This is a genomic window from Streptomyces sp. LS-MS-L19, from assembly GCF_058382285.1.
Map to the genome: position 1 here is coordinate 4,608,040 of NZ_JBYCLL010000001.1, position 54,979 is coordinate 4,663,018.

The following is a 54,979-nucleotide window of genomic DNA, read 5'->3' on the forward strand; positions in this document are numbered from 1 at the left end:
CCGCAGGCCGTTGGTCTGGAGGTCGAGCCGCAGCCGCGCCACGCCGTCGAGGGCGCCGGTGAGTTCGCGCAGCACGGCGTCCAGCCGCTGGGCCCCCACCAGGAGCGGTTCACCGCCGTGCAGCACGACACGGACCTCGCTCAGGGCGTGGTCCCGGGCGTGCTCGGCGATGAGTGCGGCCGCGCGGCGCACGGCGCCGGGAGCCATGGTCCGGGGGCGGTCGCGCCAGCTCTGGTCCACCGACTCGTAGACGTAGCAGTAGTCGCACGCGAGATTGCAGCGGCTGTGGATCTTCAGCAGGAACTGCCGGAAGGGCACCATGGTGGCGGCATCCTACAACCCGTCAGCTACGGGGCTCGTGGGCAGCCGGACGGCTCCTGTGCCGTCCGGCGTCTCACAGGGGCGGTGGCTCACAAGGGCCGCGGCTCAAATGGTCGGTGGCTCGATGTCGGAGTCCAGGCGGACACCGCGGGCGATCGCGAGCGTCGTCGGGTGGTCGTCCCCCAGGGTGCGTTTGGCGCGGGCCAGGGCGTCCTCGCGCAGCGCGTCCGCCTCCGCCTCGCGGCCCAGGGCACGCAGGCTCAGCGAGAGGTTGGAGGCGCTACCGATGACGTCGTAGTGGTCGGGACCGAGGGACCCCAGCAGCCCCTGGCGGGCGCTCGCCTCCATGTCGGCGGCCTCCTGGACCCGGCCCACCGCGACCAGGTCGTTGGCGTGGTTGAGCATGCAGCTGTACGTGTAGGGGTGGGTCTCGCCGAGCGCCGTGCGCAGATGCTCGACCGTGCGCCCGGACAGCGCGAGCGACTCCTCGGTGCGGCCCAGCAGCCTCAGGTACACGGACATGTTGTTGGCGCAGACCAGGGTGACGGGGTGTTCCTCGCCGAGGTAGTCCTTGTAGCGGCCGAGGGCCCGCTGGGCGTAGTCCTCCAGCGCGTGCGCGGTGTCGCCGAGCGCGGCGAGGTCGCCGGCGAGGCTGCACGCGACGGCGAGGGTGTCGTAGTGGTCGGGGCCGTGCGCCTGGAGGTAGCGGTTGTAGATGTCCTGGTCGATGTCACGGGCCTCGGCGTAGCGGCCGTCCCGGCGCAGCGCCACGGCGAGGTTCTTGCGGGCCCGCAGGGTGTCGCTGTGCCCGTCGCCGAGCAGTTGCTGGTAGAGGCGGGTGGTCGTCTCCAGCAGGGTCAGGGCCTGCTGGAGCTCCCCGGTCTCCCGCAGGTCGCGGGCGTAGTTGTTGGCAAGGTTCAGCGTGCGCGGCTTCATGCTGCCCTGGTTCTGCCGCTGCCGTTCGTAGGCCGTCCGGTGCAGGTTCAGGGCGGCCCGGCGGTCGCCCGCGAGGTACTCGGACATGCCGAGGTTGTTGGCGTACATCAGGGTCCGCTGATGGTCCTCGCCGAACTCGCGGAGCGCCACGTCATAGGTGCTGCGGTCCAGCTCGCGGGCCCGCTGGTAGTCGCCGAGGGCCCGGAGGTCGGCGCCGACGTTGCCGGCCGCGGCCAGGGTGGCCGGGTACTCCGCTCCCCGGATGGCGGTGAACCTCTCCAGCACTTCCCGGTCGACCTTGTACGCCTCCCTCAGCCGGCCGAGCGAGCGCAGCACGTTGCCGAGCTGGGTGCGCAGCAGGAGGGTGTGCGTGTCGTCGAGGCCGCCGCCCGGGAAGTCGGGCCGGCGCCAGCGTTGCAGGGTGCGTTCGGCGAGGTCGTGGGCCGTGCTGTAGAGGCTGCGCTTCCACAGGTAGCGCACCGAGTCGATGATCAGCTTGCGTACCTCGGGGTTGGGGTCGGCGGCCGCGCGCGAGGGTTCCAGGTGCGGAAGGAGTTCGTCGTACTCGTCCCAGTCGGCGGTGGACTCCGGGTTGCCCGGGTTGGCGTCCGCGAGCGCGGCGTGCACCACCCCGCGCAGTTCCGCCCAGCGGGACGCGCCGACCCCGTCCCGGATGACGGCCTGGACCAGCCGGTGCACGGTGAGGGTCTCGCTGCCCTGGTCGCTGCGGGCCAGCCCGTACCGGTTGAGCAGACGCAGCAGCTGGGCGACGGCCATCTCGTCGCGGGGCTCGTCGGCGTCCATGGTCAGGGCCCGGGTGACGGCCCGGCCGTAGAGCAGCCGCATGGGGATGGGGTCGGGGCCGAAGAAGGAGCAGATCTCCAGCATCTCGGCCGCGGCCCGGTCGCGGCGGCGCAGGTCGTCCACCGAGATCTGCCAGGTGCGGGCCGCGGAGGTGGGGTACTCCCGGGGCGGCAGCTGGGTGTGTTCGAGGGTGTCGGCGGGCCGGTCCCGGAGTTGGGCGAGGTAGCGGTCGACCGGCATGTTGCTCTCGCTCAGCCAGGTCGCGGTCTGTCCCACCGCGAGGGGCAGGTCGCCGAGTTCGTGGGCGATCTGCTCCGCGTCCTCGGCGGACAGCGACGGACTGAACCTGTGCAGCAGCTCCACGCTCTCCGCGCGGGTGAACACCTCCACCTCGGCCCGGCCGGCGCTGTTGACCCAGGCCCGGTCCCTGGAGGTGACCAGCACATGCCCGCCGGGCGGCCCCTCGGGGAGGAGGCCCTCCAGTTCCGTGGGGCTGCCGGCGTTGTCGTACACCAGCAGCCAGCGTTCGAAGGGCCGTCCCTGTCCGAGGGCGCGCAGCACGGCCTCCGCGGTGCTGCCCACGTCCTCCCCTTCCTCCAGGTCGAGGTAGGGGGCGAGGTCCGCGAGGGCGGAGCGGATCAGGCCGGGCTGGGCGGCGTTCATCCACCAGACCACGTCGTACGCCGACTTGTAGCGGTGCGCGTACTCCAGCGCGGTCTGGGTCTTGCCCATGCCACCGAGCCCGTACAGCACCTGGCTGGGCACGGCGGCGGTGGGGCCGGCGGTGAAGTGATCACGCAGCCGTTCCAGCAGCGAACCCCGGCCGGTGAAGGAGAGGTTGCGGGAGGGCAGGCGCTGGGCCGCGGGGATCGAGCCGGGAAAGCCGGGCAGGCCCGAGACGGTGACCGAGGTGGTGCCGTCCGGGAGGTGCCGGCCCGGCGGCGGCCCGAGGACGGCGAGGAGCTGGTCGACCGCCTCGGTGGGGCCGCAGCGGCTGAGGTCGGCGATCACGCTGTCGAGGTAGGGCTCCACGGCCGCGGGATCGAGTTCCTGGACGCGGACGGCGACCAGGCCGGGTCCGCCGACCGTCTCGTGCCCGGTCAGCTGGAGCCGGACCGTGGCGGCCCGCGACTGCGCCGCGTACTCCGGGGACAGCAGCGCCAGTACCCGGCCCTGGCCGTTCAGGGTGCCGGACACCTCGGGCAGGATTCCGCTCTCCGGGGCGACGGTGCTGTGCAGCGAGACCTGGTAGCCGACCGCCTCCAGGGCCTCCGCCGCCCACTCCGCCCAGATCCGGCCCAGCGGGGCGTAGCTGATGTAGATCTGGGTGGGCAGGGCACGGGGGGTCCGCAGGTACGCGGTGCGCAGTTCGGCCCGCCGGTCGGCGGGCAGCGGGGCGAGCCGACGCACCCGGCCCTCCGAGATCCACTCGGTGAGCCGCTCGAACGCGGTGAGCAGCGAGCGCTCCTGGTGGGGCCGGTCGGCGACGGTGGCGGGGATCTCCTCGTAGGCGTAGAAGGCCTTGTAGGGGATCTCTATCTCGCCCCAGTAGCGGCTGTGGTCCGCTTCCGGCAGCCAGGCCAGGTAGGGCGCGAACTCGGCGCGGGAGAAGTCCCGTCCGGCTTCCAGCCGTTCGGTCTCGGCCTCCTCGACCCGCATGGGCACCGGCAGCACCCTGATGGGGCGGGGCGCGGAGCGCTGGACGGCGGCCGCGGCGTCCACGCCGCCGCTGATGCTCTGGACGCTCATGGTGAAGCAGTCGATGAGGATGTCGGGCAGGACGATGGTGCAGATGCCGGAGGTGTCGCTGACGCCCGTCCGGCTGTCGATCAGCACATAGTCGTAGTGGGAGATCATCTCCTCGCGCAGCGCCTGGAGGAAGTGCCCGCCGCCGTGCCGGTCGTAGAAGCTGTGCCAGTTGAAGCTGGTGACGGCGGCCGAGTAGGCCGCCGTCTGGCGGCCGGCGGGCAGGAAGTCCAGTCGGCCGCCGGAGGGCAGTTCCAGGAGCAGTCCCACGGTGTACGGCGTCAGGTCCGCGGCGGCCCGCAGCCAGCCGTCGGACTCGGCGGCGGAGGTCGCCGCGGAACGCTGCTGGGGAACGCCGGCGGTCTCGCGGACCGGGGGTGCCTCGGGGCTGAGGACCGTACGCACATAGGCCTGCACCATGTTGATCAGGCCGGGGGACGAGCGCAGTTCGGGGTCGACCAGCAGCGGGTGCAGATAGCGGTGCAGACCCGGGGCCTCCAGGTCCCAGTCGACCAACAGCACCCGGTGGCCGCTGCTGGCGAGGATCCAGCCGACGTTGGCGAGCGCCATCGTGCGCCCGGTGCCGCCCTTGTACGAGTAGAACGTGACGATCTTGCCCGGGGCGGTGGGGCTACTGGTCATCGTCTGAGTCCTTCGCAACGCGCGGCGGGGCGTCCCAGTGGGGGGTGACGGTGGTACCGAGGAAGGGGAACGACAGCGGGGGGCCGGTGGCCTCGGGGGCGGGCGGTTCGGCCGGGCCCGGGATGGTCAGTTCACCCATCGGGGGCGGGGTGGGGCCCGTGGGGAGCCGGTAGGGGGTGGTGCTCTCCATCTCCATCAGCCGGTTCTGCGCCACGGTCAGCATCACGGCGAGCCGGTCCTCGAACTCGTCCGCGTTGACCCGCACCCGGAACAGGGGGTCGTGCGGGTCGTTCTGCCGGCGCCAGTTGCGCCACAGCACGCTGCTGAGGTCCTGCCAGATCGCCGCGTCGCCGCCGGACTCCTCGTCGGAGTCGTGACAGGGCACGAGCACGCCGGTGGCCGGGCGGTTCTGGCGGTCGTAGTCGGCGAGGGCGTCCCGGTAGGTCTGGCTGCGCACGGCCCAGGGGTCGACGAGGAGGATGCTCGTCTGGTTGTTCACCATGGTCTCGTCCAGGCGGCTGCTCAGCTCGGCGTCGACGACCTCGACGTTGCTGGTGTAGCCCTCCTCCCCGATCACCTTCTGGGCGCGGACGGCGACGGAGGGGTGCTTGGGCGGGTGGTACGGCGTCCACTCCCGCGGTGACCGCCCGTAGTACTCCGGCCGGTGCCGTCCTTCCGGTAACGCGTTCACCACCCCCGCGGCCACGAAGACCTGGACGTGCCCGGTGCCGGGTTCGGCGGCCCGTTGGTGCTCGGCCACCGGGAACAGCCCGCGCACCTCGCCGAGGTCGAGGTCGGGCGTGAACGGCAGCCGGAACCGGTCGGCGGCGATCCGCACCCGGGCGGCGACCTTCGCCACGACCCTGGCGTACGCCGCGCCCTTCGGGTCGGTGCGCAGGAGCTGCATGAGGCCCTGGCTGGTGTACTCCTCGCCCATGCCGCCCTCGTGGTACTGGAAGCGGGCGATCTCGTCCGGCAGCTCGCCCTCCATGGGCGCCCACAGCACCGGGACCAGAGCGGGGACGTCGATCTCGGTCTCCCGGCGGTACTCGTTCAGCCGCTCCCGGAAGGCCGTCCACTCCTTGCCGCAGTACTCGCTGTTCAGGTAGGCCGGGGAGTACAGCGCGACAAAGGCGCGGCAGTGCCCGACCGCGGCACCGAGCACCCGGGCCCAGTCCGAGCCCAGGCCGAGCCCTTCGACGTCCCGGAACGGCGGCTGGGCCGCGGGATCGGCGCCGATCCGGCGAAGCTCCCGTACGAGATCGTCGTAGAACCGCTTGACGAACTCGTCAGGGTTGTCCTTCCGCGCATAGCTGAGGAAGAAGTACGGCTCCTGAACCAAGGCGTCCCCCGATACTCCCTGGCCGGCCTGCCGGCATACCACCTGTACGTCGGAGCACGTCCGGGTCATACCCAGCGCGATGACGCCTCAAGCTGTCGGCTTCGGACAACTGTCCGAGGAGGTGGGGAGGGGGCAGGACGTGCTCAGATGGAGGAGTCGAAGGCGGCGTACGGCACGCCCACCGGGTTGACCGCCTCGTCGACCACGCGCCGCAGCGCCGCGTCCAGCGCCATGCCGGGCCGCTTTTCGAGCAGCTTGTCCAGCGCTTCCGTGCTCAGCTCCGTGACATCGAGCAGGCATGAGTCGATCACGGCGCTAGCGTCCATCGGCATCCTTCGCACACACGCGTGCTTTGGCAGAAGTGTGCACGCGAAACCTGCCACACCCTATAGCCAGCGAGCCGCCTGATTCCAGGCGCCACAGGCCGTCCGGCACCCGCCTCCCGCCCGATGGGGCACACTGGACGTTTGGCCGTCCGGAAGGGATGTGTACGTAGGTGAACGGTCCTCTCATCGTCCAGTCCGACAAGACGCTGCTGCTCGAGGTGGACCACGAGCAGGCCGACGAGTGCCGGCGGGCCATCGCGCCGTTCGCGGAGCTGGAGCGGGCGCCGGAGCACATCCACACCTACCGGGTGACGCCCCTCGGGCTGTGGAACGCGCGCGCCGCGGGGCACGACGCCGAGCAGGTGGTGGACGCGCTCGTGCAGTACAGCCGGTACCCGGTGCCGCACGCGCTGCTCGTCGACGTCGCCGAGACGATGGACCGCTACGGGCGCCTGACGCTGAGCAAGCACCCGGCGCACGGGCTGGTGCTCACCACCACCGACCGGCCGGTCCTCGAGGAGATCCTGCGCTCGAAGCGGATCACCCCGCTGGTCGGGGCGCGGCTCGACCCCGACACCGTGGTCGTGCACCCCTCCGAGCGCGGGCAGATCAAGCAGACCCTGCTGAAGCTGGGCTGGCCCGCCGAGGACCTCGCCGGGTACGTGGACGGCGAGGCGCACCCGATCGAGCTGGCCGAGGACGGGTGGGCGCTGCGGCCCTACCAGAAGCAGGCGGTGGAGAACTTCTGGCACGGCGGGAGCGGCGTGGTCGTCCTGCCCTGTGGCGCGGGGAAGACCCTCGTCGGCGCCGGGTCCATGGCGCAGGCCAAGTCGACCACCCTCATCCTCGTCACCAACACCGTCTCGGCCCGGCAGTGGAAGCACGAGCTGGTGAAGCGGACCTCGCTCACCGAGGAGGAGATCGGCGAGTACAGCGGGACGAAGAAGGAGATCCGGCCCGTCACCATCGCCACCTACCAGGTGCTGACGACCCGGCGGAAGGGCGTCTACCCGCACCTGGAGCTGTTCGACTCCCGGGACTGGGGGCTCATCGTCTACGACGAGGTGCACCTGCTGCCCGCGCCCGTCTTCAAGTTCACCGCCGACCTCCAGGCCCGCCGCAGGCTCGGCCTGACCGCGACCCTGGTGCGCGAGGACGGCCGGGAGTCGGACGTCTTCTCGCTCATCGGACCCAAGCGGTTCGACGCGCCCTGGAAGGAGATCGAGGCGCAGGGCTACATCGCGCCCGCCGACTGTGTCGAGGTCCGGGTGAACCTGACGGACTCCGAGCGGCTCGCCTACGCCACCGCCGAGCAGGAGGAGAAGTACCGCTTCTGCGCCACCACCGCGACCAAGCGGAAGGTCACCGAGGCGATCGTGAAGCGCTTCGCCGGGCAGCAGATCCTCGTCATCGGCCAGTACATCGACCAGCTCGACGAACTCGGTGAGCATCTGAACGCCCCCGTGATCAAGGGCGAGACCTCCAACGCCCAGCGCGAGAAGCTCTTCGACGCCTTCCGGGAGGGCGAGATCAGCGTGCTGGTGGTGTCGAAGGTGGCGAACTTCTCCATCGACCTGCCGGAGGCGACCGTCGCCATCCAGGTCTCGGGCACGTTCGGGTCACGGCAGGAGGAGGCGCAGCGGCTGGGGCGGGTGCTGCGTCCCAAGGCGGACGGGCATCAGGCGCACTTCTACTCGGTGGTGGCGAGGGACACCATCGACCAGGACTTCGCCGCGCACCGCCAGCGGTTCCTGGCGGAGCAGGGGTACGCCTACCGGATCGTGGACGCGGACGAGCTGCTCGCGGAGAGCTGACCGGCGGTCGGCCGCGGCTACCGGCGGCGGACGCCGGCTTCCTGGCCGTACTCGCCGAGTATGACGACGTCGAAGGCGGCGCCGGCGAAGACGCGGACGGCGCGCAGGGCGTCGCCGAGACGGTGGGTGGTGTGGCCACCCGATACGGGGGTCGCGCCGGACGGGCGACCGGGGGCTGGGGTGAAGGTCGCTGCACTCATGTCTCCATGGTGGCCGACCAGGCATAAAGGGGGCATCGGTCCCAGGTAGCCACTTCTCGTGCTACCTGAGTACCGCCCGCGGGTGGAGCCACCCCCACCAGGAGGAGGGGCGATCCCTTAGGGGGCCGGAGAAATCCGTTGGCCCTCTCTCACCCCGCCCCTCTAGAATCTCCGCTCTTGCCCGCCTCCCTCACGGAGTGCCGCCGCCCGGACGGAAACCGGTCGGCATCCCACCACGCGGCCCGCAGCACCTTCGGAGGCACCCCCTTGTCCAGGCCGTCCACACCCGTGCCCGCGACCGACGACCCCCTCGCCCGCGAACGCTCCCACCTCGCCGCGTCCCGCGCCGCCCTGCGCGCGATGCGCGAGGACGTCGAGTCGCTGGACATCAAGGACGTCACCGCGAACTGGGTCAACGCCGAGGTCCTGGCCCGCCAGATCGAGGAGCGCATCAAGGCGCTGGCCGACCTCACCGACACCCCCCTCTTCTTCGGCCGCCTCGACTACCTGCACGCCCCCGGCGCCGAGCAGGCGGAGGGCGCGGAGGGCGAGCGCTTCTACATCGGGCGCCGGCACGTCCACGACCACGACGGCGACCCGATGGTCATCGACTGGCGGGCGCCGGTCTCGCAGCCGTTCTACCGGGCGTCCAAGAAGGACCCGATGGATGTCGGGCTGCGCCGCCGCTTCGGCTACACCCGCGGCGACATCACCGCGTACGAGGACGAGCACCTCTCCGACCCGGCCGAGGCGGCACAGACCAGCAAGCTGCTCCAGCAGGAGATCGAGCGCCCGCGCGTCGGTCCGATGCGCGACATCGTGGCGACCATCCAGCCCGAGCAGGACGAGATCGTACGGTCCGGTCTCGGCGGCACGGTCTGCGTGCAGGGCGGCCCCGGCACCGGGAAGACCGCCGTCGGCCTGCACCGGGTCGCCTATCTCCTCTACGCCCACCGCGAGCGGCTGGCCCGCACCGGCACCCTCGTGATCGGACCGAACCGGTCCTTCCTGCACTACATCGAGCAAGTGCTGCCCGCGCTGGGCGAGTTGAGCGTCCAGCAGGCGACCGTCGACGACCTCGTCGCGAAGAGCATCGAGGTGCGCGGCACCGACGACGCGCCCGCCGCGGTCCTCAAGGGCGACGCGCGGATGGCGGAGGTGCTCAAGCGGGCCGTCCACTCCCACGTCACCATGCCCACCGAGCCGGTGATGGTGGTGCGCGGGTCGCGCCGCTGGCGGGTGCCGGCGTACGAGATCGAGGAGATCGTGCGGGAGCTGCTGGACCGGGGCATCCGCTACGGCGCCGCCCGCGAGGCCCTTCCGCAGCGGATCGCGCACGCCGTGCTGGTGCAGATGGAGCGGTCCGGGGAGGCGCCGGACGACCGGGTGCAAGACGCGGTGGCCCGCAACTCCGCGGTGAAGGCGGCGGTGAAGGCGATCTGGCCGCCCGTCGACCCGGCCAGGCTCGTCCTGCGCCTGCTCACGGACGCGGACTTCCTCGCCGAGCACGCGGAGGGCGTCCTCGACGAGGACGAGCGGAAGACGATCCTGTGGGCGAAGCCGGTGCGCTCGGTGAAGTCGGCCAAGTGGTCCGCCGCGGACGCGGTGTTGATCGACGAGGCGAGGGACATCGTGGAGCGCACGCACTCGCTGGGGCATGTGGTGCTGGACGAGGCGCAGGACCTCTCCCCGATGCAGTACCGCGCGGTCGGCCGCCGCTGCTCGACCGGTTCGGCGACCGTCCTGGGCGACCTCGCGCAGGGCACCACGCCCTGGGCGACCCGGAGTTGGGACGAGGCGCTGGCCCACCTCGGCAAGTCGGACGGCGTGATCGAGGAGCTGACGGCGGGTTTCCGCGTGCCGACCGACGTGATCACGTACGCCTCCCGGCTCCTCCCGCACATCGCGCCGGGCCTGACGCCGGTCGCGTCGGTCCGTGAGAACCCGGGCTTCTTCGACCTGCGCGAGACCTCCGGCACGGGTGAAGTGGTCGCCGCGTGCGAGGAGTTGCTGCGCAACGAGGGCTCGACGGGTCTGATCGCCGCCGACGCCCGTGTCCCGGAGCTGGCGGACGCGCTGACGGCGGCCGGCATCCCGTACCTCGCCCCCGGTGAGGAGACCACGGCCGAGACCCGACTGACCCTGGTCCCGGCCTCGCTCGCCAAGGGCCTGGAGTACGACTACGTCGTCCTGGACGAGCCCCAGGCGGTGGTGGACAGCGAACCGGACGAACGGACCGGGCTGCGGCGGCTGTACGTGGCTCTGACCCGAGCGGTGTCGGGGCTGATCGTGACGCACTCGGCCCCGTTGCCCGCGGCACTGGCCGGGTAGGGTGCGGATCCGCTCCGCGATGTTCCCCTGCCCCCCCTCAGTCCGAGTCCCGCGACTCCCCCTGAAAGGCCCCCTGTTGACCACGCCACCGCCCTCGCACCCCGCATATCAGCCGACGCCGGGGACATATCCGGCACCGGATGCGGGGGCGTACCCGCAGGCGCCGGATGCGAGGGTGTACCCACAGGCGCCGACGCCGGACGGGCATCAACAGGCACCCGCCCCAGGGGCGTTCCCGCGCACACCGACGCCGGGGCCCTACCAGCAGGCGCCCACCCCCGGGCCGTACCCACAACCCCCCGCCCCCGCGCCCCACCCGCAGCCGTACCAGCAACCCCCCGGGTCGGCCCCCTGTCAGATCTGTGGGGCCGTGCCCGCTGCTCCCGTGACGGTTCGGGGGCATCAGGGGATGTTGGTGGTCATGCGGTTCCTGAAGCGCGAGGGGGTGTTCTGCCGGAGCTGCGCGCTGGCGAGCTTCCGGGACATGCAGTCGGACACGATGGTGCTGGGCTGGTGGGGCCCGCTCTCCGTGCTGATCACGCCGTTCACCCTGCTGTCCAACCTGAGCGCCCTGTCCGGCATCCGACGGATCCCGGAGCCGGTCGCGCCCGGGTTCCGGCCGCCCCTGGACCCCGGCAAGCCGGTGTTCAGGCGCCCGGCGGGCATCCTGGCGCTGATCCCGGTGGGTCTGCTGGGCCTGGCGGTGTTCGCGTTCACGGCGCTGCTGCTCGTCGGCCTGGTGACCGGGGCCGGTGACAGTGCCGGCCACCCGACGCTCACGGCCGGCTCGTGCGCCCGCAACGACGCGACCTGGCCGGAACAGGACCTCCACCCGGAGTCCTGCGACTCCGCCGACGCGCAGCTCCGGGTCGCCGCCCCGGTGAATGGCACCTGTCCGGCCGGGGCCTACGTCGCCTACCCGGAGTACAGCGAGCACGCCGACATGTCCCTGTGCCTGCGGCCCATGAAGGGCTAGCCTCCGTCCACCGCCCGCCGCCACTCCCGTACCGCCTCCGCCGAGACCGGCACCTCCCACCCGCGCGGCCTCGCCGCCCCGCCGATGTGGAACGCGTCGACCCCCGCCGCACGGAGCCGCGGCACATGCTCGAGCCGCAGCCCGCCCCCGACCAGCAACCGCTGCTCGTACCCCGGCTCCCCGGCCCTCGCCGCCTCCGCGAGCAGCACGGGGAGCCCTTCGTCCACCCCGGCCGCCGAGCCCGCGGTGAGGTAGGTGTCCAGCCCCGGAAGGTCCGCCAGTTGCTTGCGCAGCGCGTCCCGGTCGGCGGCGTGGTCGATCGCCCGGTGGAAGGTCCAGCGGCACCCGTCCAGGACCCCGACGACCTGCTCCACGGCCCTCAGATCGACCTCGCCCGCCGTGTCCAGGAACCCCAGCACGAACTCCTCGGCACCGGCGTCCCGCAGCTCCCGTGCCGCACGGACCACCCGCGCGACCTCCCCGGCACCGAACCCGTCGGACAGCCGCAGCATCGCCCGCACCGGGATGTCCACCGCCCCCCGGATCCCGGTGACCGTCGCGACCGTCGGCGTCAGTCCGTCCGCGGCCATGTCGGTCACCAGTTCCAGCCGGTCCGCGCCTCCGGCCTGGGCGGCGACCGCGTCCTCGACGTCGAGGGCGATCACCTCCAGGAGTGCACGCTTGCTCATGGGACCCCATTCGTCGACGGCCTTGGGCGGCTACAGGTCTAGTCCATACAGGTCTAGTCCAATTCAAGAATACGCCGCGACCGGGGTCCCCTCGCCAGTGCGTCTCAGGCGATCCCGGCGAAGATGTTCAGCTCCTTCGCCTCCACCCCCGCGAGCTCGTACGCCCGCCCCTCCACCGGACGCCCCGAGTACAGCCGTACGAGTGTCGCCGCGTCCCCGATGTACCGCGCCGGAGTGCGGTCACCGGCCGCGTCACCGAGCCGGAGCGGTTCGTCCAGGTCGTCGAGGTCGGCGTGGAGGGGGAGGTGGCCGCGTTCCCGGGTCGCGCGGGCGAGGAGGGCCAGCGCGTCGGGCAGCCCGGCACCCTCGTACGCGCCCGGCTCCCCGAGCACCTCGCGTACGTCCCCCGCGTGCACCCACTCCCCCAGCGCGATGATGTCCAGGACCCCGCCCGCCCCGGCGATCACCGGACCGGCCTCCGTCATTCCGCGCTCCAGTTCGTCCACGACCTGCTGGTGGGTCCAGTCGGCGCGCTCGGCGATGTCCCGGTCGTTCGACTCCGGTGAGAACACCCCCTTCTCGAACCGGCCCTCCACCACCCGGATCAGCGCCGACGAACAGTGCGCGAGCACGTCCCGCACGCTCCACCCCGGACACCCCCGCGTCGGCAGCGCGAAGTCGGCGTCCGGGCGGGAGCGCAGGAGGGGGATCAGGGCGTCGCGTTCGGTGGCCAGGAGACGGCCGGGCAGCGAAGGGTCTCGTACGTCGTCAGCAGTCATGGGGCCAACCTGCCAGGGGGTCGGCCGGGGGGACAATGAGGCCATGGCCGATCTCGACGACCTCCGCGCCCGTTTCGCCGCCGCTCTGGACGGAGCGAGGGGCACCGGCGGCCCCGACCCGCTGCCGTACGCCGACCATCTCCTCGACCGCTGGCAGGAGCCGCAGCGCAAGTACCACACGCTCGCTCACCTCACGGCGGTCCTGGACCACGTCGACGTACTGGAGGAGTACGCGGACGACCCCCACCTGGTCCGCCTCGCCGCCTGGTTCCACGACGCCGTCTACCTCCCGGACCGCTCGGAGAACGAGGACCGCTCCGCCCGCCTCGCCGAACGCGCCCTCCCCGAGGCCGGTGTCCCGGACGACGGAACGGCCGAAGTGGCCCGTCTGGTCCGCCTCACCACCACCCACGCCCCCGCCGACGACGACCGCAACGGCCAGGTCCTGTGCGACGCCGACCTCGCGATCCTCGCCGCGCCGCCCTCCGGGTACGCCGCCTACACGGCCGCCGTACGCGAGGAGTACGGCTTCGTGCCCACCGACGCCTTCCGGGAGGGCCGGTCCGCGGTCCTGCGTCAGCTGCTCGACCTGCCCCGGCTGTTCAGGACGCCGTACGGCGCACGGGAATGGGAGGCGACGGCCCGCTACAACCTCACCTCGGAGCTGGAAATGCTGTCGCTCTGAGGCCCCCGGGGCCATAGCCTGCCCGCATGGCAGACACAGGGGTCGTGGGTGGGGAACGGGTGGCGGAGGCCGTCGCGGGCGCGGTGGCGGCGCTGCGGACGGCGACGGACCGGGACTGGGCCCAGGTCCCGGCCGGCCGGGTGGAGTGGAGCTGCCTGAAGACGGCCGAACACATCGCGAGCGATCTCATCGCGTACGCCGGGCAGTTGGCGGGCCGGGCGCAGGAGGCGTACGTCCCCTTCGAGATCTTCCTGGAGGAGGGCACCGACGCGGAGGGCGCCCTCCAGGTGATCGAGACGGGCGGCACGCTGTTCGCGGCGACGCTCCGCAGCACCCCCCGTGAGACCCGCGCCTTCCACCCCTACCCCTTCCGCAGCGCGAACCGAGAGGGCTTCGCCGCGATGGGCGTCGCCGAGGTCCTGTTGCACACGTACGACATCGCGCAGGGCCTGGACCTCGACTACGAGCCCTCCGCACACCTCCCCGAGTACGTCCTCACCCGGATCTTCCCCGAGGTGCAGCCGGGCCCCGACGCCTGGCGCACCCTCCTGTGGGCCACCGGCCGCGGCGACCTGCCGGGCCGCGCACCGCGCACCGGGTGGCGCTGGAGCAACAACCTCGTCCTGCCCGCCGAACGCCTCACCCTCCAGGGTGTCACCCCGGCCGCCGCCGCCGAGCTGGCCGCCGGGGGCGACGGCGGCTTCGCGTGGGTCGAGGACGGCCCCTTCGAGGGCACCCGCGAGGCCGCCGGCATGACCCTCAAGGCGTACGAAGCGGGCGTCCACCGCCCGGAGTTCGGCCTCTTCGTCCTCGTACGGCGCGAGGACGGCCGGGCGATCGGCGGCATGGGCTTCCACGGCGCCCCCGACGAGGACGGCCGCGCCGAGGTCGGCTACGACCTGGCCCCCTCCGCCCGCGGCCAGGGCTACGCCACGGAGGCCCTGCGCGTCCTGAGCGACTGGGCGCTGGCCCGCGACGACGTCCACAGCCTGTGCGCCACCATCGAGCCCGACAACGCGGCCTCGCAGCGGGTGATCGCCCGGGCGGGCTTCGTCCGGGCGAGCGTGGCGGAGGAGCAGGCGTACGGCGAGACGGAGACCGGCCTTCGCCTGTACGTCCTGACCGGGCGAACCGCCTGACGCCCCTTGGCCTGTACGTCCTGACCGGCCGACCCGACTAGCGCCCCTTCGGCCGCCGCAACCCCGCCCCGTTGAGCAGCCGCACCACGTCCCGGCTGCTGACCTCGACCGCACCGGCCGCCACCACGTCGGCGTACCGGTGCGACGGGATGTCGTAGTGGTCGCGTTCGAAGGCGCGCCTCGGGACGCCCAACTGCTCGGCGAACGCATGGAGTTCCTCGAAGGAGGTGTCGCTGACCAGGTGGGACCACAGGCGGCCGTGGCCCGGCCAGGTCGGTGGGTCGATGTAGACGGTCACGAGGAGCGGCTCCCGCCCATGGCGGTGCCGAGCGAGCCGATCGCCGCGACCTTCACGCCCGCCTTGTGGCACACCCAGTGCGGGTCGGCGCCGAGTTCCGGTTCGACCTCCAGGGCGTGCGGGTCGCCGGAGCCGCAGACCGGGCACAGGGGCCAGCGGCCGTAGCGCTCCAGGAGCGCGTCCTGGACGTCCTGGGCGACCAGGCCCGCCACGAAGTCCGCGCCCTCGGGCCACTGTTCCACCCACCAGCGCCGCTGGACGACGGAGTCCTCGACCATCGACACCACGTCCGCCGCGGCGACCTCGCTCGCGGCCAGGTCGGCGAGGACGAGGGCGCGGGCGGTGTGCAGGGTCTGCTCAAGTGGACCGATGGACTCCATGCACCCATTGTGCGGGCTCTTGACCACGGGCCGGAGCCGAAAATATCTTTCAGGTGTGCCCCAGGAAGTGAAGGAAATTTTCGGCAGCGCGCTCGCCGCGAAGGTGCGCACGCTGGGTCCGTCCATGACCCGTTCCATGCAGCGGGTCGCCGAGGCGGTGGCGAACGACCCCGCGGGCTGCGCCGCGCTCACCGTCACCGGCCTCGCGGAACGGACCGGGACGAGCGAGGCGACCGTCGTCCGCACGGCCCGGCTCCTCGGCTACCCCGGCTACCGCGACCTGCGGCTCGCCCTCGCCGGCCTCGCCGCCCAGCAGCAGTCCGGGCGGGCACCCGCGATCACCACGGACATCGCGGTGGACGACCCGATCGCGGACGTCGTCGCCAAGCTCGCCTACGACGAGCAGCAGACCCTCGCCGACACCGCGGCCGGACTGGACACCGTGCAGCTGGGGGCGGCGGTCGCCGCGACGGCCTCGGCCCGGCGGATCGACGTGTACGGGGTGGGGGCCTCGGGTCTCGTCGCGCAGGACCTCGCGCAGAAGCTGCTGCGGATAGGGCTGATAGCGCAGGCGCACAGCGATCCGCATCTCGCGGTGACGAACGCGGTGCAGCTGCGCGCGGGGGACGTCGCGATCGCCATCACGCACTCCGGGGCGACCGGGGACGTCATCGAGCCGTTGCGGGTCGCCTTCGAGCACGGCGCCACGACCGTCGCCATCACCGGGCGGCCGGGCGGGACGGTGGCGCAGTACGCCGACCATGTGCTGACCACGTCCACGGCCCGGGAGAGCGAGCTGCGGCCGGCCGCGATGTCGTCCCGGACGAGTCAGCTGCTGGTGGTGGACTGTCTGTTCGTGGGGGTGGCGCAGCGGACCTATGAGACGGCGGCGCCCGCGCTGGCCGCGTCCTACGAGGCGCTGGCGCATCGGCACCGGCGGTAGCCACCTCAGTTCTCCGGCAGACGCCCGTCAGAGGAAAGAGCCGTTCCACCATGACCTCCACCTCCAACCCCCGTGACCTGCAAGCCCAGTTGGAGTCGCTGACCACCGAGGCCTTCCGGCCCGAGCTCGCCGACATCGATCGGCTGCCGACCCTCGACCTCGCCCGGCTGATGAACGGCGAGGACGCCTCCGTGCCGACGGCGGTGTCCGCGCAGCTGCCGCGGATCGCCGCCGCCATCGACGCGATCGCCGAGCGCATGGCCCGGGGCGGCCGGCTGGTCTACGCCGGTGCCGGGACCGCCGGTCGCCTGGGCGTGCTGGACGCCTCCGAGTGCCCCCCGACCTTCAACACGGACCCGGAGCGGGTCGTGGGCCTGATCGCCGGCGGCCCGGAAGCGCTGGTCACGTCCATCGAGGGGGCCGAGGACTCGGCGGAACTGGCGCGGGCCGACCTGGACGGGCTCGCGGTGACGCCCCTGGACACGGTGGTCGGGGTGTCGGCGTCCGGTCGTACCCCTTATGCCGTGGGCGCGGTGGAACACGCCCGCGCACACGGGGCGTTGACGGTCGGCCTGTCCTGCAACGCGGACAGCGCGCTCGCGGCGGCCGCCGACCACGGCATCGAGGTGGTCGTGGGCCCCGAACTGCTCACCGGCTCGACCCGCCTCAAGGCGGGCACCGCGCAGAAGCTGGTCCTCAACATGCTGTCGACGATCACGATGATCCGCCTCGGCAAGACCTACGGGAACCTGATGGTCGACGTGCGCGCCTCCAACGACAAGCTGCGCGCCCGCTCCCGCCGTATCGTCGCCCTGGCCACCGGCGCCGGCGACGAGGAGGTCGAGCGTGCGCTGGCCGCCACGGACGGCGAGGTGAAGCACGCGATCCTGACGATCCTGGCCGGGGTCGACGGCCCCACGGCGGCCCGGCTGCTCCAGGAGTCGGGCGGTCATCTGCGGGCGGCGCTGGCGGCGGCCCTCTGACTCACCGGCGCACCAGCACGGCGTGGGTGACCTTCGACGAGCCGACCAGCTCGGCGACCCGGTAGCCGTCGATCCCGTCGCCCAGGTTGTCGAGCAGCCGCTCCCCGCGCCCGATGAGCAGCGGCGCGATCACCAGGTGGAGCTCGTCGATGAGCCCGGCGCGCAGGTACTGCCGGATGGTGGCCGCTCCCCCGCCGATCCGGACGTCCTTGCCGTCCGCGGCCTCGAAGGCGCGGGCGAGGACCGTCTCCGGCGGTTCGTCGGTGAAGTGGAAGGTGGTCCCGCCGGCCATCTCCAGGGCCGGGCGCGGGTGGTGGGTGTGGACGAAGACGTCGTGGTGGTATGGCGGGTTGTCGCCCCACCAGCCCTGCCAGGACTCGTCCTCCCAGGGCCCGCGCTGGGGCCCGAACATGTTCCGCCCCATGATCGTGGCGCCGATGTTCTCGTCACCGCGGACGAAGTACTCGACATCGGTGCCGCCCTTCCCGGCGGCGAGGTCCTCCGTCGCGCCGATGAACCAGCTGTGCAGCTCGTCCCCCCAGCCGACACCGTCCCCGAAGGGGGCGTCCAGCCGCTGGTTGGGTCCGGCCATGAAGCCGTCCAGCGAGACCGTCACGTTGTGCACACGAACCTTGGGCATGATCGCCGCCTCTCGTAAGGGGTCGTCCGTCCTCTCACCTGTGCGTCGTTCAGACCCTGACGGATTCGACATCCGGGCGCACTTTTTCCCAGACGAGTGTGTAGCGCCAGAAGAGCCGACGCCGGAGCCGGGCTCCTGGGAGCACTCGGTGGACCTCCCGGACCAGCTCGGTGTACGGGACGTCCGGTTGCCGGGTCACGGCGGTCATCGCGAGAGGAGGTGCCGCGGCCCTGCGGCCCCGGTTCCTGACCCAGCCGAACAGCGGGTTGAGCAGGACCGAGACCAGCCCGAGCAGCTGCTGCACCCGGGTGTCCTCCTCGGCACACCCGACCACCACCAGGGTCCCTCCGGGGGCGAGCTGCCGCCGGAAGTGGGCGAGCGTCTCGGCCAGGGGGAGGTGGTGGAGGACGGCGACGCAGGTGATGACGTCGTAGGGACCACCTCGGGCATACGACGTCCCGTCCGCGACGGCGTAGGTGACGGGGAGGCCCGCCGCGGTCGACTCCCTTGCCGCACCGATGATCCGCCCGTCGCTGTCGATGCCGTGCACCTGGCTCGCGCGGGTGGCCAGCAGCCGGACGAGATCCCCGGAACCGCAGCCGACGTCGAGAACACGGCCGAAGCGCGGGGGCAGCTGCCGCATGATCCACGGGTGGTAGTGGGCGTTGTGCGACCAGGGGTAGGCGTCGTTCAGACGGGCGAGGGCGTCCAGGAGGGGCATGGGCTCATTTCAGCAGGGCACGCGGTGAGCCCGCCGGGGTCTCGCTGGATACCGAAATCCTCGAAGAGTGCGCAGACTGGCACCATGAACCACGCCCAGCTCACCGCCCTAGGCCGTGCCCTGCGTCTTCTCGGCGAGGAGGGAGACGCGCTCACCGCGGACACCCCGGACGCCAAGCTGCACGAGGTGAAGGCCGATCTCAAGCGGGCCCTGGACCTCCTGGAGGACAGCGTCACCGCCGCCGCCCCCACCACCCGCTGCGCCGAGCACCCGAACGGCCCGGTCGACGAGAACGCCCCCGACCTGTGCCTGCTGTGCGAGACCCGGCGCCGGGCGGCCCGGCGCGCCGAGATCAACGGGCCCTACGCCCGCCCGCGGACCGCCGGTCCCACGCCCTCCCGGTACGGGGTGCGCGAGGACCGGCCCCAGCCCCAGCAGCGGTGGCTGCCGGAGCAGTGGACCGGCCAGGAGTGGCAGCTGTGCGGGACGCCGAGGCGGGACCGCCAGGAGGCGGAGCTCTACCTCGCCGCGCAGCGCCGGGGGCCGCGCGCGGCGATGGCGTACCGGCTCGTCCACGAGTTCACCGACTACGAGGTGCTGCGGGTGTGGGGCACCCCGGTGAAGGTGGACATCGAGCCGCTCGGCAACCTCTAGCCCCGGCTACTTGAGCAGCGGGAGCGCGGCGAAGTCGTACGCCTCCCACAGCCGCCGCGAGACCTCCTCCGGGTAGGGCCGTACCGCCGGCTCCACGTCCAGGACCTGCGTCAGCCGGCCGCTCGACGCCTCGTACGCCGGCCAGCCCGGGTCCCCGCCGCGTGCGAACGCCGTCCACGCCGACTGGAAGCGGGCGGTCAGTGCCTTCGCCTCGGGCGGTACCCCGGCCCCCATGAAGAGGAGGCCGCCGAGGTCGGCCTCGTACGTCCCGAACAACAGCGGGATGTCCAGCCCGTGGCACGCGCCCAGCGCGCCGCCCAACGCCGGTGCGGGCCAGGTCAGTTCGTAGACGTGGGCCCGGCCACCGCCCATGACCTGCGCCTCCGCCAGCCGCTGGGACGGCATGTTGAACAGCCAGTCCGTCTGGACGCGTTCGTAGAGTTCGGTCGGTGAGGCGTCCGGGAAGGCCGCCCGGTAGGCGCGCTCCCCGTCCGGGCCGGGTGCGAACATCCGCAGCGCCGCGGCCGCCTGCTCCTCGGTGATCTTGCCGAGCCGCTCGGCCATGGCGAGGAAGAGCCGGTACTCGTCCCGGTTGTGCCCGACGAGCAGCTCCACGTCCCGCCCCGCGCCCGCCGCCAGCGCCTCCCACGGCGTGCACGGCAGCACCTCGCCGTCGACGACCGGGGAGAAGGGGGTGACGGTGGGGGCGACCTGCCCCCAGCGGTCGTCGTACTCCCGCATCCGCAGGCTCAACCGCTCGCCGGCCGCCGGGAGTTCGAGCGGATCCACCTCCGCCAGCGCGGCGGCCGTCGGCGCGGCCCCGGCCTCCTTGCCGATCTCCGCCGCGATGTCCCGGGCGAGCTCGGCGGAGAAGTACGTACCGGGCACGCTCTGCGCGATCGCCCGCCCGAACAGCCCCCGCGCGCTCGGCATCGCCAGCAGGGAGGCCACCGACCCCGCACCCGCCGACTCCCCGAACACCGTGACCTGGCGCGGGTCCCCGCCGAACGCCGCGATGTTGTCCCGCACCCACTCCAGTGCGGCGACCTGGTCCAGCAGCCCCCGGTTCGCGGGCGCCCCCTCCAGCAGGGCGAACCCCTCCACGCCCACGCGGTAGTTGAGGGTGACGACGACCACGTCACCGGCGCGCGCGAGGTGCTGGGCGTCGTAACCGGGGCTGCCCGCGTGACCCAGCTTGTAGGCGCCGCCGTAGATCCACACCATCACCGGGCGGCGGGCCGCCGGGGCCGGGCCGGGCGTCCAGACGTTGACGGTCAGCCAGTCGTCCCCGGTGGGTGCGTCCAGTACGGCCGTACGGCCCTGGAAGCCCGACTCCTGCGGGGGCGGCGGCCCGAACGCATACGCCTCCCGGACCCCCTCCCAGCTCTTCGCGGGCCGCGGCGCCTGGAACCGGGCCTCGCCGACCGGCGGTTCGGCGAAGGGGATGCCCCGGAAGACCGCCAGTCCGTCCTCGGCCCGCCCGCGCACGGCACCGGCCGCCGTACGTACCTCGAGATCCTCGGCTGACGTCATCGTCGAACTCCTCACGGGTCGGGGCTGCTTCACCTCACTTCAGCCCACACCTCTTGCGTGAGTCAACCAAGTCGGTCAGGGTCCGTGCTCCTCCACGACCGCCCGGGTGCGCTCCTCGTCCAGCTGGTACACGGTCTCGTGCGCCCGCGGGTCCCGCGCGTGGAAGGTGTGGAACATCGGGCTCGCCGGGCCGCCCAGCTCGACCAGCGAGGCGGAGGCGCCCCGCACCGCGCGCTCGGTGCCGTAGGGCGTCGTCAGGTCGATCCGGTTGACCACCCCAGGCGTCACCCACACCGGCACCGACCCCAGCATCCCGAAGAGCTGGAGGTGGTAGTGCCCGGTCAGGACGACCCGTACGTCACTCCCCCGGATCGCCGCCGCCAGCTCCTCGGCGTCGAGCAGTCCGAAGACCGGCTGGGTGACGGACAGGCCGAGGCTGATCGGCGGGTGATGGAAGGCGAGGACCGTGCCGTGCTCGGCCGGGGTGCGCAACACCTCGCGCAACCAGTCCAGTTGGGCCGTGCCGATCCGGCCGTACACCTTGCCCGGCACGAGTGAGTCGAGGGTGACGAACCGGTAGCCGCCGACCGCGCTCACCGCGGCCCGCTCCGCCGCGCCGGTCTCCAGCACGGCCTCGGGCTCGGCATGCCCGCTGCCCAGCACCTTGCCGAAGGCCTCGCGCTCGTCGTGGTTGCCGGTGGTGTAGAAGACGGGCGCTTGCAGGGGCCGGGCGAACTCCCCGACGAGTTCCCGCACCGCCGCGTACGCCTCGACATCCCCCGCGTCGGCGATGTCCCCGGTGACGACGATCGCGTCGACGTCCCGCAGGTGCCGCAGCTCGGCGAGCATCAGCCGCAGGGAGTCGGTGGCGTTGACGCCGTTCCGGTTGGGGGCGTCGGTGCGCTCCACATGGGTGTCCGAGAGCTGCACGATCCGCATGTCACGCCACGGTAGCGGGAGTCGGGGACCACGTCAGCGGGGAGGACGACCCCGGGAAAGGCCGCCCTCCACCGACCCACGGCGAACCGGAAGCCGTCAGCTCAGCGACTTCAGCGCCGCCGCGTCGTACGGCTGGAGCTCGTCGAAGCGCCCCGCGAGCACCTTCGCCGCCCACTGCGGGTCCTGAAGCAGCGCCCGCCCGACGGCGACCATGTCGTACTCCTCTCGCTCCAGCGCGTCGAGCAGGTCCTCGATCCCCTTGACCGGCGACCCCTCGCCCATGAACCCGCGGATGAAGTCCCCGTCGAGCCCGACCGACCCGACCGTGATCGTCGTCTTCCCGGTCAGCTTCTTCGTCCAGCCGGCCAGGTTGAGGTCGGACCCGTCGAACTCCGGCAGCCAGTAGCGGCGGGTGGAGGCGTGGAAGGCGTCCACACCGGCGGCGGCCAGCGGCGTGAGGATCGCCTCCAGCTCCTCCGGCGTCTCGGCGAGCCGCGCCTGGTACGCCTCCTGCTTCCACTGCGAGTACCGGAAGACGATCGGGAACTCGGCCGACACCGTCTCCCGTACGGCCGCCACGATCTCCGCCGCGAACTTCGTACGGGCGACCGGGTCACCGCCGTAGGAGTCGCCCCGCCGGTTGGTGCCCGCCCACAGGAACTGGTCGAGGAGGTAGCCGTGGGCGCCGTGCAGCTCCACACCGTCGAAGCCGATGCGCTCCGCGGCCGCCGCGGCCTGCGCGAACGCGCCGATGACGTCGTCGAGGTCGCGCTGGGTCATCGCCTTGCCGGTGGGCTCGTCGGCGCCGATCCGCAGGCCCGAGGGGCCGACGGCGGGGGCGTCGGCGTAGGGCGGCTGGCCCTGCTCACGCACCATGCCGATGTGCCACAGCTGCGGGACGATGGTGCCGCCCGCCGCGTGCACCTGCTCGGCGACCTTCGCCCAGCCGGCCAGCTGCTCCTCGCCGTGGAACCGCGGGATGCGGTCGCTCTGCCCGGCCGACTCGTGGCCGACGTAGGTGCCCTCGGTGACGATCAGGCCGACTCCGGCGGCCGCGCGGCGCGCGTAGTACGACGCCACGTCCTCGCCCGGGACGCCGCCCGGGGAGAAGGCACGGGTCATGGGCGCCATCGCGATGCGGTTCGGGACGGTCAGGCCGTTGATGTGGGCCGGGCGGGAGAGGATCTCGGCGGCGCGGGAGGCGGCCGGGGTGGTGGCGGGGGCGGTCACGTGGGGGTACTCCTTGGTATGTGCATGCGCATAGACAAGTCCCCAACATCAACAGTCACGGGCGGCACCGCATTTCCCCTCGGTCCGTGACCCCGCCCACACATGACAGAAGCCCGCCCCACATCTCGTGGGACGGGCTTCTCGCGGAGCGCCGGGCAGGCCTTGCACCTGCATTTCCCCGCAGGAAGCGGGGCGTCTTTCCTTGGACCACCAACGCGTAGTCGACCGACGGGAGTTCACGTCGGGCGGCTCGTGATCAACTATAGCGCAAGAAAAGACCGGAGGCGGCCACCCCCTGTTCCCAGGAAGGGCCGCCCCCGGCAAGGACGTTGATCAACCGTCAGGCCTCACGGCCCGGAGTCGATCAGAAGTCCATGTCACCGCCCGGCATACCGCCACCGGCGGGCGCGGCGGCCTTCTCCGGCTTGTCGGCGATGACGGCCTCGGTGGTGAGGAAGAGCGCGGCGATGGAGGCGGCGTTCTGCAGAGCGGAACGCGTGACCTTCGCCGGGTCGATGATGCCTTCCTTGACCAGGTCGACGTACTCGCCGGTCGCGGCGTTCAGGCCGTGGCCCGGGGTCAGGTTGCGCACCTTCTCCACCACGACACCGCCCTCGAGGCCGGCGTTGACGGCGATCTGCTTCAGCGGGGCCTCCAGGGCGAGCTTGACGGCGGCAGCGCCGGTCGCCTCGTCACCCTCCAGCTCCAGCTTCTCGAAGACACCGGAGGCCTGGAGCAGGGCCACGCCACCACCGGCGACGATGCCCTCCTCGACGGCCGCCTTCGCGTTGCGCACGGCGTCCTCGATGCGGTGCTTGCGCTCCTTGAGCTCGACCTCGGTCGCGGCACCGGCCTTGATGACGGCGACGCCACCGGCGAGCTTGGCCAGGCGCTCCTGGAGCTTCTCGCGGTCGTAGTCCGAGTCGCTGTTCTCGATCTCGGCGCGGATCTGGTTCACGCGGCCGTTGACCTGGTCCGAGGAACCGGCACCGTCGACGATGGTGGTCTCGTCCTTGGTGATGACGACCTTGCGGGCGCGGCCCAGGAGGTCCAGGGTCGCGTTCTCCAGCTTGAGGCCGACCTCCTCGGAGATGACCTCGCCGCCCGTGAGGATGGCGATGTCGCCGAGCATGGCCTTGCGGCGGTCACCGAAGCCCGGGGCCTTGACGGCGACGGACTTGAAGGTGCCGCGGATCTTGTTGACGACCAGGGTCGACAGGGCCTCGCCCTCGACGTCCTCGGCGATGATCAGCAGCGGCTTGCCCGACTGCATGACCTTCTCCAGGAGCGGGAGCAGGTCCTTGACGGAGCCGATCTTGGAGTTGGCGATCAGGATGTACGGGTCGTCGAGCGACGCCTCCATCCGCTCCATGTCGGTGGCGAAGTACGCCGAGATGTAGCCCTTGTCGAAGCGCATACCCTCGGTGAGCTCCAGCTCCAGACCGAAGGTCTGGGACTCCTCGACGGTGATGACGCCTTCCTTGCCGACCTTGTCCATCGCCTCGGCGATGAGCTCGCCGATCTGGGTGTCGGCGGCGGAGATGGAGGCCGTGGAAGCGATCTGCTCCTTGGTCTCGACATCCTTGGCCTGCTCGAGCAGGGCGGCGGAGACGGCCTCGACGGCCTTCTCGATACCGCGCTTGAGGGCCATCGGGTTGGCGCCGGCGGCTACGTTGCGCAGGCCTTCCTTGACGAGGGCCTGGGCGAGCACGGTCGCGGTGGTCGTACCGTCACCGGCGACGTCGTCCGTCTTCTTGGCGACTTCCTTGACCAGCTCGGCGCCGATCTTCTCGTACGGGTCCTCGAGTTCGATCTCCTTGGCGATGGAGACACCATCGTTGGTGATCGTGGGGGCGCCCCACTTCTTCTCGAGGACGACGTTGCGGCCCTTGGGGCCGAGCGTCACCTTGACGGCGTCCGCGAGCTGGTTCATGCCGCGCTCGAGGCCGCGCCGCGCCTCCTCGTCGAACGCGATGATCTTGGCCATGTGAAGTGGTCCCTCCAGGACTGGGGGTGATTCCTTCGGACCGCGCCCGCGCCCGCGACGGACGGCTCGCACACCTCGTGGGTTCCTTCCCCACCCGGCCTGCGGGCCTCACCGACCCGGTCCTTCGTTGTCACTCTCACCTTCAGAGTGCTAACGCCAATGATTAGCACTCGACCCCTGCGAGTGCAAGCGCCTCTCGGGTACTGGCCAGGGCCCGGCGCGGCCCCCGGCGCGCCCCCGACCCCGCCCCCGGACATACCGAAGGGCCCGTACCCATGACTCCCCATGGGGTACGAGCCCTTCGTCGAAGAAAAGAAGAACGACGCTGTTGTTACCCGGCGCGTGCTTCAGCCAGTCGCGAGACGGACCATGTCCGCCTGCGGCCCCTTCTGACCCTGCGAGATCTCGAACTCGACCCGCTGGCCCTCTTCAAGGGTGCGGTAACCGTCCATCTGGATCGCGCTGTAGTGGACGAATACATCCGCACCACCGTCGACCGCGATGAAGCCGTACCCCTTCTCCGCGTTGAACCACTTGACGGTGCCCTGAGCCATGCCTAACTCCCCTATTACTGGCCCTTGCACGGATCCGCACTTCGCGGATCCGGGTCAGACCTCACCCCCCACATGGTTGGGGGCGTGCGCCGGAACGCGTCGACCGCGGCTGAATGTATCTGTCCAACTGCCGTCTGCAACAGGTCAATCGGACGAGAATTCTGGACGGAAGGGGTCCGGAATGTAGTGAGAATTCGCCCGAATTCGGGGCAAGTCGGGCCCCATAAAGGGCGCATAAGGCGCATAAGACGCACACACTTTGGCTACTTCTCATCGCATGTGGAGCGAGAACTCATATGCGTGCGGCAAGGAGAATGCCGCTGGTTCCCCAACTGTACCGCGCTCAACCATAGAGAATTGCCCCCTCCGCTTCTCTCACGGAGGGGGCAATCAGTTGAACACTCGGTCATCACTATTACCGAAGGTAATGACCAGTCATACGGTCACCCGCCGGCGACCGCCGGGATGATCGAGACTCCGGCCCCGTCGGGCGTCGCCGTCTCCAGCCCCTGCTCGAAGCGCACGTCGTCGTCATTCACGTACACATTGACGAACCGCCGCAGCTTGCCCTGGTCGTCGAGAACGCGGGCCGCGATACCGGTGTGGTTCTTCTCCAGATCGGCGATGACCTCGGCGAGGGTCCCACCCTCGGCCTGCACCTCGGCCTGACCGCCGGTGTAGGTGCGCAGGATGGTGGGGATGCGGACGTTGACGCTCATGCGAGGCCAGCCTCTCGGAAAGAGTCGAGGTTCGGACGGATCGTGGCGGTGAGCCCGGTACCGGCCACCGCGTCCAGGGTCTTGAGACCGTCGCCGGTGTTCAGCACCACCGTGGTCTTCGTCGGGTCGAGGACACCGTTCTCGATCAGCTTGCGGGTCACACCCACGGTCACGCCACCGGCGGTCTCCGCGAAGATGCCCTCGGTCCGGGCCAGCAGCTTGATCGCGTCCACGACCTGCTCGTCGTTGACGTCCTCCACCGCACCCCCCGTGCGCCGGGCGATGTCCAGCACATACGGCCCGTCCGCCGGGTTCCCGATCGCCAGCGACTTGGCGATGGTGTTCGGCTTCTGCGGCCGTACGACGTCGTGCCCCGCCTTGTACGCGACGGACACCGGGGAGCACCCCTCCGCCTGCGCGCCGAAGATCTTGTACGGCTTGTCCTCGACGAGCCCGAGCTTGATCAGCTCCTGGAGCCCCTTGTCGATCTTCGTGAGCTGCGAGCCGGAGGCGATCGGCACGACCAGCTGGTCGGGGAGCCGCCAGCCGAGCTGCTCGCAGATCTCGTACGCCAGCGTCTTGGAGCCCTCGGCGTAGTAGGGCCGCAGGTTGACGTTGACGAAGCCCCAGCCCTCGCCGGCCGGGTCGCCGATCAGCTCGGAGCAGAAGCGGTTCACGTCGTCGTAGTTGCCCTCGATGCCGACGAGCTCGCCGCCGTAGATCGCGGCCATGACGACCTTGCCCTGCTCCAGGTCGTGCGGGATGAACACGCACGAGCGCAAGCCGGCGCGGGCCGCGGCGGCACCCACCGCGCCGGCGAGGTTGCCGGTGGAGGAGCAGGACAGGGTGGTGAAGCCGAACGCGCGTGCCGCCTCCAGGGCCTGCGCGACGACGCGGTCCTTGAAGGAGTGCGTCGGGTTGCCGGAGTCGTCCTTCACATACAGTCCGCCGGTGACGCCGAGCTCGCGGGCGAGGTTGTCGGCCTTGACGAGCTGGGTCCAGCCGGGGTTGATGTTGGGCTTGTCCGCCACGTCCGCGGGGACGGGCAGCAGCGGGGCGTAGCGCCAGATGTTGGAAGGTCCCGCCTCGATCTTCTTACGGAGTTCCTCGGTTTCGTAGGCCGAGAAGTCGTACGCGATCTCAAGCGGGCCGAAACACTCCTCGCAGGCGAAGACCGGGCCGAGCGGGACGCGGTGGCCGCACTCGCGGCAGCTCAGTGCCGCGGCGGGACCCAGGTCGACGGAGTTCGTGGTGCTTGCAACAGTCTGCGCAGCCATGGAGGCGAGGCCCTTTCTCCTCATCTTCCTCACGACGCGTTTCGCCGTGAGACGGATTTGGCACCTTCCCTAGCCGGGAGCCTCGCGGAACGATCAACAGTGATCTACGAGAACCGACTGGAGGGTTGCCGGGGCTTCATCGGGCCGTATCCCTCTGCCCCTCTGGATGAGCGGTATGAAGTTGTGGTCGGCGGGCCGTCCAGGACATGCGATGGTCACCCGCGTTGTTCAAGACTGTAACCGACAACCAGGACAGTTGAGATAGTCCGTCCGAACCGCGAGACGGATCACACGGACCACACACGAAGGAGCCGCCTACGTGCTGGAAGAAGTCGAGCGCTGGCTGAGCACCCGCTCCTGGTCGGTGACCGATCGCCCGCTCCACCAGATCATGGCCGCCAAGCAGCGCAGCGGGCAGACGGTCAGTGTCGTGCTGCCGGCGCTGAACGAGGAGGAGACCGTCGGTGACATCGTCGCGGTCATCCGTCACGACCTCATGCAGCAGGTGCCCCTGGTCGACGAGATCGTCGTCGTCGACTCCGGCTCCACCGACCGCACCTCCGAGGTCGCGGCCGCGGCCGGCGCCACCGTCGTGCACCGCGACGAGATACTCCCCCACCTGCCGGCCGTGCCCGGCAAGGGCGAGGTGCTGTGGCGCTCCCTGCTGGTCACCCGCGGGGACATCGTCTGTTTCATCGACGCCGACCTGAAGGAGTTCTCCTCGGACTTCGTCTCCGGCATCGTCGGCCCGCTGCTCACCGATCCCGGGGTCGACCTGGTCAAGGGCATGTACGACCGTCCCCTGGGCGGCGCCGCGGGCCAGGGCGGCCGGGTCACCGAGCTGATGGCGCGCCCGCTGCTGAACATGCACTGGCCGCAGCTGGCCGGGTTCGTCCAGCCGCTGGGCGGCGAGTACGCGGCCCGCCGCAGCCTCCTCGAACAGCTCCCGTTCCCCGTCGGGTACGGCGTGGAGCTGGGCATGCTGGTCGACGCGCTGCACCTGGTGGGCCTGGACGCCCTCGCCCAGGTCGACGTCGGCGTCCGCAAACACCGCCACCAGGACGGCCAGGCCCTGGGCCGCATGTCGGCGGCGATCTACCGCACGGCCCAGCTCAGACTGGCCCGAGGCCACCTGATCCGCCCGTCCCTGACCCAGTTCGAACGAGGCGAGAACGGCTTCGAGCCACGGACGTACTCGGTGGACACGGAGGAACGCCCACCGATGACGGAAATCCCGGAGTACATGAAACGAAGGGCGGCGTAGACCTACCAGGGGCGCGGGGAACTGCGCGCCAAGCCCCCACCGGCCCGCAGCCGACCATGCGCCCACGGGAACGTTTGAGCGGTTGCACCCTGGGCTAGATGTCGAGTCATGGCTCCCTCGCACAACGCCCACGTACTGGTCGCGTCCAATCGAGGCCCCGTCTCGTACGACGCAGGCGCTGACGGCTCGCTGCAAGCGAAGCGCGGCGGCGGCGGCCTGGTCTCCGGCCTCTCGGCCATCGGCCCCGACGCCGGCGCCCTGTGGGTGTGCTCGGCGCTCTCCGACGGCGACCGCGAGGCCGTCCGGCAGGGCGTCGGCGAGGACGGCGTGCGGATGCTCGCGATCCCGGCCGACGTGCACGCGGACGCGTACAACGGCATCGCCAACTCGGTGCTCTGGTTCGTCCACCACCTGCTCTACCAGACCCCGCTGGAGCCGGTCTTCGACGCGGAGTTCCGGCGCCAGTGGGCGTCGTACGAGACGTACAACCGCGCCTTCGCGGAGGCGCTGGCGGAGGAGGCGGCCGAGGGGGCGGCGGTCCTGGTGCAGGACTACCACCTGTGCCTGGTGCCGGGCATGCTCCGCGAGCTCCGTCCCGACCTGCGGATCAGCCACTTCTCGCACACGCCGTGGGCGCCGGTGGACTACTTCCGGATGCTGCCGGACGACATCGCCGAGCAGCTGCTGCGGGGCATGCTCGGCGCCGACCGGCTCGGTTTCCTCACCCGCCGGTGGGCGGACGCGTTCACGGCCTGCTGCGCCGCGGTCGTGGACGGGCTCGGGGACACGCAGGTCGGGGTGCACGGGCTGGGCGCGGACGCGGACTTCCTGCGGGAGCGGTCGCACGCGGCCGATGTCGAGGAACGCATCGTCGGTCTGCGCGAGGAGATCGGCGCGGGCCGGAAGACGATCGTGCGGGTGGACCGCACCGAGCTGTCGAAGAACATCGTGCGCGGGCTGCTGGCCTACCGGCGGCTGCTGGAGTCGCGGCCCGAGTGGCGGGAGCGGGTCGTGCACGTGGCGTTCGCGTACCCGTCCCGGCAGGACCTCGCGGTGTACCGGGACTACACCGCCGAGGTGCAGCGGGTCGCGGACGAGATCAACGACCAGTTCGGCACACCGGGCTGGACGCCGGTCGTGCTGCACGTCAAGGACGACTTCGCGCGCTCGCTCGCCGCGTACCGGCTGGCCGACGTGGCCCTGGTCAACCCGATCCGCGACGGCATGAACCTGGTCGCGAAGGAGGTGCCGGTGGTCTCCGACGAGGGGTGCGCGCTGGTGCTGTCGCGGGAGGCCGGGGCGCACGAGGAGCTGGGCGAGGACGCGATCACGGTCAATCCGTACGACGTGGAGCAGACGGCGACGGCTCTGCACGAGGCCCTGACCCTGCCGGCCCACGACCGCGCCGAAGGCGCGAAGCGGCTGGCCGCGGCGGCCACCGCGCTGCCTCCGGCCCAGTGGTTCCTGGACCAGTTGAACGCGCTGAAGGCACTGGACGCATGAGCCTTCCGACGCCCAGCACCCCCGCCGGCCGCGACGGTCTCCAGGCGCTCCTCTCGCACCCGCGCGGCGCGGTGATCGGGCTCGACTTCGACGGGACGCTCGCACCGATCGTGGCAGATCCGGAGCGGGCGCGGGCGCACCCCGAGGCCGTCCAGGTCCTCGCCGCCCTCGCCCCGAAGGTGGCGTCCGTGGCGGTGATCACGGGCCGCCCGGCCGAGGTCGCGGTGCGCTACGGCGGCTTCGCGGGGGTCGCCGGTCTGGAACACCTCACGGTCCTCGGCCACTACGGCGCGGAGCGCTGGGACGCGGCCACGGGTGAGGTCACGGCACCTGAACCGCACCCTGGGGTGGCGGCGGTCCGCGCCGAACTGCCCGCCCTCCTCGACGGCACCGGCGCCTGGATCGAGGAGAAGGGCGGCCGGGCGGTGGCCGTCCACACCCGCCGGGCCCCCGACCCGCAGGCCGCCTTCGACGCCCTGCGCACCCCGCTCACCGACCTGGCCGTCCGGCACGGCCTGATCGTGGAGCCCGGCCGGCTGGTCCTGGAGCTGCGGCCACCGGGCATGGACAAGGGCGTGGCCCTGCTGACCCACGTCCGCGAGCTGTCCGCCACCTCCGTCCTCTACGGCGGCGACGACCTCGGCGACCTCCCGGCCTTCTCCACCGTCGAAGACCTCCGCACCACCGGCACCCCCGGCCTCCTGGTGTGCAGCGGCAGCGACGAGGTCACGGAACTGCGCAAACGGGCCGACCTGGTGGTCGACGGCCCGGAGGGCGTGGTGGGGTTGCTGCGCGACTTGGCGGACCGACTCGGCTGACCCGTCCCACCACCGGACGGCCGGAGGTCCCGGGGCCGTCCGGCTCGGCGGACGGGGCACCTGCTCGGCCAAGCCTGCTAGGCCGACGCCCGCTCGCTCCGTCGCCTCCGGCAGCGGGCCACCGCACCGGCTCACCCCGGTACCCGTCCGCAAGCCCGGCCCTTCGAGACCCGTGCGGCCGCCGGAGGCTACCGCTCCGAGCGGCGGGCCTCGCGCACCCTCCGCAGCCGGTTCACCGTGACCGGGTCGAAGGCCAGGGCGCGTTCGTCGTCCAGCAGGGCGTTGAGGAGCTGGTAGTAGCGCACCGGCGCCAGGCCCAGCTCCTCGCGTATCGCGCGCTCCTTGGCGCCGGGGCCGGAAAAGCCGCGGCGCTCCAGGGCGAGGACGTCCCGCTCCCTGCGGTCCAGCTCCGGATGCTCCATGCCGGAAACCGTAACCCCCGCCACCGACAGCGCGGCTACTCCGCGTTCTGGGCGGTCAGCTGGAGCTCCCGCAGCACGGCGTCGGGGCTGCCGCCGGGACTCACCGCCGACCCGATCCGCTTCTTCACGGCCGCGCTGACCGACGCCCAGGACGTCTTGCCCACCGGCGGCAGCTCGGAGGCGGGCAGGGCGTCGAGGAAGGGCTTGAGGTCGGCGTCCCGGGAGGCCCGGCTCATCGCCGTGGACGCGGAGTTGGTCACCGGCAGCAGGTCGTACTCCCGTGAGAAGGCGAGCACGTTCTTCTCGCTGTACACGAAGTCGAGGAAGTCCCCCACCTGCTCGGCGTGGCCGTTCTTCTTGAAGGCCATCATCCAGTCGGCGACGCCCATGGAGTTCTTGGTCGGCCCGTCGGCGCCCGGCATGGGCACCATCCCGAACTTCACCCCCTTCGCGGCGGCGGTCTTCATCAGCGAGGGATGCCCGTTGAGCATGCCGACGTCCCCCGCTGCGAACGCCGAGAACGCGGCGGCCCGGTTGAGGTTCTCCGGCGCGACGGGCCCGGTCAGCCCCTTGTCGACGAGGTCGTCCTTGAGCCAGGTCAGCGTCGCGACGTTCTCGTCGGAGTCGATGCCGTACGTCCCGACGGAGTCGATGTAGCCGCCGCCCCCGCTCAGCAGCCACTGCATGGTCTCGGCCTGCGCCTCCTCCGGGCCGAGCGGCAGCGCGTACGGGTACTTCACCCCGTCCGCCTTGAGCGCCTCGGCGTCGGCGGCGAGCTGCTGCCACGTCTTGGGCGGGGTGAGCCCGGCGTCGGCGAAGAGGGTCTTGTTGTAGAAGAGGAGCCGGGTGGACGCGGCGAACGGCATCCCGTACTGCATCCCGTTGATCCGCCCGGCGGCACCGAGCTGCGCGACGAAGTCGGCCTGTTCGCGGATGCCGATCAGGTCGTCGGCCTTGTAGAGCAGGCCCTTGTCCGCGTAGTCGGCGTAGGCGCCGATCTGCGCCATGTCGGGCGCCTCGCCGGCGTCCACGAGCTCCTTGACCTCGCGGTCGACGTCGGTCCAGGAGTACACGCTGACGTCGATCTTCACGCCGGAGTGCTTGGCCTCGTACTCCTTGACGAGCTTGTCCCAGTACTTCCGGGAGCTGTTGGCCGAGCTGTCGCCGTAGTCGGCGGCGACCAGTTTCAGCGTCACCTCGTCCGATCCGCCGCCCAGCCCGCAGCCTCCCAGCACCGCCGTCATCCCCAGTGCGGACACCGCCGCGATCGTTCCCGTCCTACGCCGCCGCACCGACAACCGCCCCAAACCTACGTTCGAAAACTTTCGAAAAGTCATACATATCTCCGTCCTAAGGTCTACACCACGTAAGTGGACTAGACCTCTCACGGGTCCAAGGGTCACACTGTCCCCCGTGAGACATGTCATCGCCCTCGACGTGGGCGGCACCGGGATGAAGGCGGCCTTGGTCGGCGCGGGCGGCGAGCTCCTGCACCGGGCCCGCCGCGCGACCGGACGCGAGCGCGGACCGGACGCGGTCGTCGACGGCATCCTCGACTTCGCCGCCGAGCTGCGCGCGTACGGCACCGAGCGGTTCGGGGCCCCCGCGCTCGCGGCCGGCGTCGCCGTCCCCGGCATCGTCGACGAGGAGCACGGCGTCGCCGCCTACTCCGCCAACCTTGGCTGGCGGGACGTCCCGCTGCGCACGCTGCTCACCGACCGCCTCGGCGGCGCCCCGGTCGCCCTCGGCCACGACGTCCGCACCGGCGGTCTCGCGGAGGGCCGCATCGGCGCGGGCAAGGGCACCGACCGCTTCCTCTTCGTCGCCCTGGGCACCGGCATCGCGGGCGCCATCGGCATCGCCGGCCGGGTGGAGGCGGGCGCGCACGGCTTCGCGGGCGAGATCGGCCACATCGTCGTACGGCCCGGCGGCATCCCCTGCCCCTGTGGCCAGCGGGGCTGCCTGGAGCGCTACGCCTCCGCAGCCGCGGTCAGCGAGGCCTGGGCCGCGGTCACCGGGACCCCGGAGGCGGACGCTGCGGACTGCGCGCGAGCGGTGGACGCCGAGGACCCGAAGGCCCGGGAGGTCTGGCAGCACGCCGTGGACACCCTGGCCGACGGCCTGACCACCGCCCTCACCCTCCTGGACCCCCGCACCCTGATCATCGGTGGCGGCCTGGCGGAGGCGGGGGAAACCTTGTTCACACCGCTGAGGGAAGCGGTACGGCAGCGGATCACCTTCCAGAAGCCACCGACGATCGTCCCCGCGGCCCTGGGCGACACCGCGGGCTGCTTGGGTGCCGGCCTCCTGGCCTGGGATCTCCTGGACAAGACCGACGGTACGGAGGGAACGCGCTGATGGCAGCCCACCCAGGGGCGCGGGGAACTGCGCGATCAACCACACACGACCCGCACCCCGCAACCGGCAAGGCGCCCCTCGTCCTGTCCGGCGCAACGGTCGTCCTCCCCACAGGAACCGTCGAAGACGGCCAAGTGATCATCGACGGCACCCGCATCACCGGTACCGCCCCAGAGAACGCCCAGGTCATTGACGTAACCGGCTACTGGCTCGTCCCCGGCTTCGTGGACCTGCACAACCACGGCGGCGGCGGAGCCTCCTTCACCTCGGGCACCCCCGAAGAGATCCTCAAGGGAATCCACACCCACCGGATCCACGGCACCACCACCCTCGTCGCCTCCACCGTCACCGGCGACATGGACTTCCTCGCCCAGCGCGCCGGCCTCCTGTCCGAGCTCGCCGAGCAGGGCGACCTCGCCGGCATCCACTTCGAGGGCCCCTTCATCTCCCCGTGCCGCAAGGGCGCGCACTCCGAGGCGCTGTTGCGCGACCCCGACCCCGCGGAGGTCCGCAAGCTGATCGACGCGGCGCGCGGACAGGCCCGGATGGTCACGCTGGCCACCGAACTCCCCGGCGGCCTCGACTCCGTACGGCTGCTCGCCGAGCACGGCGTCATCGCGGCGATCGGCCACACCGACGCGAGCTACGAGCAGACCGTGGAGGCCATCGACGCGGGCGCGACCGTGGCCACGCACCTCTTCAACGCGATGCCGCCCCTGGGCCACCGCGAGCCGGGCCCGATCGCCGCCCTGCTGGAGGACGAGCGGATCACGGTCGAGCTGATCAACGACGGCACGCATCTGCACCCGGCCGCGCTGCAACTGGCGTTCCACCACGCGGAGTCGGCACGGGTGGCGTTCATCACGGACGCGATGGACGCGGCCGGGTTCGGCGACGGCCGGTACATGCTCGGCCCGCTGGAGGTCGAGGTCAGCGAGGGGGTCGCCCGGCTCGTGGAGGGCGGCTCGATCGCCGGATCGACGCTCACCCTGGACCGCGCGTTCAAGCGGGCGGTGACCGTGGACGGGCTGCCCGTCGAGGACGTGGTCGCCGCGATCTCCGCCAACCCGGCCCGGCTGCTGGGGATGGCCGACCGCATCGGCTCCCTGGAGCCCGGCAAGGACGCCGACCTGGTCCTTCTCGACCATCAATTCGACCTCAAGGGCGTCATGCGCCGGGGTGAATGGGTGGTCGATCCCCAACTGGGGTGATGTGTCCAGCTGTTGACCCGGGGATCGTCCTGGGAGACTGGCCGGGCACATGTCCGTCTGTATTCGGGGGAGGTCGGCCCGGGTGATCCTCACGGTCACGCTGAACACCGCTCTCGACATCACCTATCGCGTACGGTCGCTGCGGCCGCACACCAGCCACCGGGTCACGGAGGTCGTCGAACGCCCGGGCGGCAAGGGGCTGAACGTGGCCCGGGTGCTGGCCGCGCTCGGCCACGAGGTGACGGTCACCGGCTTCACGGGCGGCGCGACCGGCCGTGCCGTCCAGGACCGGCTCACCACCGTGCCGGGGCTGGTGGACGCGCTGGTCCCGGTCACCGGCGCGACCCGGCGCACGATCGCGGTCGTGGACGAGCGGTCCGGCGACACCACGCAGCTCAACGAACCGGGTCCCACGGTGACGCAGGCGGAGTGGTCCGCCTTCCAGGAGGCGTACGAGGATCTCGTGCCGTCCGTCTCGGCGGTGGCCCTGTGCGGGAGCCTGCCGCCGGGGGTGCCGGTGGGCGCGTACGCGGGCCTGATCCGCACGGCGAAGGCGGCCGGGGTGCCGGTCCTGCTGGACACCAGCGGCGAGGCACTGCGCCGCGGGGTCGCCGCCCGCCCGGACATCCTCAAGCCGAACGCCGACGAACTGGCCGAACTGACGGGCTCCCACGACCCGCTCCGGGCGACCCAGGACGCGCGGCGCCGGGGAGCGCGGGCGGTCGTGGCATCCCTGGGCGGGGACGGCCTCCTCGCGACGACCCCCGAGGGCCGCTGGCGAGCCACCCCGCCGACCCACCTCCACGGCAACCCGACCGGCGCGGGCGACTCGGTAGCGGCGGGCCTGCTGTCCGGCCTGGTGCAGCAACTCCCGTGGCCGGACCGCCTGTCGAGGGCGGTCGCCCTGGCGGCGGCGACCGTACTGGCTCCGGTGGCAGGCGAGTTCGACCGTGCGGCCTACGAGGACCTGCTGGCGAGGGTGACGGTGACGGGGGAGATCAGCGCGGCGTGACGCCTACTGGTCCACGTTCTCCGTCACCCGGAACTGGTCGAGCAGGGCGTTGCACTGGTTGCCCTGCTGGCAGGAGAGCTGGATCGTGTTGGTGCCCTTGGTCAGGGAGACCTGGGCCCAGGTCTCCTGCCACTGGTTCGCGGGCAGCCCACCGAAGTTCTTCATGTTCAGCGGCCGGGAGGAGGGCTTCCCGTTGACCGTCACCGTGGCGTTGGCGTCCTCGGCGGGGAGGCCGTAGCGGACGTAGACCCGGTAGACGCCGGCCTTCTCGATGCCGTTGACGGTCCAGGTGACCGAGGCGCCGACCTGGTTGAAGCCCTGGACGTACACGCCCCCGTCGGACTTCGCACCCTTCACGTCGGACGCGGTGGTAGGGCCGCCCTCCAGCCGCATCGTCTTGACGTCGGCCTGCGGAAGGTCGGCCGCCGCGTCCGTGGAGGACGCCGAGGGGCTCGGCTCCGAGCTCTGTGACGCGCTCGGCGTCGTAGCCGCCTCGTTGCCGGTGTTCTTCTTGTCGTCGTCGCCGCCCAGCATGGCCACGCTGATACCGATGACGACCGCGGCGACCACCGCGATCGCGCCGATCAGCAGGCCCTTGGTGTTGGGACCGCCGCCGCGGCCGCCGCCCGAGCTGTGGCCCGGCATGGGCTGCTGGGTGGTGGGGGCCGAGCCCGGGAGGGTCTCAGGGGCGGCGTAGTGCGCGTTGGGCTGGCCGTAGGCGCCCTGCTGCTGCGGGACCTGGCCGTACGCCGCGGTCGGCGCGGTGGGAGCCTGCGGCTGCTGGCCGTACTGGCGCTGACCGACCGCGCGCACTCTGTTGACGGAGTTCGGGTAGCCGTAGCCGCCGGAGGGCGGTTGGGCCCCGTTGGCCTGGCCGTCGGCGTAGAGGTAGCCGAACGGGTCGTCGTCCTCGGGCGTGCTCGCCCCGTTGTTGCCGGACGTCATCCCTTGGTACTCCTCAAGCAGGTGCGATCGGATGCGATACGTGGAGTCAGAATGGCGAGCCTACCCGCTCCTGATGGCCCAAACGGGTGACTCGGATCGCATCGGCTCGCTGACCTGGGGCTCAGCCCGCGCGTCTGTGCTGTTTGGGACGAGATCGTTTCTCGACGTACATCCGCTCGTCGGCGGACTTCAACACTTCGTCCGCGGTCATGCCGCAGTGCGCCCAGCCGATACCGAAGCTGGCACCGACCCGCACGGCCCGTCCCTCGGCCCGGATGGGCTGGATGATCTCGTTGCGCAGGCGTACGGCGAGGTCGGCGGCGTCGGCCTTGCCGAGCCCGTCGGCGAGGATCACGAACTCGTCGCCGCCGAGCCGAGCCACGGTGTCGCCGTCGCGGACGCACTGGGACAGCCGCCGGGCGACCTCGATGAGGACCGCGTCGCCCGCGTTGTGCCCGAACCGGTCGTTGATGGACTTGAAGCCGTCGAGGTCGCAGAAGAGCACCGCGAGCCCCTTGGTGCCGTCGTCGCGCTCCCCCTGGGGGGCGGCGGTGTGCACATGGTGGTCGAAGGTGTCGTAGGCCTCCGCGCCACCCTGCCGGAAGTCGAAGCCGTGGCCGCCCGCGTCGAAGGCCGGGTGGCCGAAGGCCGCGTCGATGGGCTCCAGGGCGCCGGTGTGGGTGGGGCGCTGACAGAGCCGGGAGGACAGCCGGGCGCGCAGTTCGGCGGAGTTCGGCAGGCCGGTCAGCGAGTCGTGGGAGGCGCGGTGGGCGAGCTGCATCTCGCGCTGCTTGCGTTCCCCGATGTCCTCGACATGGGTGAGCAGGAAGCGCGGGCCGTCGGCGGCGTCGGCGACCACCGAGTTGCGCAGGGACACCCAGATGTACGTGCCGTCCCGGCGGCCGAGGCGGAGCTCCGCGCGCCCGCCCTCCGCGGAGGTGCGGAGCAGGGTGCCTATGTCCTCGGGGTGGACGAGGTCGGAGAAGGAGTAGCGGCGCATCGCGGAGGCGGGGCGACCCAGCAGGCGGCACAGGGCGTCGTTGGTGCGCAGGATCCGGCCGTGCTGGTCGCCGCCCATCTCGGCGATGGCCATGCCGGAGGGGGCGTACTCGAAGGCCTGCCGGAAGCTCTCCTCGCTGGCCCGCAGGGCCTGCTGCTCCCTTTCGAGCCTGACCAGTGCCCGCTGCATGTTGGCACGTAGACGCGCGTTGCTGATCGCGATGGCGGCCTGGAAGGCGTACATCTGGAGCGCTTCGCGGCCCCATGCGCCGGGCCTGCGGCCGTTGCGCGGCCGGTCCACGGAGAGCACGCCGATCAGCTCGCCGCACTGTCCGCCGGGCACGCTCGGCGTGTACATGGGCGCGAACAGCCGGTCGGAGGGGTGCCACTCGTCCTCGAAGCGGGGGGCGGGCCCGTCGGTGTACCACTGCGGGACGTCGTCGTCGTCGAGGACCCAGCCCTCGGTGTGCGGGATGAAGACCAGGTCGCCCCAGGTCTCCCCCATGCTCAGCCGGCGCTCCCAGGACTCGCGGGAACCCACCCGGCCGGTGATCAGCGCCTCGGCGGCCTGGTTCCCGGAGAAGGCGGCGACCACGAGGTCGCCGTCGGGGCGCACGAGATTGACGCACGCCAGTTCGTAACCGAGTGCGGTGACCACGCCGTTCGCGACGGTCTGCAGTGTGTCGGCCAGGCTACGGGCCGTGTTCATGTCGGCCATGACCTGGTGCAGTTGTCGCAGGGACGCAAGACGGACGTAGGGCTCCGACTCGGTCTCCATTGCTTGCCCTCCCCCCGAGACCTCGCAGCGAATCAAGGGTCATCTGTCCAGCCACTGAATCACAGCGCGCTGCCCGCTCGGTACACAGGGTCAACAATTGGTACCTCTTGTGACTCAAGTCACAGCAAAAGGTGAGCAATTGAGCGGGGTTTCTGCGTTTTTCCTGTGCGCTTACTGAACACAAACTTTGGGCGATTGTGGAGGCGCAGGTGGGCGGTCCGTCAGGAGACCTAGGTCCGGTCTCGGGCGGAGGCCCGATGCGCGGCACGCGCCGGCGACATTAGCGTTTCCGGCGTGTCGAACCCTCCCGCCCCCGCCGTCCCGATGATCCCCTCGCCCACCTCCGGGCATGCTGTGGGGGTGAGCAACGACGAGTTCCGCGCGGCCATGTCCCGGCTGGCCGCGGGCGTGGTCCTGGTGACCGCGTTCGAGCCCCCGCTCGACGCCGAGGGCCCCGGCGGCGAGGACGTCGGCATGACCGCCACGGCCTTCCTGTCGGTCTCCCTCGACCCGCCTCTGGTGCTGGTCAGCCTGCGTACCGGCTCCCGGATGGACGACCTGCTCGACGAGCAGCCGCACTGGGCGGTCTCGGTCCTGTCCGAGAGCCAGCGGCACATCGCCGGCCGCTTCGCCATGAAGGGCCGCATCAGCGACCGCCTCCTGTTCGAGGACATCCCGTACGTCCGCGGCGCGGCGACCGGCGCCGCACTCGTGGGCGGCGCGCTGGCCACCCTGGAGTGCCGCACCGAGCAGCGCGTCCAGGCCGGCGACCACACCCTGGTGATCGGCCGGGTCCTGACGGCGGACGTGCCGAGCGCGGACGGCGGACCGCTCGCCTATTTCCGGGGCAGGTACCGGCAGTTGGGATGAATTCCCGTCGCCGGGGCCCGATGCCGCGGCTTAAGGTCGCCGGATGACATTCGCACCACGCCTCGAAGAGATCACACCCGGGAATTTCGAAACCGCGACCGCTATACGCGTCCACCCCTACCAGGAATTCGCGGCCTCCCCCGTCATGCAGTCCCTCGCCGAGGCCTACGTCCACCCCCCGGGCGTTGCCTGGCCCCGTCTGATCGTCGACGGTGACCGCGCGGTCGGCTTCCTGATGGCGTTCCTCGACATCGACTGGCGCGGCGACGGCGGCTCCCTGATCCGCTCCGGCCTGTGGCGGCTGAACATCGCGGCCGACGCCCAGGGCAGCGGCTACGGCCGGTTCGCGGTCGAGTCGGTCGCCGCGGAGCTGCGCCGCCGGGGCACGAAGGAGCTGTACGTCACCTGGCACGAGGGCGAGAAGGGGCCGGCGGAGTTCTACCTCCGGCTCGGCTTCCGCCGGACCGGGAAGCTGAGCGGCGACGAGACGGTGGGGGTCCTGGACCTCGGGTGAGCCGTGTACGAACGTGAACGCGTCCGCTTTTCAGGGGCGCGGGGAACTGCGCGAGAAGCCCCGCCGGCCGGCACCGGGCAGACGACCGGTCACCCCCAGTCCCGGCCCTGCCGCCCCCGTTTCGTGTCCGACCGCGCCTTCTTCTCCCGCAACCGCCGCTCGTTGATCCCACGAGGGATCCGCGTGGGCCGCCGCGGCTTCGGCGGCGGCGCCGTCGCTTCCGCCAGCAGCGCCGCGAGGCGTACGGCGGCCGTCTCCCGGTTCCGCCACTGAGACCGGTGCTCGGAGGACCGTACGGTCACGACCCCGTCGACGAGCCGCGAGGCCAGCCTGTCGAGGGCCCGCTGCTTCCAGACGTCGGGCAGCGCCTCGGTGCGGGCGAGGTCGAAGCGGAGCTCCACCTGGGAGTCACTGGTGTTGACGTGCTGGCCGCCCGGACCGGACGACCGCGAGAAACGCCACATGAGCTCGGCCTCGGGAAGCGAGACGGAGCCGCGGATGACGTGAGGACCGGACATGGGGTCCATGTTCCCGCCCCTGACCGGTCCACGTCACCCCAATATCGCCCGTCCGCCGCCCGCGTCCGCTTGGGTAAAGAAAGTAAAGAAGCGGGGAACCTTCGACACCGCTCGCGGCGTTCATAGAGGTAGCTGTAGCTTCGTGCCCGTTACTTAACGAGGGAAGGGACTCCCAATAATGGCTGTAAGCCTGTCCAAGGGTGGCAACGTCTCGCTCACCAAGGAGGCTCCGGGCCTGACCGCCGTCACCGTGGGCCTCGGCTGGGACGTCCGCACCACCACCGGCACGGACTTCGACCTCGACGCCTCCGCGATCGCGGTCAACACGCAGGGCAAGGTCTACTCGGACGCCCACTTCGTGTTCTTCAACAACAAGCAGACCCCGGACAACACCATCGTCCACACCGGTGACAACCGCACCGGCGAGGGCGCGGGCGACGACGAGGCGATCAACGTCAACCTGGCCGGTCTCCCGGCCGACATCGACAAGATCGTCTTCCCGGTCTCGATCTACGACGCGGAGAACCGCTCGCAGAACTTCGGCCAGGTCCGCAACGCCTACATCCGCATCGTGAACCAGGCCGGCGGCGCCGAGATCGCCCGCTACGACCTCTCCGAGGACGCGGCCACGGAGACGGCGATGGTCTTCGGCGAGCTGTACCGCAACGGCGCGGAGTGGAAGTTCCGCGCGGTGGGCCAGGGCTACGCGTCCGGCCTGGTCGGCATCGCCCAGGACTTCGGGGTCAACGTCTGACGAGTTGCCACGCTGAGCTGAGCGGAAGCCCCCGGCCATACCGGCCGGGGGCTTCGACGTCAGGTCTGTGACACGAACGCGGTCCAGCCGGCCGGGGTGAAGGCCAGGCGGGGTCCGGCGGTGCCGTTCTCGGAATCGGACACCCGGGGTGACCGTCTGCCGTGTGTCCGACCGCCGGCGGCGGAGGGCGAGTCGGGTCGGAGGCTGGCGCTCGTGGACGTGTTCGCCGGTGTGGGCGGAAATCGGTGTCTCACCGTGTCCCGAGAACCCGGACTTCGGAGGCGCAGGCGGTCTTTCTCCAAGAACTCTCGGCTGAAAGAAACCCCACCAAGCCCCACCCCTCCTCCCGCCGCGAAGTCGCAGCTCACTCGTCTCACTCGCCCGGGTGAACATTGCCAACTCAGCTGGATTTCGGCCCGGTTGCTTGCTCTACAGTCGGCGCAACACAACCGCAGACATGCAACGGCCCTCGCCGGGACTGGCATCCCGATGCGAGGGCCTGACCACCAAGGAAGCAGCCCTTCCCGGTGGCGCCCACCAAGGAAAAAGGCCTTCCCGATGGACACCCAAAACCCTAGCGCGCCCTTGCGCGCCCGGTCCCGTACCGAGGGCAAAAACCACCCCCGCGTGGGTGGCCTCGTTCACGAGAACGCCCGTCACACCGAACGCTTCACAGTGATCGGCAACCACCTCGCCCAGCACCCCGAGCTCTCGCTCGTGGCGAGAGGGCTGGCCCTGTACATCCAGTCCCTCCCCGCCGGCGCTTCCGTGGACATCAAGACGCTCGCGTCCCGCTTCCCCGAGGGCAGGGACCGGATCGCCGCCGCCCTGCGGGACCTGGAGACCCACGGCTACCTGCGCCGCACCCGCGAACGCGCCCCCGGCGGCCGTATCGTCACCCGCACGGTCTCCTGCAACCGGCCCGGTCATCGCGGCCGGACCGGCGAGGACCAGGCCCCCGGCCCACCGAAGAAGCGGCAACCGCCCCGCAAGAAGCTCCTGCCCGCCGTACCGCAGCCGGGCTACCCGGCCCCCGCGCTCATCCAGCGGGCGATCGAGCTCCTGGCCACCCTCCGCCGCCACGACCCCCGCCTGCTCCTGTCGACCACGGACACGGAACACCTGGCCCCCGGAGTCGCCGCGTGGCTGGAACGGGACCTGACCCCCACCGCCGTACGGGATGCCCTGACCGCGTGCCTCCCGATGGAACCCCTGCACCGGCCTGCGGCCTTCCTGGCCCACCGCCTCACCGCCCAGCTGCCGCCCCTGCCCCCGATCCGGCCCCCGGCCCCACCCCGGGAGATCCCACACCCGCTCCAGGACTGCGACGGCTGCACCCGCGTCTTCCGTGCCCCCGAGCCAGGCCGCTGCCGCGACTGCCGTAACGACGGGGGGAGTCCGGGAGGCCCTGGGCACCTGTGATGAAACTGAGCCCAGTTCCCGTGAGAGGCGTGAAGAAACCAGGAAGATTGACTGTGTGTTCTTCGAATCGCCGGGCACGAGGAGCAGCGGAGGTTGATAACTATGGTTCCCCTGCTTGTCGTTCTGCTTCTGGCCCTGATCCTCTTCGGTGCGGGATTCGCGCTGAAGGCACTGTGGTGGCTCGCCGTCATCGTGCTGGTCGTCTGGCTGCTGGGCTTCGTGCTGCGCAGCGCGGACACAGGCGGCCGCAAGGGCCGCTGGTACCGCTGGTGACCTCAGAAGCAGCCGACCTGTAGGGCTCCGGGACCACCCGGGGCCCTACGGGTGCTGACGGCGTTCGGGGTCACGCGGTCGCGCCGAAGTCCTGGGTCCAGTAGAAGCCCGGCTGGGCCAGGCCGATGCCGATCTCCTTGAAGGCGCAGTTGAGGATGTTCGCCTTGTGGCCGGGGCTGTTCATCCAGCCGTCCATGACGCTCTCGGGGGAGTCGTAGCCGTAGGCGACGTTCTCGCCCGCCGTCCTGAACGCGTAGCCGACGCGGGTGAGGCGGTCGGCCATGGAGGAGCCGTCGGAGCCGGTGTGGGACATGTTCTGGTGGTCGGCCATGTCCTGGCTGTGATCCTGGGCGGCCTTGGTGAGCTTGGCGTTCTCGGTCAGCGGCGAGCAACCGGCCTTCGCGCGCTCGGCGTTGACGAGAGTGAGCACCTGGTCCGTGGGCCCCGGGTCCACGCTCGCGGCGGCGGCCCGGGGTGTGCCGCTGAAGGCCGTGGCCTTGGGGAAGCTCGACGGCGTGACGGGCGGCGTGGTCGCCGGGGTGGCGGTCGGGGTGCGGGACACCTTGGGAGATGTGCTCGGGGAAGGGCTCGCGGAGGCGGTCGGTGTGTCGGTCGGGGCGGCGGTGGTGGCCGTCGCCGACGACAAAGCGGTCGCGGATGCGAAAGCGGACGCCGAGGGTGTCGCGGCGGCCACCGGACGCGATGTCTCGCCCCATCCCCACCACTTGAACGAGGCGATGTTCCAGCCATCCGGCCCGATACCGCCCGCCTGCGCGGCGACGGGAATGCCCACGGCGCCGACGGTCAGCACGGCGGCTATGGCGCCCGCTCTCTTCCGGCGTTTCGGCTTCTGTCGGTGCCTGGGCATGCGTGACCCCATTCAGGTAGACCGGTATTCGACAGCAAACGTCACTGCAAAGCGGTGCCGCCTTCCGCAGCCCGTCGACGAGCCCGGTCATTATGTGGATCGGTGAGCACGGTGGGCAATGAATGCCCTAGCCGCAGCCGGGTTCACGCTCCGTGACGGCCCGGTCGACGCATCCGGATCTCTTCACATCCCCTGCGGCACCCGCACACACGCGTGACCAGGCCGAGCGCGCCCTTTCGCAACCGCGATCGCAACACCGGACGGTCGGCCGAATTTCCCGGTCCTGGTGACAGCATCCCGATTAGGCCCCAGAGGGGCACACTCACCCCTTATCGACACCGGGGCAATCAACGCCATCGACAACAATTCCGGCGTGACGCACATCACTACAACCTGACGGCGCCCGGCGGCGACCAGAAGGCAGTTCTACGGAACAGGGCCGTTCAGGACTCTCGCGGTGAAGGTGGCCAGATGGGCGCGGAGCGCTTCTCGGGGTGTGCCCTCGTGCCCGGCGAGGTGTTCGACGAGGTCGGCACGGATGGCGGCGAGGAGGGCGTGGGCGGTGAAGGCGGGCTCCGGGAGGCCGGGGATCCGGAGCGGTGGCGGGCCCGGTCGCACCGCTTCGAGCCGAGCCTCGTACAGCGCGTGGATCAGCCCGGTGCGGTCGCCGAAGGCCCGCGCCGCTCGTGGGGGGCGGGAGTGCACCGAGCCGCCGGCCGGCATGGACCGCGCCATCGCCGAGGGCGCCGAGGACCGCACGACCGGCGTGGTCCGGCGCGCCACCCGGGCGGCCACCGCTCGACTTCCGCACGGCGGTCGCCCGGGAATGGACGGACGTCGTCCGAACTCCGGTCAGAACACGCTGCTTCAGGCGCCGATCTTGTCCAGCTCGGTGAGGTCCTCGTCGGTGAGGGCGAGGCCCGCGCCGGTGATGTTCTCGCGCAGGTGGGCCACCGACGACGTGCCGGGGATGAGCAGGATGTTGGGGGATCGCCGGAGCAGCCAGGCCAGGGCTACCGCCATCGGCGTCGCCTCCAACCGGGTGGCCACGGCGGTCAGCGCCTCCGACTGCAGCGGGGTGAAGCCGCCGAGCGGGAAGAACGGCACGTAGGCGATGTTCTGGGCGGCGAGGTCGTCGATCAGTTCGTCGTCGTGGCGGTGGGCGAGGTTGTACAGGTTCTGGACGCACACGATCGGTGCGATCCCCTGCGCCTCGGCGACCTGTTGCGCGGTCGCGTTGCTCACGCCCAGGTGTCGGATCAGGCCCTGCCGCTGGAGTTCGGCGAGGGTCTCGAAGGGCTCGGCGAGCGAGCCGGGCCGGGGGCCCTGGGCGTCACCCAGCCGGAGATTGACCACGTCGAGCGCGTCCAGGCCGAGGTCCTCCAGGTTCTCGTGGACGGCCCGGCGCAGCTCCCCGGGCCGCCGGGCGGGAGGCCAGCCGCCCTGCGCGTCACGCACCGCGCCGACCTTGGTCACGATGTGCAGCGAGGCCGGACAGGGGTGCAGCGCTTCCCGGATGAGCCGGTTGGTGACGCGCGGTCCGTAGGCGCCTGCGGTGTCGATGTGGGTGATCCCTCGGTCCACGGCCTCCCGCAGGACGGCGAGCGCACCCTGACGGTCGGCGGGCGGTCCCATGACCCCGGGTCCGGCGAGCTGCATGGCGCCATAGCCGAAACGGGTGACGGTCAGGTCGCCCAGGGTCCAGGTGCCACCGGGCAGTGCGGCCGAAGGTGTGTGCATGACGGTGTCTCCCCTGCTGAGCCGAACGGGCGTCGTCGCTCCGACGGCATCGATGGTCACCCGCCCGGAAACGGCACCGCCAATACCGAACCGGTGCTCTGTCATACCCGGCGGGTATCACCGCCCGGTTAGGCTGGGCGCGTGGAGACCCTGGAGACCCGCGAGTTGAGGTACTTCCTGGCCGTCGCCGAGGAACTGCACTTCGGCCGTGCCGCCGTACGCCTGGGTATGGCCCAGCCGCCGCTCTCCCGAGCCATCCAGCAGTTGGAGCGGCGGCTCGGCGTCCGCCTGCTGGAACGCGACCGCCGTGGGGTCGCCCTGACCCGCGCCGGGGAGACGCTGCTGCACGAGGGCCGCGCGGCCCTGGAGGCGGTCACCGCCGCCGCGCGCCGCACCTCACGCGCCGGTGACACGGAGACCTCCGGCGGCCGCCGCACCCGGCTGGTGCTGGCCGTGAAGGCCGCCGACTCCCACGAACTGCTGCACAAACTCCTCGACGCATATGCGGCGGAGCCCGACGCGGTCGAGGTCGAGGTGCTGCCGAGCGGCACCTGCGAGCAGGGCGAGATGCTGCGCGACGGCCGCGCCGACGTGGCGCTCATGCACGCGCCGTTCAACTCCCTCGCCGGGTTCGACAGCGAGGAGCTGCTGACCGAGGGGCAGATCGCCGTCCTGCCCGCCGGGCATCCCCTCGCCGCACGCGCGACGCTGTCCCTGGCCGAGGTCACCGACGTCCCCGGCCTTCCGCTGGCCCGCTGGTCCCGCGACGGCGCCTACCCTCCCGGCCCGGGCCCCGAGATCCACGACCAGACCCAGCTCGCCCAACTGATCGCGCTCGGACGCACGGTGGCGGTCTTCCCCGACTCTGCCCGCGCCTGGCTGTGGGCCGAGCACACCGCCGTCCCCCTGACCGACGCCCCGCCCGTGGTCACCCACATAGCCTGGCCCGCCCACAGCCGCTCCCTCCCCCTCGCGAGCCTGATCCGCACGGCAACCCGGCTGTGAGACCTGCCCGTCGGGGTTACTCCTGTCGTGCCGAGCCCCTCTTGTCCTCGACGTGGACGACGCGCAGCTCGGTCCCGTCCCGGTGCCGCTTGGAACGCCCGAGGAGCCCGACGGCGATCTGCGACTCGTCCTGGGGCTCATCAGGGCCGACGTAGGTGAGGACGTCGTTGTGATGCCCGGTGACGACCCAACCCTCGACGCCCTCGGGGTCGATCACCCCGAAGTCCCCCGCCGAGGACCCGGCATGCGCCGGACCGAACTGCTTCAGGAGGTCCGTGGCCTGTTCGGCCAGGTCTCCTTCCGGAGCGGGCAGCACGACACACGTGCCGTGCTCGAACAGCACCCATGACTTGTGCGGGTCGGCGAGAAGCCGCTGCCAGACGTCTATCACCATCTCTGTGTTCACGCCGGACATCATGGCGCGGAGCACTGACAACGGCCGCGCGCGGCCCCGGTGACCCGCCCGCGGCAACTACCGTGCCCCGTATGCTCCTCACCCCTCTGCGGCTCTCGCCGGATCGTGACATCCCGGCGGCCCTTCTCACCGAACTGACCTCCCTCTACGCGGCCCACCGTGAGTTCCACGCCCTCAGTGGTGACTTCCCGGACCCCGACGACATCCGGCCGGAGCAGGTGGCTGCCGAGTTGGCGGACGAGCTTGCGCAGCCGGGCGTGGAGGTGTTGCTCGGGCGGAGTGCGGGGCGGCTGGTCGGGGTGGTGATCACTCTCGCCCGGCACCCCGACCCGGCCGACCCGGACCCGTGGATCGGGCTGCTGATGGTGGACGCCGACCGGCAACGGCAGGGACACGGGCGGGAGTTGGCTCGGCTCGTGGAGGACCGCTTCCGCGCCGAGGGCCGCCAGGCCGTACGCCTCGCCGTCCTCGACGGCAACGACCGCGCCCTCGCGTTCTGGACCGCCCTCGGGTACGAGGTGATCGACCACCGGAGCGATCGGCTACGCGGTCGTCCCTGCTCGGTGCTGCGGAAGGTCCTGTCAGACGGGGGTCGCCGCTGACGTGCGGCGCCTGCGGACCGTGCGGACCAGCGCCCCGAGGGCGATCGCGTTCACCAGCGCGCCGAGTGCGAGGCCGAGGTAGAAGGGGGCGTCCGTGGGGATCCAGGCGAACGCGACCGTGAAGAGGAAGTTCGTCGGGGCGGTGAGCAGCATGGGGACGACGTAGAACATGGTGTCGGCCCTGAGGTAGACGTCCTCGAACAGCGCGTAGCACGCCAGGAACTCCACCAGGCACAGGTAGCCGCGGGAGAGCCGGTTGTTCCAGGCGAGGGCGAGCAGGGCACGGCCGCGGCCGGTGGGACTCACTGTGTGCTCCGATCAGTCGGGGTCGCACAGGCGAGGACGGCGGAATCAGGACCCGGGTTCCGCGGGCTTGCCGTCGCCGTACAGCCAGTCGTCCCAGATCGGGCCGAAGTCCTTGTCCGGCGCCGACTTCTCGACGTATGCCGTGAAGTCGGCGGTGTCCGCGGTGCCGTGCCGGTGGGCCGCCGCCCAGCCCCGCAGGAGGCCGGCGAAGGCGGTGTCACCGACGGTCTGCCGGATCCGGTGCAGAACCATGGCGCCGCGCACGTACACCGGGCTGTCGGAGATGTGCGCGGCGCTAGACGGCTCGGCGGGCGGGAAGGACCACACGTCGTCGTCCTCGCCGTGGGCGTACACCTCGTCGAAGGTCTGCTGCGCGCTGCCCCCGCCGTGCTCCTCCTCCCACAGCCACTCGCCGTAGGTCGCGAAGCCCTCGTTGAGCCACATGTCCCGCCAGGTCCGCGGGCTGACCGAGTCGCCGTACCACTGGTGGGCGAGTTCGTGGACGAGGGTCGCGGTGTCGGGGGCGCCGGGGAAGAAGGGACGGTTCTGCGTCTCCAGGGCGTACCCCGCGTCGCCCTCGCGGTCGACGATCGCGCCGGCGGAGGAGAAGGGGTACGGCCCGAAGGTCTTCTCCTCCCAGGCGAGCACCTCCGGGATCCGCGCCAGCACCGTCCGGCTCGCGGCCGCCTCCGCCGGGTCGACGGCCGTGTACAGGGGCAGCCCGGAGGGGGTCGTGGAGCGCTGGATGTCGTAGTCGCCGATCGCGAGGGTGGCGAGGTAGCTCGCCATGGGCTCGGCGGTGTGCCAGGTGGATGTCGTACGGCTGTCCACGGTCCGCTGCGCCGTCAACTCGCCGTTGGACACGGCCTCCAGGCCCTCGGGGACGGTGATCGTGAGGTCGTAGGACGCCTTGTCGGAGGGGTGGTGGTTGCCCGGGAACCAGGCCATCGAGCCGGTCGGTTCACCGAGGGCCACCGCGCCGTCGTCGGTGGGCAGCCAGCCCTCCTCGGAGCCGTCCGGGTCGGTGATCGTCTTCGGCGTGCCGGAGTAGCGGACGGTCACCCGGAAGACGCGGCCCTCGTCGAGGTCGTCGTGTGGGCGGACGGTCAGCTCGTGGCCCGCGCGGTTCCAGCGGGCCCCGGCGCCGTCGACGGTGACCTTCTCCACGTCCAGGCCGTCGAGGTCGAGGTCGAACGCGGTGAGGTCCTGGGTCGCGCGGGCGGTGAGGGTCGCGGTGCCGGAGAGCCGCCCGGTGTCCGGGGCGTAGGCGAGGTCGAGGGCGTAGTGGGTGACGTCGTAGCCGCCGTTGCCCATCTTCGGGAAGTACGGGTCGCGCAGGCCGGAGCCGCCGGGGGTGCCGTGCACCCCGCCGTCGCACCCGGTCAGGACGCCCGCGGTCAGGGTGCCCGCGAGGAGGAGGGCGAGGGGGGCGAGGCGGGCGGGCGGCGCGGATCGGGGCACGCGGTGATCCTATGAGAGCCCGCGTGACACCATCACGTACGTGCTCGACATCGGCTACGCCCTCTCCAACCGCTTCCCGGACCCCCCGCAGACCGACTACCGGCGCGCGGACGTGCACGCGCTGCGGCACGACCTGTTCTGCGGGGACGTCTATCTCGCGGACACCAAGGAGGACCGGGAGCTGTCCACAGCCTGGGGATGGGTGCCGGTGCTCGACTTCGCGTGGGCGCTGTGCGACATCGTGGAACGCCTCGACCGCGACCCGGCCGGCTCCCGCGCCTCCCGCCCCCAGCACGCGGAGCTCGACTTCACCGAGTCCACCGACCGGATGCTCTTCGAGCGCCGCTTCGGCTGGGTGGACGTCGAGGCGGACTGGATGCGCGCCGAGGAGCCCCCGCTCACCTTCTCCCACGCGGACCTGCGCCGCGAGGCCCGAGACTTCCTGCACGACCTGATCGCCGACCTGATCGACCTGCACGAGGACCTGGGCGAGAACCCGGCGATCTGGACGCTTCAGGCCCGGTTCCCGAGAGTGAAGTGACGATGACAAGCACCGACACCTTGGCCGACGTCCCCGTCGACGAGACGCTGCTGCGCTCCCTGCTGAAGGAGCAGCACCCGGATCTCGCGGACCTGGAGGTGGGCCCCGTCTTCCGCGGCTGGGACAACGAACTCTGGCGTCTCGGCGAGGAGTTGGCGGTACGGCTGCCCCGCACACCCCGGGCTCCGGAGCTCCTCGCCAAGGAGTACCGCTGGCTGCCCGTCCTCGCCCCGCGGCTCCCGCTCCCCGTGCCCACGCCGGTCCGGCTCGGCCGGCCGTCCTCGCTCTTCCCCGCCGCCTGGACCGTGGTCGAGTGGGTCCCCGGCGACCCGGCCGACCGCGTCCCGGTCACCCGCGCCGACCACGCGGCCGACGCCCTCGCGGGCTTCCTGCGCGCCCTGCACCGCCCGGCGCCCGCCGACGCACCGGCCAACCCGGACCGGGGGGTGCCGCTCGCGACCTTCGCGTCCCGGGTCGAGGAGACGCTCCGGACGACGGACTTCGGCGAGTTCGCCACGGACGACATCCGCGAGGTGTGGGAGGCGGGCCTCGCCGCGCCCGTCCGGCAGGAGCCCGCGCTGTGGCTGCACGGCGATCTGCATCCCGCGAACGTGGTGGTGGCGGACGGGACGCTCACGGGCGTCGTCGACTTCGGCGAGCTGTGCGCCGGCGACCCGGCGACCGACCTGTCGGCCGCCTGGATGCTCCTCCCGGACGGCGCGGCGGCCCGCTTCCTGGAGTCCTACGGCACCCACGACACCGCCCTGATCACCCGCGCCCGCGCCTGGGCGACCGCCCGCGCCTTCGGCCTCATCGCCATCGGCCAGGCAGGCGACCAGGGCCTCCCCGGCGGCAAACCGACCTGGGGCCCGGCGGGGTGGGCGACCCTGCGGCGAGTCCTGGCGGACACGGGCACCTGACGGGACGGCGAGCCACACCAAAGAGCCCCATGGCCAGCCGGCTCGCCCTCTCCGGCCGGCCCACCCCCGGTCCTCCTCCGCCCGTTACCCCTCCCTCCCTCGTCACCCCTCCCCTCGTCACCCCACCCCCGTCACCCGTCCCCCCGTCACCCCTCCACCCGAATCCCCACCTCCGCCGCCAGCGCCGGTGCCAGATCCAGTAGTTGGGACGGGCTGATCACCGCTCCCGCGAGGCGGTCCACGCCCCGGGCGATCTCCAGCGACGCGGCACCGCGCAGGTCGACGTCCTTCAGGGTCGCCGCCGTGAGGTCCGCGCCCTTGAGCGCGCAGTCCACGAACTCCACGCGCTCCAGCCGCGCGCCCCCGAAGTCCGGTTCCACCAGCACGCAGCCCTCGAAGACGACGTCCCGCAGGACGGCCGTACGCAGGTTCAAGTAGTCGATCTTGCCGCCGCGGATCACGACCCGCTCCAGAGCCGCGCCGTGCAGCTGGACTCCCCCCAGCCGGGCGTCGACCAGCTCGACGTCCCGCAGGGTCGACTCCGCGAGGTCGGTGCCCACACCCCGTATGCCGGTGAGGACCGAGTCCAGGAAGCGGGCGTGGTGCAGCCGCGTCTCGTCCAGCGCGCACGCCCGCAGCGCGCAGTCCATGAAGCGGGCACCCGCGCCGTCCTGGCCGGCGAAGTCCGCCTCGGCGAACTCCACCCCGTCGTAGTCCCCGTCCGGCTCCAGCTCCCCTCCCCCGAACGGCTCCAGCGGCGGCAGCCGCACCTCCGGCCGCCGCGCCCCCTTCACCCTGCCCGCACCCGTCCCTCGGCTCACCATGACCCCATCCTGCACCCCACCACTGACAACCCGCCTGACCTGCACAAACAGATCGCATGTCACATTCCGGTGCCCGCCGGCGGTCATACCGACGAGAGACGAGACCCGAGCGACGAGAAACGAGCGACCCGACCCCGAGCAGAGGGAGACCCAGCCATGCACCGCATCACCGTCATCGGCGGCGGCCTCGCCGGACTGACCGCGGCGATCACCGCAGCCGAGGCGGGCACCAAGGTCACCGTGTACGAGGCCCATCACACCCTCGGCGGCCGGGCCAGGACCGCCGAGGGGCCGTACCTCACCAACGACGGGCCGCACGCCCTCTACAACGGCGGCCCGCACTGGTCCTGGCTCCGGCAACGCGACCTCATCGGCCCGCTCGCCCCCCTCCCGCCCCTGGAGGCGGCCCGGCTGCGGCTGCGGCACAAGGGCGTACTGCGCCGCACCCCGCCCTTCGCCATGCTCAAGCTGCTGCGCCGCAGCGCCCAACAGGCCCCCGTCGACGAGGACTTCCTGTCCTGGGCGACCCGGCAGGCCGGCGAGGAGGGCGCCCGCGCCGCCGCCCACTACTCCGCCGTGGCCCTCTTCCACCACGACCCCGGCGCCCTGTCCGCCGCGTTCGTGCAGGAGCGGCTGCGGCGCGCCACCAAGCTGCCGCCCGAGGCGCACTACCCGCGCGGCGGCTGGGCCACGGTCGTCGACCGGATGGCCGCCCGCGCCTGGAACCTGGGCGTCCGGATGGAGACGCTGTCCCGCGTCGACACCCTGCCCACCGACACCCCCGTCGTCGTCGCCACCTCCCTCGACGCGGCCCGCCGGCTCCTCGGCGACGACTCGCTGACCTGGCCGAGCGGCCGTACGACCCTGATCGACCTCGCCCTGCGCACCCGACGCGGCGACGCCTTCGCCGTCTCCGACCTCGACTCCCCGGGCTGGATCGAACGGTTCACCGCCCAGGACCGGACCCTCGCCCCCGCGGGCGAACAGCTCCTCCAGGGCCAGATCCCCATCGCCCCGCACGAGTCCAAGGCCGACGGGGTCCGCCGCGCCGAGGAGCTCCTCGACCTCGCCTTCGAGGGCTGGCGCGAGCGCGTCACCTGGCGGCGCGAGTCCGTCGCGAACGGCCGTACCGGAGCCGTCGACCTGCCGGGCACCAGCTGGCGCGACCGGCCCGCCATCGACCGCGGCGACGGCGTCTACCTCGCGGGCGACCAGGTCGCGGCGCCCGGAGTGCTGTCGGAGGTGTCGTTCACCAGCGCGCTGACCGCCGTATCGCTGGCACTCGGCCGCAACGCCCTTGACCTCAAGCATGCTTGAGGTCGGAGGGTGGGCGCACACCTACAGGGCGCACACCAACACGGGAGGGCTCACCCATGCACGCCATCCGCCTGCACACCTTCGGCCCCGCCGAGAACCTCACCTACGAGACCACCGAGGACCCGGCACCGGGCCCCGGCCAGGTCCGTATCGCCGTACGAGCGGCAGGCGTCCACCTCCTGGACACCGCCCTGCGCGAGGGGCAGCAGGGACCGCTGCCCCGGCCGACCGAACTGCCCACCGTCCCCGGCCGCGAGGTCGCCGGAGTCGTCGAGTCCCTCGGCGAGGGCGTGGCCGCCCTGTGGCTCGGCAAGCGCGTGGTCGCCCACCTCGGCTTCGCCCCCGGAGGCTACGCCGAACTCGCCGTCACCGACGTCGACCGCGTCCACGAGATCCCCGAAAGCCTCGACTTCGCGCAGGCCGTCGCCATGATCGGCACCGGCCGTACGGCGATGGGGATCCTCCAGTTCGCCGAACTCGGCCCGAACTCCTTGGTCGTGGTCCCGGCGGCCGCCGGAGGCATCGGCACGCTGCTCGTGCAGTACGCGAAGAACGCGGGCGCCACGGTCGTCGGCCTGGCGGGCGGACCGCGGAAGGTCGCGCTCGTCGCGGAGAACGGCGCCGACCTCGCCGTCGACTACACGGACCCCGCGTGGGCCGACAAGGTCCGCGCCTTCCTCGGCGGCCGGCCCGCCACCGTCGTCTTCGACGGGGTGGGCGGGGACATCGCCCGCGAGTCCGTCCGCCTCCTCGGCGAACACGGGCAGCACATCGTCTTCGGCTGGTCCGGCGAGGGAATCCACGACGGCGGCCCCTACCTCGTCGAAGGCGTCTCCGAGCAGGTCCTCGGGCCCGTGATGGCCCAGAAGGCGGGCGGTCCGAACCCCATCCGCACCCTCGAACTGCGCGCCCTCGCCGAAGCCGCCGCGGGCCGTCTCACCCCCGCCGTACAACGCTTCCCGCTCGCCGAGGCGGCCGCCGCGCACCGGGCGCTGGAGACCCGCGGCACAACCGGAAAGGTGGTCCTCGAGCCATGACACGCCCAGATGCGTCCCGTACCGATCCATGGTCTTCTGACCAGGTGAGTGTCACCCGGACAGGTGAAGATCCACGCCGTTGGTGGGGCCTGGTGGTCATCGCCCTCGCGCAGCTGATGGTCGTCCTCGACGCGACCATCGTGAACATCGCCCTCCCCTCCGCACAGCAGGACCTCGGCATGTCCGACGGCAACCGGCAGTGGGTGATCACCGCCTACACCCTCGCCTTCGGCGGCCTGCTCCTGCTCGGCGGCCGCATCGCCGACCTGGTCGGCCGCAAACGCACCTTCGTGATCGGCCTGGTCGGCTTCGCCGCCGCCTCCGCACTCGGCGGCGCCGCCACCGGCCCGGGCATGCTCTTCGCCGCCCGCGCCCTCCAGGGCGTCTTCGCGGCCGTCCTCGCCCCCTCCGCGCTGTCCCTGCTGACCACGACCTTCACCGACCCCAAGGAACGCGGCAAGGCCTTCGGGATCTACGGCGCCCTCGCGGGCTCGGGTTCCGCCATCGGGTTCATCGTCGGCGGCCTGCTCACCGAGTACCTGAACTGGCGCTGGTGCCTGTACGTCAACGTGCCCATCGCGGTGATCGCCGTCTTCGGCGCCCTCGTCCTCCTCCACGACCGGCCCGGCCACACGGGCGCCCGCCTCGACGTGCCCGGCGTGCTGCTGGGCTGCGGCGGCCTGGTCGCGATCGT

General features: G+C 71.6%; 56 protein-coding genes and 1 riboswitch (2 of these 57 running past the window's edge). Of the genes, 26 read left to right on the top strand and 30 right to left on the bottom strand.

The annotated features are described in order from the left end of the window. From AC2XR2_RS20485 to fxsA, 4 genes are all read right to left on the bottom strand, one after another. Positions 1–321, bottom strand: partial view of an FxsB family cyclophane-forming radical SAM/SPASM peptide maturase gene (locus AC2XR2_RS20485; protein WP_491515935.1) — the start only. Its footprint begins 885 nt before the window's first position; only the first 321 of its 1,206 coding nucleotides appear in the window; its start codon is at positions 319–321; its stop codon lies beyond the left edge, outside the window. A gap of 105 nt (positions 322–426) precedes the next feature. Continuing rightward, a complete protein-coding gene (gene fxsT, locus AC2XR2_RS20490; protein WP_381299681.1) occupies positions 427–4,449 on the bottom strand; it encodes an FxSxx-COOH system tetratricopeptide repeat protein in 4,023 nt (1,340 codons plus the stop codon). After that, positions 4,439–5,791: an FxsC protein gene (gene fsxC / locus AC2XR2_RS20495; RefSeq protein WP_381299682.1), complete on the bottom strand. Its 1,353-nt coding sequence runs from the start codon at positions 5,789–5,791 to the stop codon at positions 4,439–4,441. The genes fxsT and fsxC overlap by 11 nt, the downstream gene beginning before the upstream one ends. Before the next feature lie 143 nt (positions 5,792–5,934). Beyond that, positions 5,935–6,102 carry an FxSxx-COOH cyclophane-containing RiPP peptide gene (gene fxsA, locus AC2XR2_RS20500; protein WP_491515936.1) on the bottom strand — a complete coding sequence of 56 codons (168 nt, stop codon included), beginning with the start codon at positions 6,100–6,102 and terminating at the stop codon, positions 5,935–5,937. Positions 6,103–6,287: 185 nt separating this feature from the next. On the opposite strand from fxsA, the gene AC2XR2_RS20505 reads away from it, so the two are divergent. Continuing rightward, entirely contained in the window at positions 6,288–7,931 is a 1,644-nt protein-coding gene (locus AC2XR2_RS20505; RefSeq protein WP_330266087.1) for a DNA repair helicase XPB, read from the top strand. Between the two features lie 17 nt (positions 7,932–7,948). Here AC2XR2_RS20505 and AC2XR2_RS20510 read toward each other — a convergent pair whose 3' ends face one another. Continuing rightward, a complete protein-coding gene (locus AC2XR2_RS20510; protein ID WP_330266086.1) occupies positions 7,949–8,131 on the bottom strand; it encodes a hypothetical protein in 183 nt (60 codons plus the stop codon). 267 nt (positions 8,132–8,398) lie between these two features. On the opposite strand from AC2XR2_RS20510, the gene AC2XR2_RS20515 reads away from it, so the two are divergent. Next, positions 8,399–10,462 (top strand): HelD family protein, encoded by a 2,064-nt coding sequence (locus AC2XR2_RS20515; RefSeq protein ID WP_491515937.1) that lies wholly within the window; start codon positions 8,399–8,401, stop codon positions 10,460–10,462. Between the two features lie 421 nt (positions 10,463–10,883). Continuing rightward, the gene (locus AC2XR2_RS20520; RefSeq protein ID WP_491515938.1) at positions 10,884–11,438 is read left to right on the top strand and encodes an LppU/SCO3897 family protein; all 555 of its coding nucleotides are present in this window, start codon (positions 10,884–10,886) and stop codon (positions 11,436–11,438) included. On the opposite strand, the gene AC2XR2_RS20525 is transcribed toward AC2XR2_RS20520, so the two are convergent. Continuing rightward, positions 11,435–12,127, bottom strand: a complete 693-nt coding sequence (locus AC2XR2_RS20525) for a copper homeostasis protein CutC (RefSeq protein ID WP_449349124.1) — start codon at positions 12,125–12,127, stop codon at positions 11,435–11,437. The two genes, AC2XR2_RS20520 and AC2XR2_RS20525, sit on opposite strands and share 4 nt — an antisense overlap. A 104-nt stretch (positions 12,128–12,231) precedes the next feature. Continuing rightward, on the bottom strand, positions 12,232–12,906 hold the full coding sequence (locus AC2XR2_RS20530; RefSeq protein WP_381299687.1) for a maleylpyruvate isomerase family mycothiol-dependent enzyme: 675 nt from the start codon (positions 12,904–12,906) through the stop codon (positions 12,232–12,234). A gap of 43 nt (positions 12,907–12,949) precedes the next feature. On the opposite strand from AC2XR2_RS20530, the gene AC2XR2_RS20535 reads away from it, so the two are divergent. Together AC2XR2_RS20535 and AC2XR2_RS20540 are read left to right on the top strand one after the other, a co-directional pair. Next, positions 12,950–13,591 (top strand): HD domain-containing protein, encoded by a 642-nt coding sequence (locus AC2XR2_RS20535; RefSeq protein WP_491515939.1) that lies wholly within the window; start codon positions 12,950–12,952, stop codon positions 13,589–13,591. Between the two features lie 26 nt (positions 13,592–13,617). Beyond that, positions 13,618–14,730 carry a GNAT family N-acetyltransferase gene (locus AC2XR2_RS20540; protein WP_491515940.1) on the top strand — a complete coding sequence of 371 codons (1,113 nt, stop codon included), beginning with the start codon at positions 13,618–13,620 and terminating at the stop codon, positions 14,728–14,730. 37 nt (positions 14,731–14,767) lie between these two features. Here the strand turns inward: AC2XR2_RS20540 and AC2XR2_RS20545 are convergent, their stop codons facing one another. Continuing rightward, on the bottom strand, positions 14,768–15,028 hold the full coding sequence (locus tag AC2XR2_RS20545) for a DUF4031 domain-containing protein (RefSeq protein WP_330266079.1): 261 nt from the start codon (positions 15,026–15,028) through the stop codon (positions 14,768–14,770). After that, positions 15,025–15,408: a DUF8819 family protein gene (locus AC2XR2_RS20550; RefSeq protein WP_330266078.1), complete on the bottom strand. Its 384-nt coding sequence runs from the start codon at positions 15,406–15,408 to the stop codon at positions 15,025–15,027. Before AC2XR2_RS20550 ends, AC2XR2_RS20545 begins: the two co-directional genes overlap by 4 nt. Positions 15,409–15,463: 55 nt before the next feature. On the opposite strand from AC2XR2_RS20550, the gene AC2XR2_RS20555 reads away from it, so the two are divergent. Both AC2XR2_RS20555 and murQ read left to right on the top strand, forming a co-directional pair. Further along, positions 15,464–16,351, top strand: coding sequence for a MurR/RpiR family transcriptional regulator (locus tag AC2XR2_RS20555; RefSeq protein ID WP_449349121.1), 888 nt, complete (start codon positions 15,464–15,466; stop codon positions 16,349–16,351). A gap of 50 nt (positions 16,352–16,401) precedes the next feature. Beyond that, positions 16,402–17,334 (top strand): N-acetylmuramic acid 6-phosphate etherase, encoded by a 933-nt coding sequence (gene murQ, locus AC2XR2_RS20560; RefSeq protein ID WP_381299693.1) that lies wholly within the window; start codon positions 16,402–16,404, stop codon positions 17,332–17,334. 1 nt (position 17,335) lies between these two features. On the opposite strand, the gene AC2XR2_RS20565 is transcribed toward murQ, so the two are convergent. Next, positions 17,336–17,974: a dihydrofolate reductase family protein gene (locus AC2XR2_RS20565; protein ID WP_381299694.1), complete on the bottom strand. Its 639-nt coding sequence runs from the start codon at positions 17,972–17,974 to the stop codon at positions 17,336–17,338. 49 nt (positions 17,975–18,023) lie between these two features. Beyond that, the gene (locus tag AC2XR2_RS20570; RefSeq protein ID WP_491515941.1) at positions 18,024–18,695 is read right to left on the bottom strand and encodes a class I SAM-dependent methyltransferase; all 672 of its coding nucleotides are present in this window, start codon (positions 18,693–18,695) and stop codon (positions 18,024–18,026) included. An 84-nt stretch (positions 18,696–18,779) separates the two neighbouring features. On the opposite strand from AC2XR2_RS20570, the gene AC2XR2_RS20575 reads away from it, so the two are divergent. After that, entirely contained in the window at positions 18,780–19,349 is a 570-nt protein-coding gene (locus tag AC2XR2_RS20575) for a hypothetical protein (RefSeq protein ID WP_330266072.1), read from the top strand. Positions 19,350–19,355: 6 nt separating this feature from the next. Here the strand turns inward: AC2XR2_RS20575 and AC2XR2_RS20580 are convergent, their stop codons facing one another. The 7 genes from AC2XR2_RS20580 to thrC form a co-directional block, all read right to left on the bottom strand. Continuing rightward, positions 19,356–20,882 carry a carboxylesterase/lipase family protein gene (locus tag AC2XR2_RS20580; protein ID WP_491515942.1) on the bottom strand — a complete coding sequence of 509 codons (1,527 nt, stop codon included), beginning with the start codon at positions 20,880–20,882 and terminating at the stop codon, positions 19,356–19,358. A gap of 75 nt (positions 20,883–20,957) precedes the next feature. After that, complete coding sequence (locus tag AC2XR2_RS20585) at positions 20,958–21,821, bottom strand: metallophosphoesterase family protein (RefSeq protein WP_491515943.1); 864 nt, start codon at positions 21,819–21,821, stop codon at positions 20,958–20,960. A gap of 96 nt (positions 21,822–21,917) precedes the next feature. Further along, complete coding sequence (locus AC2XR2_RS20590) at positions 21,918–23,051, bottom strand: NADH:flavin oxidoreductase (RefSeq protein ID WP_449349116.1); 1,134 nt, start codon at positions 23,049–23,051, stop codon at positions 21,918–21,920. Positions 23,052–23,415: 364 nt separating this feature from the next. Next, a complete protein-coding gene (gene groL, locus AC2XR2_RS20595) occupies positions 23,416–25,038 on the bottom strand; it encodes a chaperonin GroEL (RefSeq protein WP_164431322.1) in 1,623 nt (540 codons plus the stop codon). Positions 25,039–25,385: 347 nt separating this feature from the next. Further along, positions 25,386–25,592, bottom strand: coding sequence for a cold-shock protein (locus AC2XR2_RS20600; RefSeq protein ID WP_007382895.1), 207 nt, complete (start codon positions 25,590–25,592; stop codon positions 25,386–25,388). A gap of 443 nt (positions 25,593–26,035) precedes the next feature. Then, on the bottom strand, positions 26,036–26,311 hold the full coding sequence (locus AC2XR2_RS20605; protein WP_020122860.1) for a MoaD/ThiS family protein: 276 nt from the start codon (positions 26,309–26,311) through the stop codon (positions 26,036–26,038). Then, on the bottom strand, positions 26,308–27,588 hold the full coding sequence (gene thrC / locus AC2XR2_RS20610) for a threonine synthase (RefSeq protein WP_491515944.1): 1,281 nt from the start codon (positions 27,586–27,588) through the stop codon (positions 26,308–26,310). The genes AC2XR2_RS20605 and thrC overlap by 4 nt, the downstream gene beginning before the upstream one ends. 17 nt (positions 27,589–27,605) lie before the next feature. Beyond that, positions 27,606–27,761: riboswitch (SAM riboswitch) on the bottom strand. Positions 27,762–27,907: 146 nt separating this feature from the next. Here thrC and AC2XR2_RS20615 point away from each other — a divergent pair. From AC2XR2_RS20615 to otsB, 3 genes are all read left to right on the top strand, one after another. Continuing rightward, on the top strand, positions 27,908–28,852 hold the full coding sequence (locus tag AC2XR2_RS20615; protein ID WP_381299700.1) for a glucosyl-3-phosphoglycerate synthase: 945 nt from the start codon (positions 27,908–27,910) through the stop codon (positions 28,850–28,852). 108 nt (positions 28,853–28,960) lie between these two features. After that, positions 28,961–30,355 carry an alpha,alpha-trehalose-phosphate synthase (UDP-forming) gene (locus AC2XR2_RS20620; RefSeq protein ID WP_491515945.1) on the top strand — a complete coding sequence of 465 codons (1,395 nt, stop codon included), beginning with the start codon at positions 28,961–28,963 and terminating at the stop codon, positions 30,353–30,355. After that, the gene (otsB, locus tag AC2XR2_RS20625; protein ID WP_381299702.1) at positions 30,352–31,173 is read left to right on the top strand and encodes a trehalose-phosphatase; all 822 of its coding nucleotides are present in this window, start codon (positions 30,352–30,354) and stop codon (positions 31,171–31,173) included. The genes AC2XR2_RS20620 and otsB overlap by 4 nt, the downstream gene beginning before the upstream one ends. A gap of 188 nt (positions 31,174–31,361) precedes the next feature. Here the strand turns inward: otsB and AC2XR2_RS20630 are convergent, their stop codons facing one another. Both AC2XR2_RS20630 and AC2XR2_RS20635 read right to left on the bottom strand, forming a co-directional pair. Beyond that, positions 31,362–31,595 (bottom strand): DUF3263 domain-containing protein, encoded by a 234-nt coding sequence (locus AC2XR2_RS20630; protein WP_330266064.1) that lies wholly within the window; start codon positions 31,593–31,595, stop codon positions 31,362–31,364. 35 nt (positions 31,596–31,630) lie between these two features. Continuing rightward, the gene (locus tag AC2XR2_RS20635; protein WP_491515946.1) at positions 31,631–32,887 is read right to left on the bottom strand and encodes an ABC transporter substrate-binding protein; all 1,257 of its coding nucleotides are present in this window, start codon (positions 32,885–32,887) and stop codon (positions 31,631–31,633) included. Between the two features lie 121 nt (positions 32,888–33,008). Between AC2XR2_RS20635 and AC2XR2_RS20640 the strand changes: the two genes are divergently transcribed. The 3 genes from AC2XR2_RS20640 to AC2XR2_RS20650 all read left to right on the top strand — a co-directional run bounded on the left by AC2XR2_RS20640 (position 33,009) and on the right by AC2XR2_RS20650 (position 36,176). Then, entirely contained in the window at positions 33,009–33,953 is a 945-nt protein-coding gene (locus AC2XR2_RS20640; protein ID WP_381299703.1) for an ROK family protein, read from the top strand. Then, entirely contained in the window at positions 33,953–35,164 is a 1,212-nt protein-coding gene (nagA, locus tag AC2XR2_RS20645) for an N-acetylglucosamine-6-phosphate deacetylase (RefSeq protein WP_491515947.1), read from the top strand. Before AC2XR2_RS20640 ends, nagA begins: the two co-directional genes overlap by 1 nt. Positions 35,165–35,246: 82 nt before the next feature. Continuing rightward, positions 35,247–36,176: a 1-phosphofructokinase family hexose kinase gene (locus AC2XR2_RS20650; RefSeq protein ID WP_491515948.1), complete on the top strand. Its 930-nt coding sequence runs from the start codon at positions 35,247–35,249 to the stop codon at positions 36,174–36,176. A 3-nt stretch (positions 36,177–36,179) separates the two neighbouring features. Here AC2XR2_RS20650 and AC2XR2_RS20655 read toward each other — a convergent pair whose 3' ends face one another. Continuing rightward, complete coding sequence (locus AC2XR2_RS20655; RefSeq protein WP_381299705.1) at positions 36,180–37,121, bottom strand: carbohydrate-binding protein; 942 nt, start codon at positions 37,119–37,121, stop codon at positions 36,180–36,182. Positions 37,122–37,242: 121 nt separating this feature from the next. Continuing rightward, positions 37,243–38,898, bottom strand: coding sequence for a diguanylate cyclase CdgB (gene cdgB / locus AC2XR2_RS20660; RefSeq protein WP_381299706.1), 1,656 nt, complete (start codon positions 38,896–38,898; stop codon positions 37,243–37,245). Between the two features lie 324 nt (positions 38,899–39,222). Between cdgB and AC2XR2_RS20665 the strand changes: the two genes are divergently transcribed. Then, positions 39,223–39,768: a flavin reductase family protein gene (locus AC2XR2_RS20665; RefSeq protein ID WP_381299739.1), complete on the top strand. Its 546-nt coding sequence runs from the start codon at positions 39,223–39,225 to the stop codon at positions 39,766–39,768. A gap of 43 nt (positions 39,769–39,811) precedes the next feature. Continuing rightward, on the top strand, positions 39,812–40,282 hold the full coding sequence (locus tag AC2XR2_RS20670) for a GNAT family N-acetyltransferase (RefSeq protein ID WP_491515949.1): 471 nt from the start codon (positions 39,812–39,814) through the stop codon (positions 40,280–40,282). 89 nt (positions 40,283–40,371) lie between these two features. Here AC2XR2_RS20670 and arfB read toward each other — a convergent pair whose 3' ends face one another. After that, complete coding sequence (gene arfB / locus AC2XR2_RS20675; RefSeq protein ID WP_491515950.1) at positions 40,372–40,800, bottom strand: alternative ribosome rescue aminoacyl-tRNA hydrolase ArfB; 429 nt, start codon at positions 40,798–40,800, stop codon at positions 40,372–40,374. A gap of 178 nt (positions 40,801–40,978) precedes the next feature. Between arfB and AC2XR2_RS20680 the strand changes: the two genes are divergently transcribed. The 3 genes from AC2XR2_RS20680 to AC2XR2_RS20690 all read left to right on the top strand — a co-directional run bounded on the left by AC2XR2_RS20680 (position 40,979) and on the right by AC2XR2_RS20690 (position 43,249). Then, entirely contained in the window at positions 40,979–41,554 is a 576-nt protein-coding gene (locus AC2XR2_RS20680; RefSeq protein WP_059195829.1) for a TerD family protein, read from the top strand. A 558-nt stretch (positions 41,555–42,112) separates the two neighbouring features. Beyond that, on the top strand, positions 42,113–42,976 hold the full coding sequence (locus AC2XR2_RS20685; protein WP_491515951.1) for a helix-turn-helix domain-containing protein: 864 nt from the start codon (positions 42,113–42,115) through the stop codon (positions 42,974–42,976). 102 nt (positions 42,977–43,078) lie between these two features. Then, complete coding sequence (locus AC2XR2_RS20690) at positions 43,079–43,249, top strand: hydrophobic protein (RefSeq protein WP_123761582.1); 171 nt, start codon at positions 43,079–43,081, stop codon at positions 43,247–43,249. A gap of 70 nt (positions 43,250–43,319) precedes the next feature. Here the strand turns inward: AC2XR2_RS20690 and AC2XR2_RS20695 are convergent, their stop codons facing one another. From AC2XR2_RS20695 to AC2XR2_RS20705, 3 genes are all read right to left on the bottom strand, one after another. After that, positions 43,320–44,117 (bottom strand): CAP domain-containing protein, encoded by a 798-nt coding sequence (locus AC2XR2_RS20695; RefSeq protein ID WP_491515952.1) that lies wholly within the window; start codon positions 44,115–44,117, stop codon positions 43,320–43,322. 426 nt (positions 44,118–44,543) lie between these two features. Further along, the gene (locus AC2XR2_RS20700; RefSeq protein ID WP_491518469.1) at positions 44,544–44,852 is read right to left on the bottom strand and encodes a hypothetical protein; all 309 of its coding nucleotides are present in this window, start codon (positions 44,850–44,852) and stop codon (positions 44,544–44,546) included. A 132-nt stretch (positions 44,853–44,984) separates the two neighbouring features. Next, positions 44,985–45,857, bottom strand: a complete 873-nt coding sequence (locus AC2XR2_RS20705; protein WP_491515953.1) for an aldo/keto reductase family oxidoreductase — start codon at positions 45,855–45,857, stop codon at positions 44,985–44,987. 141 nt (positions 45,858–45,998) lie between these two features. Between AC2XR2_RS20705 and AC2XR2_RS20710 the strand changes: the two genes are divergently transcribed. Further along, positions 45,999–46,862 (top strand): LysR family transcriptional regulator, encoded by an 864-nt coding sequence (locus AC2XR2_RS20710; RefSeq protein WP_491515954.1) that lies wholly within the window; start codon positions 45,999–46,001, stop codon positions 46,860–46,862. A gap of 16 nt (positions 46,863–46,878) precedes the next feature. On the opposite strand, the gene AC2XR2_RS20715 is transcribed toward AC2XR2_RS20710, so the two are convergent. After that, positions 46,879–47,280, bottom strand: a complete 402-nt coding sequence (locus AC2XR2_RS20715; protein ID WP_381299714.1) for a hypothetical protein — start codon at positions 47,278–47,280, stop codon at positions 46,879–46,881. A gap of 68 nt (positions 47,281–47,348) precedes the next feature. Between AC2XR2_RS20715 and AC2XR2_RS20720 the strand changes: the two genes are divergently transcribed. Then, entirely contained in the window at positions 47,349–47,879 is a 531-nt protein-coding gene (locus AC2XR2_RS20720; RefSeq protein ID WP_491515955.1) for a GNAT family N-acetyltransferase, read from the top strand. Here AC2XR2_RS20720 and AC2XR2_RS20725 read toward each other — a convergent pair. Both AC2XR2_RS20725 and AC2XR2_RS20730 read right to left on the bottom strand, forming a co-directional pair. Next, positions 47,859–48,185: an SCO4225 family membrane protein gene (locus AC2XR2_RS20725; protein ID WP_449349107.1), complete on the bottom strand. Its 327-nt coding sequence runs from the start codon at positions 48,183–48,185 to the stop codon at positions 47,859–47,861. The two genes, AC2XR2_RS20720 and AC2XR2_RS20725, sit on opposite strands and share 21 nt — an antisense overlap. Before the next feature lie 45 nt (positions 48,186–48,230). Then, positions 48,231–49,646, bottom strand: a complete 1,416-nt coding sequence (locus tag AC2XR2_RS20730) for a M1 family metallopeptidase (protein ID WP_491515956.1) — start codon at positions 49,644–49,646, stop codon at positions 48,231–48,233. Between the two features lie 40 nt (positions 49,647–49,686). Between AC2XR2_RS20730 and AC2XR2_RS20735 the strand changes: the two genes are divergently transcribed. Continuing rightward, a complete protein-coding gene (locus AC2XR2_RS20735) occupies positions 49,687–50,187 on the top strand; it encodes a hypothetical protein (RefSeq protein ID WP_381299718.1) in 501 nt (166 codons plus the stop codon). Positions 50,188–50,189: 2 nt separating this feature from the next. Beyond that, positions 50,190–51,107, top strand: coding sequence for an aminoglycoside phosphotransferase family protein (locus AC2XR2_RS20740; protein WP_381299719.1), 918 nt, complete (start codon positions 50,190–50,192; stop codon positions 51,105–51,107). 146 nt (positions 51,108–51,253) lie between these two features. Here the strand turns inward: AC2XR2_RS20740 and AC2XR2_RS20745 are convergent, their stop codons facing one another. After that, entirely contained in the window at positions 51,254–51,931 is a 678-nt protein-coding gene (locus AC2XR2_RS20745) for a pentapeptide repeat-containing protein (RefSeq protein WP_491515957.1), read from the bottom strand. 156 nt (positions 51,932–52,087) lie between these two features. On the opposite strand from AC2XR2_RS20745, the gene AC2XR2_RS20750 reads away from it, so the two are divergent. The 3 genes from AC2XR2_RS20750 to AC2XR2_RS20760 form a co-directional block, all read left to right on the top strand. Next, positions 52,088–53,248 (top strand): FAD-dependent oxidoreductase, encoded by a 1,161-nt coding sequence (locus AC2XR2_RS20750; protein WP_491515958.1) that lies wholly within the window; start codon positions 52,088–52,090, stop codon positions 53,246–53,248. 56 nt (positions 53,249–53,304) lie between these two features. Continuing rightward, positions 53,305–54,285, top strand: a complete 981-nt coding sequence (locus AC2XR2_RS20755) for a zinc-binding dehydrogenase (RefSeq protein WP_491515959.1) — start codon at positions 53,305–53,307, stop codon at positions 54,283–54,285. A gap of 92 nt (positions 54,286–54,377) precedes the next feature. After that, on the top strand, positions 54,378–54,979 hold the 5' end (the start) of the coding sequence (locus AC2XR2_RS20760; RefSeq protein WP_449353644.1) for an MFS transporter. 832 nt of this gene lie beyond the right edge of the window; only the first 602 of its 1,434 coding nucleotides appear in the window; the start codon lies at positions 54,378–54,380; the stop codon falls past the right edge of the window.

Bases quoted from the DNA above. Each gene is read 5' to 3' on its own strand.
- AC2XR2_RS20700 (WP_491518469.1), bottom strand. From the start codon at position 44,852: ATGGCGCGGTCCATGCCGGCCGGCGGCTCGGTGCACTCCCGCCCCCCA.
- AC2XR2_RS20755 (WP_491515959.1), top strand. From the start codon at position 53,305: ATGCACGCCATCCGCCTGCACACCTTCGGCCCCGCCGAGAACCTCACC.
- thrC (WP_491515944.1), bottom strand. From the start codon at position 27,588: ATGGCTGCGCAGACTGTTGCAAGCACCACGAACTCCGTCGACCTGGGT.
- AC2XR2_RS20670 (WP_491515949.1), top strand. From the start codon at position 39,812: ATGACATTCGCACCACGCCTCGAAGAGATCACACCCGGGAATTTCGAA.
- AC2XR2_RS20530 (WP_381299687.1), bottom strand. From the start codon at position 12,906: ATGACTGCTGACGACGTACGAGACCCTTCGCTGCCCGGCCGTCTCCTG.
- AC2XR2_RS20720 (WP_491515955.1), top strand. From the start codon at position 47,349: ATGCTCCTCACCCCTCTGCGGCTCTCGCCGGATCGTGACATCCCGGCG.
- AC2XR2_RS20740 (WP_381299719.1), top strand. From the start codon at position 50,190: ATGACAAGCACCGACACCTTGGCCGACGTCCCCGTCGACGAGACGCTG.
- AC2XR2_RS20620 (WP_491515945.1), top strand. From the start codon at position 28,961: ATGGCTCCCTCGCACAACGCCCACGTACTGGTCGCGTCCAATCGAGGC.
- AC2XR2_RS20745 (WP_491515957.1), bottom strand. From the start codon at position 51,931: ATGGTGAGCCGAGGGACGGGTGCGGGCAGGGTGAAGGGGGCGCGGCGG.
- AC2XR2_RS20685 (WP_491515951.1), top strand. From the start codon at position 42,113: ATGGACACCCAAAACCCTAGCGCGCCCTTGCGCGCCCGGTCCCGTACC.
- AC2XR2_RS20525 (WP_449349124.1), bottom strand. From the start codon at position 12,127: ATGAGCAAGCGTGCACTCCTGGAGGTGATCGCCCTCGACGTCGAGGAC.
- AC2XR2_RS20680 (WP_059195829.1), top strand. From the start codon at position 40,979: ATGGCTGTAAGCCTGTCCAAGGGTGGCAACGTCTCGCTCACCAAGGAG.
- AC2XR2_RS20580 (WP_491515942.1), bottom strand. From the start codon at position 20,882: ATGACGTCAGCCGAGGATCTCGAGGTACGTACGGCGGCCGGTGCCGTG.
- AC2XR2_RS20705 (WP_491515953.1), bottom strand. From the start codon at position 45,857: ATGCACACACCTTCGGCCGCACTGCCCGGTGGCACCTGGACCCTGGGC.
- groL (WP_164431322.1), bottom strand. From the start codon at position 25,038: ATGGCCAAGATCATCGCGTTCGACGAGGAGGCGCGGCGCGGCCTCGAG.
- AC2XR2_RS20750 (WP_491515958.1), top strand. From the start codon at position 52,088: ATGCACCGCATCACCGTCATCGGCGGCGGCCTCGCCGGACTGACCGCG.
- AC2XR2_RS20655 (WP_381299705.1), bottom strand. From the start codon at position 37,121: ATGACGTCCGGCAACAACGGGGCGAGCACGCCCGAGGACGACGACCCG.
- AC2XR2_RS20630 (WP_330266064.1), bottom strand. From the start codon at position 31,595: ATGGAGCATCCGGAGCTGGACCGCAGGGAGCGGGACGTCCTCGCCCTG.
- murQ (WP_381299693.1), top strand. From the start codon at position 16,402: ATGACCTCCACCTCCAACCCCCGTGACCTGCAAGCCCAGTTGGAGTCG.
- AC2XR2_RS20600 (WP_007382895.1), bottom strand. From the start codon at position 25,592: ATGGCTCAGGGCACCGTCAAGTGGTTCAACGCGGAGAAGGGGTACGGC.
- AC2XR2_RS20510 (WP_330266086.1), bottom strand. From the start codon at position 8,131: ATGAGTGCAGCGACCTTCACCCCAGCCCCCGGTCGCCCGTCCGGCGCG.
- otsB (WP_381299702.1), top strand. From the start codon at position 30,352: ATGAGCCTTCCGACGCCCAGCACCCCCGCCGGCCGCGACGGTCTCCAG.
- fxsT (WP_381299681.1), bottom strand. From the start codon at position 4,449: ATGACCAGTAGCCCCACCGCCCCGGGCAAGATCGTCACGTTCTACTCG.
- AC2XR2_RS20575 (WP_330266072.1), top strand. From the start codon at position 18,780: ATGAACCACGCCCAGCTCACCGCCCTAGGCCGTGCCCTGCGTCTTCTC.
- AC2XR2_RS20540 (WP_491515940.1), top strand. From the start codon at position 13,618: ATGGCAGACACAGGGGTCGTGGGTGGGGAACGGGTGGCGGAGGCCGTC.
- AC2XR2_RS20665 (WP_381299739.1), top strand. From the start codon at position 39,223: ATGATCCCCTCGCCCACCTCCGGGCATGCTGTGGGGGTGAGCAACGAC.
- cdgB (WP_381299706.1), bottom strand. From the start codon at position 38,898: ATGGAGACCGAGTCGGAGCCCTACGTCCGTCTTGCGTCCCTGCGACAA.
- AC2XR2_RS20535 (WP_491515939.1), top strand. From the start codon at position 12,950: ATGGCCGATCTCGACGACCTCCGCGCCCGTTTCGCCGCCGCTCTGGAC.
- arfB (WP_491515950.1), bottom strand. From the start codon at position 40,800: ATGTCCGGTCCTCACGTCATCCGCGGCTCCGTCTCGCTTCCCGAGGCC.
- AC2XR2_RS20715 (WP_381299714.1), bottom strand. From the start codon at position 47,280: ATGATGTCCGGCGTGAACACAGAGATGGTGATAGACGTCTGGCAGCGG.
- AC2XR2_RS20520 (WP_491515938.1), top strand. From the start codon at position 10,884: ATGCGGTTCCTGAAGCGCGAGGGGGTGTTCTGCCGGAGCTGCGCGCTG.
- AC2XR2_RS20605 (WP_020122860.1), bottom strand. From the start codon at position 26,311: ATGAGCGTCAACGTCCGCATCCCCACCATCCTGCGCACCTACACCGGC.
- AC2XR2_RS20550 (WP_330266078.1), bottom strand. From the start codon at position 15,408: ATGGAGTCCATCGGTCCACTTGAGCAGACCCTGCACACCGCCCGCGCC.
- AC2XR2_RS20585 (WP_491515943.1), bottom strand. From the start codon at position 21,821: ATGCGGATCGTGCAGCTCTCGGACACCCATGTGGAGCGCACCGACGCC.
- AC2XR2_RS20565 (WP_381299694.1), bottom strand. From the start codon at position 17,974: ATGCCCAAGGTTCGTGTGCACAACGTGACGGTCTCGCTGGACGGCTTC.
- AC2XR2_RS20690 (WP_123761582.1), top strand. From the start codon at position 43,079: ATGGTTCCCCTGCTTGTCGTTCTGCTTCTGGCCCTGATCCTCTTCGGT.
- nagA (WP_491515947.1), top strand. From the start codon at position 33,953: ATGGCAGCCCACCCAGGGGCGCGGGGAACTGCGCGATCAACCACACAC.
- AC2XR2_RS20570 (WP_491515941.1), bottom strand. From the start codon at position 18,695: ATGCCCCTCCTGGACGCCCTCGCCCGTCTGAACGACGCCTACCCCTGG.
- AC2XR2_RS20695 (WP_491515952.1), bottom strand. From the start codon at position 44,117: ATGCCCAGGCACCGACAGAAGCCGAAACGCCGGAAGAGAGCGGGCGCC.